The following is a 57,671-nucleotide window of genomic DNA, read 5'->3' on the forward strand; positions in this document are numbered from 1 at the left end:
TATCCGTATTAGGCTTATGTCCGATCGCTACAAAGAAACCGGTTGCCTGCAATAGTTGCTCCTCGCCCGTTTTATTATTTTTTACCAAAACAGATTCAAGTCCTTCTTCTCCGTTCAGCTTTACCGTTTCCGTATTCCAGAGAATTTCAATGTTCGGCAACATTTCTACGCGTTTCTGCATGATCTTGGAAGCACGCATTTCATCGCGACGAACGAGCAGGTACACTTTACGGGCCAATTTGGCAAGGTAACTTGCTTCCTCAGCCGCTGTATCACCAGCGCCCACGACTACCACATCCTGTCCTCGGAAAAAGAAACCATCACAAACCGCACAGGCAGAAACGCCGCGGCCGTTCAGGCGCTCTTCGTCAGGAAGCCCCAGCCATTTGGCAGAAGCACCGGTTGAAACAATCACTGAATCGGCTTCGATCTCGTGCTTGTTGTCAATAGTCACTTTGAGCGGATGTGTTGTAAAATCAACCGCCGTAGCCAATCCGTAACGGATATCTGTTCCGAAGCGTTTGGCTTGTTTTTCGAAATTGACCATCATTTCAGGACCGGTAATCCCATCCGGATAGCCCGGATAGTTATCAACTTCCGTGGTAATGGTCAGCTGGCCGCCTGGTTGCGCGCCTTGGTAAAGTACAGGATTCAACCCTGCTCTGGATGCATATATAGCGGCTGTATATCCGGCAGGACCGGAGCCAATGATTAAGCAGGATACTTTCTCGGGTGTCATATTATATGGATACTAAATGTTAACGACGAATGTTTACGAACTAAGTTGTACTCGTCTATTACAACATTGGCAGATCGACAAAAGTGCAAAATTTCGATTCTTTATGCAAATTCAATTAGAGGATCCTCCACTCGATTCTGCGGTTCTTCTGGCGGTTTTCCTGGGAGTCATTTGCAGCAACAGGCTGCGTCTCCCCATAACCTTTGAATGTGATCCGGTCGGCAACAATCCCCGACTGTTGCAGATATTGCTGCACGGATTGCGCCCTTCGCCTTGATAATTCCATATTTTCCGTGTCGGAACCTACATCATCGGTATGACCGGAAATTTCAATTTTTACAGTTTTGTTTTTATTCAAAAAGTCAACCATTTTCCCAAGCTCGACTTTCGATTTTTCATCGAGGCTGTATTCACCTGTTTTGAAAAATATATTATTGAGCACTTCTGCCCGGTCTTTTTCGATGGCCTCCAAAGGAATGTCCAGGTCAACAAAGGATGTGGAATCATTCACTGTAAATGACAGGCTTTTAAAAAGATAACCTTGTTTGGATACATAAAAAGCATATTCACCTCCGCTGTTGAGCACGGCCAGGAAAGAACCCGTTTTGCCATCCGACGAGAATTCGCCGACTTTTTGTTGTGTTTTCAGATCAAAAAGGTCGATAGCAGAAGCCAGCGGCGTGTTTGTCTTTTTATCAAACACTTTTCCCTTCGCATAGCGTGTAGGCACGATCATATCCTTCACCTCTTGGGGCAAATTGAATGTATAAAGCAGCGAGCGGCCTTTTCCTTCCGAACCGTCGTCTGTATAATAAGCTTTCTGCCCGTCCGAAGCGATAAAAAGTCCCACCTGGTCGGCTATGGTGTTAATAGGATAACCAATGTTCCTGGATTGCGACCATACAGTGTCCGTGCGCTGTGAGATAAAGATGTCAAAACCGCCCATGCCAGGAAAGCCGTTTGAGGCATAAAAAAGCGTTCTGCCGTTGGCGTGAATGAATGGTGCATTTTCTTCATCGGGCGTATTAATGTGTGACCCCAGGTTTTTTGGCGCCGCCCATTTGCCTTTATCATCAAGTTTGGTAACCCAGATATCGCGCTTGCCCTGTCCGCCCTTACGGTCCGAAGCAAAGTACAACAAGTGGCCGTCGGCCGATAAAGATGGCTGCGATTCCCAGTCGCGTGTATTGATTTCCTGACCCAGATTTAGCGGCGCACTCCAATCCTTGCCTTCTTTGCGTGAAATGTATAGATCGCAGCTTCCATAACCATCCGGCCGGTTGCAGGCCGTGAAAACCAATGTTCGTCCGTCCGCCGACACAGTGCAAGTGCCTTCGTTATTGGTTGTGTTAATGGACTTGGAAATTTCCTCCGGCACGTCCCACTTACCATTGATACGATGCGTGGTGTAAATGTTTTCGTCACGGTTCTCGGTCAGGCCGGTGAAAATCAACGTTTCATCATCCGCCGTCATAACAGGGAAGTACTGCGTGTTCAGGAAGTTGACCGTGTCGCCCAGGGACTGTTTCTGAATGCTTAAAGGATTTTTGATTGCCTCCCGGGCAAATTTGGAAGATGCTATTGATTTTTCCGCAAGCCGGGCGAGGCTCGATTTTGCGGGAAACAATGGCAATGCTCTCTCGTAGTAGACCTGCGCCGAATCGTAATGCTGCGCTTCAAAATGATGGCGTCCAAACCATTGCAGCGCTGCCGCCGTCTGCGGCGCCGTTGGTCTTAGCTGAATGGCTTTTGCGTAGTATTTTTTGGTGAGATCCGGGTTGCGTTGCAGCTCGTAGATCTGCGCAAGCCTCAGGTTCGTGTCGTAACTGTTGGGTTCCTGTTCCAGGACTTTCTCAAAAAGCGCAATGGCATCGGGCAGCTTTCTTGCCTGCCAGGCTTGCTGCGCTTTTTCATAGGTTTCCCGGGCTTTCCGGGACAATGTTGCATCCTGTGCATGCGTGTAATTTGAAATAAACAGACAGGAAAAAAGCAAAAATATGGCGGCGCGGTGCATTAGGGAATGTTCATATACTTGTGGGTTTGTAACGACATTTTCCATTTGGGATTGTCTTTGATATATTCAATTATCAAAGGCAGCATCACCTCATGCTTACTCCATTCGGGCTGTAAGAGCAGCGTGCATTCGCCGGAGACGAGTGCAGCATGCGACTCTGCAAATTCAAAATCACTTTTGTTGTAAATGATCGCTTTGAGCTCGTTGGCGTTTTTATAGATGTCCGGGTGTGGTGTTTTAAATTTTTTGGGAGAAAAACACACCCAATCCCAATGTCCTGTGAACGGATATACGCCGGATGTTTCAATGTTGGTTTTAAAACCTGCGTCTTGCAGCTGGCCCGTCAGCTCGTCGAGGTTATACATTAAAGGTTCGCCGCCCGTTATCACAGCCAGACGGCCGGGATACTGCAGCGCGCCGTCGACAATGTTGTTAATGTTATATTTCGGATGCAGGTCCGCATTCCATGATTCTTTCACGTCGCACCAGTGACAGCCCACTTCGCAGCCGCCTAAGCGGATAAAGTAAGCAGCCCGACCGCTATGCTGGCCTTCACCCTGCAAGGTGTAAAAGGCCTCCATAACCGGAAGCTGGTGGGTAACGATGGGCAATGTTTCAGTCAGCACAATTCAAAAAAGGGAGATGTTCAAAAAAATGTAACAACCAATCCGGTCGAAAAATGCCCAAAGGTACGAAATTCAAAGTGCTAATAGTCTATCAAACCAGATCAATTAGTCGCATATTTGCACTATGAATGCAATGCCAATCCACCAGCAAGAAGTTATTTGTGCGCTCGCAACTCCCTCAGGCGTAGGCGCTATTGCCGTGATCCGCGTCTCCGGGCTTCGGTCCATTTCCATGGTAAAATCCATTTTTAAGGGAAAAAACCTGGAAGAAGCCGAAACCCACACCGTACATTTCGGAACAATCCAGGCAGCCGGGGAAATTATCGACGAAGTCCTCGTAACGGTTTTTAAAACGCCCAGATCTTTTACCAAAGAAGATTCGATAGAGATTTCCTGTCACGGCTCTGACTACATTATCAGGCAAATATTGAAACTCCTCATTTCAAAAGGAGCAAGGATCGCCAAGCCCGGCGAGTTCACACAACGGGCATTTTTAAATGGCCAATTTGACCTAGTCCAAGCAGAAGCCGTAGCCGATCTCATCGCCGCCGATTCGCAAGCCAGCCACAAAACTGCGCTGAACCAGCTAAGGGGAGGGTTTTCCAAAAAACTTGCCTCATTACGAACCGAACTCATCCACTTCGCATCCTTAATCGAACTCGAACTGGATTTTGGTGAAGAAGATGTAGAATTCGCCGAACGCGAAGATTTACGCAGATTGATCAATGCATTATTAGCGGCCATCGGCCCGCTGATCGAGTCGTTCGATTTAGGTAATGCGTTAAAAGAAGGCGTCCCGGTGGCCATTATCGGCTCGCCCAACGTCGGCAAATCCACCTTATTGAATGCGCTGCTAAACGAAGAAAAAGCCATCGTTACCAGCATTGCCGGCACCACCCGCGACGTGATCGAAGACACCATCGTCCTCGAAGGCCTGAAATTCCGTTTTATTGACACCGCCGGCATCCGGGAAACGACCGACCTTGTGGAATCCATCGGCATTGAACGCTCGAAAGCGGCGATGGAAAAGGCAGATATCGTCATTTTCCTTTTCGACAGTTTGGAAACCTTGCAGGAAAGCCAGCAACTCAGGGCATTACTGCCAGATGGCAAGCAAGTTTTGTATGTTTTGAACAAGATTGATATTGGAGAAATAGCGGCTGAAAGTTTAGGCGCGCTGCAAGAGAATGTCATTTCAATTTCTGCAAAATCACAAACCGGATTATCTCAGCTAACCAATAAATTGGTTTCAATGGTTTACGGCCAATCAGCCAGCGATACTGTGGTAACGAATTTGCGTCACTACGAGCATTTGGTGAAAACACATGATGCTTTGAATGATGTTTTGAATGGGTTGGAAACGGGGGTTACCGGGGATTTTCTGGCGCAGGATATTCGGTTGTCGCTGTTTCATTTGGGGGAGATTACTGGGACTATTGTTACGGATGACTTATTAGAAAACATCTTTTCCCGCTTCTGTATCGGCAAGTAGGTAGGCTAAATAAAGTAAGCAATCTTCTATCAAACAACAAGATATGGACGAGCAGGATATTCGTTGGAAACAGCGGTTTGAAAATTATAAAAAAGCACTTGCGAAATTAGGTGAAGCTGTTCATCTGGATACGCAACGTGCGTTAAGTGAACTTGAAAGGCAAGGCGTTATACAGGCGTTTGAATTTACGCATGAATTGGCCTGGAAGGTGATGCAGGATTTTTTTATTTATCAGGGCAACTCGGAGATAAAAGGTTCGAGGGATGCAACACGCCAGGCATTTAGTGTTGATCTGATCATGGACGGCGATAACTGGATGGAAATGATCAAGAATAGAAATCTTACCAGCCATACTTATAACGAAGAAATATCCGAACAGATTTATAAAAACATTGTCCGTGATTTTTATCCTCTGTTCTTAGCATTTCAAGAAAAAATGGAATCTATAATAGCCAAAAAAGAATAATGTACGGCCTGTCAGAAAAAACAATTATCGCAGTTCAAAATGTTTTTCGAAAGTATCCGAACGTAGAAAAAGCAATCCTCTACGGATCGCGCGTAAAAGGAAACTTCCGCAACGGCTCCGACATTGATTTAGTGCTAGTAGGAGACAAACTCACTTTGTCAGATCAATTCAGAATTGAAACAGAACTGGATGATTTACTGCTTCCTTACATGATAGATTTGGCACTTTACCATCAAATTGAAAATGAGGATCTTGTTGGTCACATTGATCGAATGGGGATGGTTTTTTTTGAAAATGTGACCGTCAAGGGAGCTTGAATTTAATTCCGCTGGTTCGGTGAATCAGCCCGGTACAACAATGACCGCCGGATGGCTCGCAAACACATCCATGACCAGATCAAAATATGTCTTTCCTTCCGAGGTTTCCAGCGCTTTTAATTTTTCTGAAAACAGCGCTTTGTTGAAAGGTGAGCCGGGGCGTAGTTTTTCCAGGTAATACCGCCTGGTTTCTTCATAGCCCAACGAAAGCCGACTAATTTCCATATCCAGCCAGATGAGCTCTAATGCTGTGGCGCCCTTGGCAGCTCCAAATCCTCCGTATAGAAGATCATCCAGGGCATCCAGGCTTTCTGCAATTTGCCATTCTTCGTCAGCCATAAAAAGCCGGTTGATCTCCGTATAAAAGGACGCAATCCCCTGAATCGAGCTGCCCTGAATTGTTAATTGCATTTTTATCCGTTATTGATATGGTAAGGCGAACATTGCAAATTTGTAGCATAGGGCGCAGTTTACAATGTGCCTTGATTGTATTTTGTTATGAGAACGATAAGCATTACCGAATCAACAATATCTGGTTCAATAATTTGTTAACAAAACCGGCAGCAAGGACGCTGCTGGTCTTTTCCACTTTACAAATGAGCAAATACATTTCAACAATCGGACTTTTGGTTCTTTCTAATGTCTTCATGACACTGGCCTGGTATGGGCACCTCAAATTCTTCAATAAGGACGGTGGTCATAGCTCCACACCATTGTGGACGATCATACTTCTGAGCTGGGGCCTTGCATTTTTTGAATATTGCTTTCAGGTTCCGGCGAATCGCATAGGCTCTTCCGAAACCGGAGGCCCGTTTACATTGGTGCAGCTGAAAATTATCCAGGAGGTGATTACCCTGATTGTTTTTATGATATTCTCGGTAACGTTTTTTAAAAATACGCAATTCACCTACAACCACCTGATCGGCTTCGCATTACTGGTGGGAGCGGTCTATTTTATTTTCAAGGCGTGAGAGGTTTCCATCGCATGGCTAATCAGCAGCGTTAGAGAGGTTAAGCCACGCAGGAAAATTCTCCAACATTGAAACTTATTTTCTTTACCGATCGTTCGGTATAATAAAGAGTAGGCAATGGCACATTCAAAAGTTAAGGCTGATATTGTTGTTGAAAAGCTGATGCAAGTATTCCGGTCCATAGGCTATGATGGGGCGAGTTTGACCGAGTTGGCTTCTGCAACGGGGCTGAAAAAAGCAAGCTTATACCATCGGTTTCCGGACGGCAAGGTGGGTATGGCGAATGCTGTGCTTGACTATGGGTCCGAGTGGACGGATGAACATATATTCAGCGTCCTGCACGCATCCGAACCAGCCACAGAACGCCTGAATGCTGTGCTGGATGCTATTTCACGACTTTATGATGGTGGTCAGTCGGCGTGCATTCTCCGGGCAATGTCACAGGGAACCGCCGTGGATATTTTTAAGGATCGGGTGGCTGGTATGATGCAGCAGTGGATAGATGCATTTGCGCACCTTGCGTCAGACCTGGGCCATGACTCCAATGCTGCCGAAAAGCTAGGCAAGTCTGCCCTCATTAAAATTCAGGGTTCGCTCATTGTAGCTCAGACTTTACAGCAACCAGCGTATTTCCAGGAAGCACTTAATGACATTCGAAGAGATTTTATCAGATAGCGTTAGGGTCGACAAGTTAGACTGCCATTTGATAACCCTTCCATCGGTAATATTGTCAGCAGTTTTGAAATAAAATTACTTTAAACTTTTACTACAATGGAAACAACAGATGTCATTGAATATACCCCGTTCGTGAATGAAGAATGTGGCGATACGATGTGGAATGAAGAAAATTTGAACCCACCAAAAAGCGGCGCTAAAAAGGATGTTTCTGTGGGAAATATAAAAACAGAAAACAAGGATATTCAGCATCCCTCTGAGGATAAATCCGTTAACTGACTATGGTAGGATTGGGGTTACATTAAAAACACATCAGATATGGCAAGGAACTATGCATCAGTGGCTTTCACTCCGGAAGTGAAGGCACTGCAGGAACGCTACGGAAGCCGTCAGGCTTATGCGCACATGGAACAAAAGGCGACAGGGACCCGGCTTTCCGACAGCGAGAGCAACTTTATTCATGAAAGGGACAGTTTCTACATAGCGAGCATTGGCGAAAATGGGTTTCCTTACATCCAGCACCGTGGAGGCACGAAAGGATTTCTTCAAACAATCGATCCGCAAACACTTGCGTATGCCGACTTACGTGGCAACAGGCAGTTCATTACAGTAGGCAATGCTGCCACTAATCCCAAAGTTTCCCTGATATTAATGGATTACGCGCGGCGGGCGCGATTGAAGGTATATGCCGAAGTCGAAATTGTAGATATTAACGACCGCCCCGATCTGGCCGACCTGGTCATTTCGGAAGGCTATGAAAACATTGCCGAGCGGATTGTGCTGCTGCATATCATAGCCTTTGATTGGAACTGTCCAAAGTATATTACTCCCCGTTATGCTATGGAAGAAATTAATCAGATGGTAGCGCCGATGCAGGAACGTATAAAGGAACTGGAATCGGAAGTCCTGCGGTTAAAGAAGCAAAATGAGCTATTTACTGCAAAGAATATTCCCGACACCCAAAATTGACTATCAAAATAAAAACCTAAATTGGCTGGATCCCAAACCAAACCTGAATGGGTTAGGGGAACCAAAAAACGAGTTTCCGGATATGGGTTTGTCTCCGCGAAATCTTTGGGAATTCTATGCAAGCGAAACCCTCTCAAAATGATCCACGACCTGGCGCTTTATCATTCGGATGTTCCGTTTGATAAGACTAAAAGTCTGCTCTTTTTGACATGAAAGTACTTTGGGAAGGGCTTGAAAAAATGGGTAAGAGCGCCTAGGAATGCGGGAACTGTTGGTGACAGTCCTTTTTTGTTGCTTCGTCGATATTACAACACCTTTTTCAGCATCAACGAACACTTTCCCCAAGCCCCTCTAATCCAACTCATACAATCGCCGCTCGCTTCTTAATTTTTCTTGCAGCTCTGCGATGGCTTGCTTTTTACTTTGCTTGATCCGGTCGAGTAATGGTTTTGGGCCGCCGTCGGGGTTGTGACGGGATCCCCAGGCGAGGAATTCTACCATGATCGGCACGAGCTCGATTCCTTTGTCGGTGATCAGGTAAAGGAATTTGGACGCGTTTTTGGGTGAGGTTACTTTGGAAACTATTCCTTCTTCCAATAGCAGGTTCAACTTTTCGGTAAGTACAGCCGAAGATATTTTCTCAGCCGATGCCCGGAATTCCAGGAAAGAATTTTTGCCGTTGAACATGATGTCCCTCAGGATTAAGAGCATCCATTTATCACCAAAGATTTCCACCGAATAATTGATGGGGCAGCTTGATCTTCTCTCTGTGCTTTTCATAATATTATCATCAAAAGTAGTTTGTTTTTGAAACTGCTTTTATCTAAATTTGCAGTTCGTAAAACAGACTACAAATTTAGCAAAATTTAATTATGGACTTCACAAGTAAAAACGTCATTATCACTGGCGGAACAACAGGAATCGGACTGGCAACAGCAAAAGCATTCATCAGCGCAGGTGCAAACGTGTGGATCACGGGAAGAAGTGCCGGTAATCTGCAAAAAGCCAGCGCAGAAATACAGAGCCCAAAACTGACCACTGTTGTAGCGGATACATCGAATCTCGACGGCATTTCGGTTTTGGAACGAACATTCGCGGAGACGGGCGGCAAGCTGGATGTCCTCTTCCTGAATGCGGGAATCGGAACATTCGAGCCGATTGCAGAGGTTAGCGAAGCGAATTTTGATGCACAGTTCAACACGAATGTGAAAGGGCATTTCTTCACATTACAAAAATTACTTCCCCATCTGACGGACGGAGCGTCGGTATTGTTCACATCTTCGTCGGCAGCATCTGCTGCAAACATTGGAAGCAGCGTGTATGCTGCCACCAAGGGGGCGCTAAACAAAATTGCCCAAACCGCGGCTAATGAACTGGCAGGGAGGAAAATACGCGTAAATATCGTTAGTCCTGGACCTATTGCAACCCCGGGGCTAACCAGCGTTGTGCCGGAAGAAGCACAGGGCTTTTTGGCTGGTGCTACCGCATTGCAAAGGCTCGGCACGCCTGATGAGATCGCCCGCACAGTGCTTTTTCTGGCATCTGATGCAGCAAGTTTCATTACCGGAACGGAAATCAACGTGGATGGCGGTTATCATAGCTATGCATTGAAATAAGTTGGCTATATCTTTCATTATGAGTTAAAAAAGCGGCTATCAGCCGCTTTTTTAAGTTCCTGATAACTTCCTCACCATTCAGTGATTCAAAGACAAACGCCAGTTTTATTTTTAATTAGTATAAATAATTTTACTTTTGCGGAAATTAAACGTTCGCTTGATGAAAGTAAGATTACACTCCATACTATTCTTTTTCGCCTCTGTTTGTTCCTTCCAGCTCGCTTATGCCCAATCTGATTCGGGAGTGATCCGGGGGACCGTGATGGATAATAATAACCAGCCTATCCCGTTCGCTTCTGTCGTTGTGAAAGGGACTAACAAAGGCACCACTGCAAATGGTGACGGAAGTTACCGGCTTGGAAATTTGCCCAAAGGAAACGTTTCGATCAGAGCCTCTTTTATCGGATATACGATTCAGGATAAAGATATTACACTTGATCCGGGCTCGGACCAAAGCCTCGATTTTGAGCTAAAAGAAAGTTCTTCCCTGCTTGATGAAGTCATTGTATCCGCAGGACGCAGGGTGGAGTCGCTGGCAGAAACGCCGTCATCTGTAACGGTTGTGAACGCAAAGGAGATCGGAGCACTTTCTACCATAAGCCCCAACATTGCCAACATTCTGGCATTTTCGGTTCCGGGTTTAGGAGCTTCTACCAATCAGACTGGTAACTCGGGACAAACATTGCGCGGTCGTAACCTGCTGGTGCTTATCGATGGCATACCGCAATCAACTCCTCTCAGGGCCGGAGGAAGGGATATCCGCTCCATTGACCCTTCGGTGATTGAGCGGGTAGAAGTGATTAAAGGCGCCACGGCAATTTACGGAAACGGTGCTGATGGCGGGCTGATGAACTACATTACGAAAACCCCAAAAACAGACCGGAAAATTGGCGGATACAGCCAGTTGAGCCTTACCGGAAACACCCGCGGAGACAGCACGCTGGGATTCCGCGCTTCACAGCAATTGTACGGACGGGTGGCCAAGTTCGATTACGTCGTAAGCGGAATGTACGAAAAAACCGGCGTTTACCGGGATCCGAAAGGGTTAGTGATATCTCCTGATTATGGACTCGGCGAAACCAAAATATACAATGCATTTGCGAAGGTTGGTTACAATTTTAATGCTTCCCAGCGCATTGAGGCGATGTACAATTATTACAGCTCCAATCAGCATTCGGCTTATGTTGCCAAAGCCGGTGTTTACAGAGAGTCTCCCGCGATCGGCGTATGGGGAACGCGGAAAGGAATTGACGAGGGAACCCGCTACAACCACAATGCCAATATTCAGTATACTAACAAAAATATTATTGGCCGGACTTCTCTGACTGCCAATGTGTATTTGCAGGATTTCTGGACGGTTTATTCCAATTCAGAATCATTTTTTGGCAGCGGACAATCTGCCATCATTTCCACGAAAAAAGGTTTCAGGCTTAACCTGAACACGCCTTTCACCGTTTCGTCCAAACTGTCGGGAGACGTCACTTATGGTGTGGATATATTGAATGATAAAACTGAGCAAAATCTGGTTGACGGCCGCTCCTGGGTGCCGCGCATTAATATGAACAACCTGGCACCCTACGCCCAGCTCACGACGCAATGGTTTGATTACCTGAACCTGAAAACGGGCTTGCGTGCTGAAAATATCAAAATGGACATTGCCGATTACGCCACGCTGGCCACAGGTCCCAATGGTGCCGGAAGCATTAATGTAACAGGTGGAAAGCTGGATTATAATGCGTTTGTATTCAATGCAGGGCTTCGGTATTCAAAGTATAAGCGCTTCAACCCATTCGTCAGCTATTCACAATCGTTCTCGATTTTTGATCTGGGCAGAATATTAAGGGCTGCGAACGAAAATACGGTGGCTGGTTTGCAAACCGAGCCGATCATTGTAAACAATTATGAAGTCGGTTTCAGCAGTGCATTGGGGCCATTGAATGTGTCGGCTGCCTATTATTACAGCACATCGAAACTGGGTTCCAATTTACTGCTGGTAGATGGTAAATACGTAGCGGAGCGGTTGCCAGAGCGTGTTTGGGGTTACGAATTCCAGGTGGATTATCAGGTGACCAACAACTTTGTTCTGGGAGGCAACTACGCCTTCGTGGAGGGCAAAGGGGATAAGGACGGTGACGGCAATTTCAACGGCCCGACTGATAAATATCTGAACTCGAACCGCATTACACCCGTGAAAATTGCGACTTACGCCAGGTACAACAAAGCCCGTTTCAATGCAGATCTGAACTGGTTGTATGTAGGTAAGAGGGACCGCTTTGCTCCCAACGAAAAAGGCGTTTATCCAATAGGCGAGGGGCCTATCGAGTCTTATAATACATTTAATTTGTCTTTGGGATATAAAATTACGGAAAGCCTGAAAGCTGATTTGGGTATTGAAAACTTGCTTAATACTGTTTATTACCCGGCTATCGCCCAGTTTTACGGGACAGCCATTGACTACCGGCGAGGAAACGGACGCAGATTTAACCTTACAGTAGGATACCGGTTTTAGCGAATATGAAATTTAAGAAAGTGGTCAGCTTTTTACACCTTTGGCTCGGACTTGTGTCCGGGCTTTTTGTGTTTTTGATTGCTGTCAGCGGCTGCCTCTATGTTTTTGCCGACGAGCTCAAACCCATCGTTTACCGTGAGCGTCTTTTTGTTACCCCGGAAAATAAAGAAAAGCTCCCTTTGACCCAACTGCTGAGCATTGCCCAAAATACGCTCGGGAAGGACAAAATCATCACGCGGATCGAAATGGCCAACGCGCCCGACCGGTCGGTAACATTCCGTTCACAAAAGAATAACCCCGAAGGATTGACGCACTGGGACTATTTTGAATATTATTACCGGGTATATATCAATCCTTATTCAGGGAAAGTCATTTATGTGGAAGACTCAAGAAACGAATTTTTTCAGCTCGTACTGGCATTGCACATGCGAATGCTATTTGGTGAAAAAGTAGGGCATTACGTGGTCGGATATTCGGTGTTGAGCTTTGTAATTATATTGATTTCCGGCTTTATTCTCTGGTTTCCCAAGAAATGGACAGTCAAAAGCATCAAGAACCATTTCACTGTTAAATGGAGCGCAAAATGGAAAAGACTAAATTACGACCTGCACCAGATCCTTGGACTTTATGCATTCATTATTCTGTTACTAACGTCCCTGACAGGCCTCGTCTGGGCATTTGACTGGATGCAGGATTCTGTGCGTTTTGTAGCGAATGGCGGAAAAAATATAGAAAAACCCGCCCTTCTGGTTTCAGATACATTGCAGCCGCAAGCCGTTTCCGGGTTGGATAAGGCATTCACAGTGACCGCCGCTGGCTACCCGGATGCATATGCTTATCTGGTATTATTACCTGCCAAAGCCACTTCCACGATTAATACACTGGTCTATAAAAAAGACTGGAATCGCTTCGACCGCCTGCTGATCGTATATGACCGTTATTCGGGCAGAATGCTTTCCAACACCTCCTTTCAGGATCTGAATAACGGCGACAAGGCCTATCAGCTAAATTTCGACTTGCACACCGGCGCATATATGGGTTTATTTGGTAAAATCCTCTCATTCCTCGCCGCCCTGGCCTGCTCCACATTGCCCGTCACCGGCTTTTACATCTGGTGGAACAAAAAGAAAAAGAAGAAGTCACCACCGCAAGTACAATTGGCGGATCGGCCGTAGCGGAGCAAACACCTGAAAACCCACCCGCTTTTTTCTCTCCCTACGCTTAAAATGCCTCACTCCATCATGTGTCCTTTCAAGTGCATGATGTAACTTTGATGCTACTCTGTAATGCTTATCCTTTTTGATTATCAAATGAAACAAATTCTTATCATCGTTCTGCTTTGCTTTTCTTGCCTGACTTGCCCTGCTCAACTTTTAGACCGTATCAAAAACAGAGTGGAGCAAAAGGCTGTCGACCAGATTGACCAGTCGATTGATAAGGCTTTGCAAAAAAAGAAAAATAAGGATAATACCACTGCTCCGGACACTGCAGCTTCACCTGCCTCAGTGCCAGCCAGCCAGCGGACGCGGCATCACCGGCTGTGAAAGCAGATGCGTCCCGGCCTGCTGCCGCTGCCGAACAAGCAAGTCAGGATATCACAGCCTATTCCCGCTTTGATTTTGTGCCCGGCGATAAGATCATTATGTATGAAGATTTTACCCAGGATGCAGTAGGGGACTTTCCTGCGAACTGGAATACACGGTCGGGCGCGGACCTGGTCAACATTGCAGGCCGTGAGGGCAAATGGCTTCGACTGAACCAGGACGGGGTTTTTTATCCTGAAAACCTCACCAGCAATTTGCCCGATAACTTCACGCTGCAATTGGACCTGATCGCAAACAAGGACGTCGCCAATATCGGTGAATTCATGATCAGCCTGATGCAGACCAGCGACACGGATCAAAAGTTTGCATGGGGCGAGTCAAATCAAGTCTCGGCGCCCAGTTTTAAGATTATTTTTCAACCCAATTCCTCTGAAAAAGGCAGCCTTGACTATTCAACGAATCTGATCGGCAATCAGCATAAGTATGGTGTGCCCGAATTCAATACGGCGAAAAATGCAACTAAGGTTTCTATTTGGAGGCAAAAGCAGCGCATCCGCGTTTACCTGGACAGTACAAAGGTGTTGGACCTGCCGCGAGCCCTCAACGCTGCTGAGCCATTGAATTCATTGGTTTTTGCGGCAGATAATCCTGATTTCAACCAAAAAGGCGGCGCATTTTTCCTGGGAAATATTCAGTTGGCTGTCGGTGCTGCTGATACGCGTAACAAATTGCTGAGTGAAGGTAAATTCGTCACCCGCGGCATCCGCTTTGCTGTGAATAGCGACCAAGTTCTTCCGCAATCTTACGGCAGTCTGAAAGAAATTGCGCAGGTTTTACAGGAAAACGCCTCGCTCCGTGTCCGCATTATAGGCCACACGGATTCGGATGGCGATGAAAACACCAATGAGAGCCTTTCCAAAAAACGAGCAGATGCTGTTAAAGAGGCGCTCGTCAAAAATTTCAGTATCGATGTTTCAAGACTGGAAACCGATGGAAAAGGAAAAGCCCAGCCTGTCGACTCCAACGACACAGCTGTCGGGAAGGCCAACAATCGTCGGGTTGAGTTTATAATGCTGTAAATCTTGTTTGGCAACTCGCAAACTGGGTGGGTCTGGTTGCTGGCGCAGCTGCGCATCAGCCTACTTTCCGGGCGGTCAGCCTGTATTGCTCGGGGCTTTGGCCCATGTTTTTTTTGAACACCCTTGAAAAATAGAAGGGGTCGTCGTAGCCCAGGTGCAAAGCAATTTCTTTGATCTTTGCTTCATTGGCATAGATCAGCTGACAAGCTTTCTGCATTTTCAAATGAATAAAATAATCCACCGGCGCCATGCCTGTGCCCTTACGAAAGAGCATTGAAAAATGAGAGCAGGAGAGCTGGTGCTTGTTTGCCATATCTTCTACCGACAGTTTCTTATCCAGATGCAGGCGCATATGGGTAATTGTGTCCGTGATCATGTCCGCCTTTTCGGTATGCTCGGCAGCGAGGTGTTTTTCGGGAAAAAGGAACATGGCCATAAAATATTGCAGGCACATGGTGGCATTGGCCAGGTTTTCCAGGCTGTAACCCATTTCCAGACTCTGATAGATCCGGTGCCAGGTGTCGGGCACTTTTTCATTGAAGATCAGGTTAACAGGTCCTTTTTGAGGCAGGATCTGTAAGGTTTCGTTAAAATGATCAATGGCGCTGCCGGTAAAATGTATCCAGTAAATCGTCCACGGGTCCTCGTGGTCGGCCCAGTAACGTATATATTGATCAGTCGCCGGCAGCATAATGTATTGATTGGCCGTGACCTCAAATTTCTTATCGGCGATCACATAATGTCCCTTTCCCTGAACGCAGTAGATCAGGATATTATCCTCGCAGCCTTTGCGCCGCTCCCGGTAATGAAAGAGGGCTTTGGGAAAATAGCCGATATGCGTAATGTACAGGTGAAAAAGGGCTGGGTTCTTGTGGACCACATCGCGCAGAATTCCCGGTGGCAGGCTGATCAGCTTTTCCCCGTCAAATCCATCCCGCCTTCTGAAACTGCTGCTCATAACTTCTGTTGATTTGTAATCGTATTTTCCATTATACATGAAGACAAAGTGCGATAATAGACAATTTTATATCATTATTAAAAACAAAGCGGGATTGGATTGTAATTAACGATGGATAACAAAACTGCTTGATCATAGCATTGTCCATGAAAATAAACGGATGCTCTATATGTAACACCTGAATGCTCAACTACTTTTGGCACATCAAACGGCGACCTAAATGCGCTGCAAATTTTTGATCCTATGCATTTACATTCTATAAATTATGTTGCTATTAGCCGATAAAGTCGTTTTTTTAACGGGAGGAACCGAAGGGATAGGGTTTGAATGTGCCAAAGCATACCAGCAGGCAGGCGCCCGCTTATGCATCATCAGCAACGATTCCGAAAGCATTCACCGTGCAAAAACGCAGTTGGAAAGCATTGCAACCGTGTTTTTCCTGGCAGATGTTGCCAATGCTGCACAGGTGCAGAAAGCCATCGCGCACTGCCTTGCAGTGTTTGGTAAAATAGATGTTATTCACAATAATGCAGGCATTTCGAGTCCTTCCAAAGCATTGCATGAGACAACTGAGCAGGAGTGGAAAAAGCTGTTTGAGGTGAATGTAGGCGGCATTCATCATACCACATTACATGGCATCGAAGCCCTGAAAAAATCCGGTGGGAGCATCCTGAATACGGGGAGTCTCGTGGGAGAGATAGGGCAGGAGATCCATGCGGCATACACGGCTACAAAGGGCGCGGTAAATGCGCTTACAAAGTCCATGGCGCTGGACTATGCACCTTTCGGTATCCGCGTTAATGCTGTTGCGCCTGCGGGTGTCATCACGCCACTTTTGCGGAGTTGGAGCCAGCAGCAGCACGATCCTGATTTGGCAGAGGAGTATCTCAACAACATTCACGCGCTGGGCTATTGTCCTGAGGGCGACGTGATTGCAGACGCCTGCCTGTTCCTGATCTCAGATATGGCCAGGTTTATCACAGGTTGCATTCTGCCCGTAAGCGGCGGTGCCGAACTGGGTTATAAGAAGCTTTCCAGCAAACAGAACCATTTTCATGATCTATAAAATAGCAGTAAAAGACGCCCGTTACCCGCTCGACGGCAGCGCAGGAAGCGACGCCATTCACCGCGATCCTATTTATTCCTATGCCGTTACCGAGCTTGTCGACGACAGCGGCGTTACAGGGACTGGCTTTGCATTCACATTAGGTGAAGGCAACCAGCTTGTTTGCCAGGCCGCGCAGTATTATGCCCAGAAGCTGGTTGGGAAGGGCATTGAAGAAATAATGGCCGGTTTCGGCGTTTTATTCAGGCAATTGTCTGATGATCAGCAGTTTCGATGGCTTGGGCCACATAAAGGCGTCGTGCACCTGGCGCTGGCTTCTGTTACCAATGCTTGTTACGATCTTTGGGCAAAAAGACGCGGTGTGCCGCTATGGAAACTGCTCACCAGTCTTTCGCCCGAAGCCATCGTAAACACGCTGGACTTTTCGTATCTGGAAGACGAGCTCACCAGGGAGCAGGCAATCAGCCTTTTAACAATGGAGCAGGCAAGTAAAGCAGACCGGGAAAGCATTCTGAAAACAGGATATCCCGGTTACGACACTTCGATTGGCTGGTTCAACTATTCCGATGAAAAGGTGCGTGAAAACTGCAAAAAGGCCTTAGCCGATGGTTTCACAGCCATGAAGCTGAAAGTAGGATCCGCCGATCCCGCGCGCGACATCCGGCGCGCCCACATTGTACGTGAAGTTGCCGGAGATCATGTGAAAGTAATGCTGGACGCCAACCAGCAATGGAACCTGCCCGACGCGATCGCGATTTGCAAGGACCTGGCAACAATGAACCCTTACTGGATCGAGGAACCCACGCACCCTGACGACATTCTGGCGCACCGGACGCTGGCGAAGGAAATTGCGCCTGTGAAGCTTGCTCTGGGCGAGCACGTTCCTAATAAGGTGATTTTTAAAAACTATCTGCAAGCGCAAGCAGCCGCATTTGTCCAGGTGGATGCCGTGCGCGTCGGCGGTGTCAGCGAGTTCCTGACGATCAGTTTGTTGTGTAAAAAATTTGGCATTCCTGTCGTGCCGCATGTGGGTGATATGGGGCAGCTGCACCAGCATTTGGTGTTGTATAATCACATTGCAATGGGACATGAAGCATTATTTTTGGAGCATATTCCGCATTTGCAAAAACACTTTGTGCATCCCGCCCGCATCCAAAACGGAGTTTATGAAACACCGCAGGAACCGGGCAGCAGCTGCGACCTGATCGCTTTGCGTCACTAGTCCATTTATTTCCGATGATCCACTCCCTCGATATCACAATCAGCGCGCTGTACATTACGGCGATATTTGTCATTGGTCTGTGGGCTGGATTAAAACATAACAAATCGAAAAACGGCTCTGGTGAAGCCGGGGCGTATTTCCTGGCAGGCAAAACATTGCGCTGGCCCACGATCGGCCTTGCATTGTTTGCTACCAACATTTCCTGCGTTCACCTGGTAAGCCTCGCGCAAAGCGGTTTCGACACCGGGCTTCTCAACGGGAATTTCGAGTGGATGGCCGCTTTCATCCTGATCCTGCTCGCACTCTTTTTCGCTCCGTTCTACATCCGGTCCGGCGTTTCCACCTTGCCCGATTTTTTGGAGAAACGCTACGACCGCGCAAGCCGCGACTGGCTGGCTGTGATCTCGGTGGTGTCGGCAGTAATAGTCCACATTTCGTTTTCCTTACTGGCCGGCGGCATTGTTTTGCAGACACTGTTTGGCGTGGATATGTACACGAGCATTATCGTCATTTCCATCATTACGGCCATTTACACCATTGTAGGAGGGTTAACCGCCGTTGTCATCACCGAGTCGATCCAGACGATTGTGCTGCTTTTCGGCGCGGTGATCATCAGCATTGCGGCATATAATAAAATGGGCGGTTGGGAGCCGATGATGGACGTTCTCAAAACGACCGGCCAGCTTGAAAAGCTCTCCATGATGCGTCCCCACGGCGATAGCAGCGGAATGCCGTGGTATGCCGTGTTCCTAGGTTATCCCGTGCTCGGGATCTGGTATTGGTGTGCCGACCAGACAATTGTCCAGCGGGTATTGGGTGCAAAAGATGAGAACCAGGCGCGCATAGGGCCGCTGTTTTGTGGTTTTATCAAAATCCTGCCCGTTTTCATTTTCGTGCTCCCCGGACTTTTCGCCTATACATTATCGCAGTCGGGCGGGCTGGATATTTCAGCTTTGCAAACTGTTTCAGATGGCAAAACGGTAGTTAATAGCAAAGGAATTTACACACTAATGATCACCCAGCTTTTGCCCAAAGGACTGGTTGGAATATTGGTCGCTGCATTACTTTCGGGGCTGATGAGCCAGATTTCCGGTGCGCTTAATTCCATATCTTCATTGGTAAGCTATGATTTATACCAACGGCGCAAACCGGAAGCGTCGGACCAGCAACTGATCCGCGTTGGCAAAATCGCTGCGGGCATTGCACTGGTCGTCTCGCTGGCCACATTGCCGCTGCTGAACAGTTATGAAAGTATATTCAATGGCCTCAACGACATCATCGCACACATTGCACCGCCGATCACTTGCGTGTTTTTATTAGGGATCTTCTGGAAAAAGGCTTCTGCGGAATCTGCGAAATTTACCTTGTGGATCGGATCTGCGGTTGGTGTCATTGTTTTTACTGTCAATAAATTATATCCCGAAACGCTGGTCGGACAAGTGCCGTTTATGATGATGGCGTTTTACCTGTTTTGTTTTTGCGTTTTAGTCCAGGTTGTCTTCTCTGTTTTCTTCCCGGTCCGCCACACGGCGGCAAGCCTGCAACTTTTCTGGAAATCGCCCCTCGAATCGCTCCAGACACCCGGCGGGCCAGGCCTGGGCAATTACAAAGTGCTATCCGTCCTGCTTGCCGGGATCATGTGCTTTCTCTTCTGGTTTTTCAGGTAAACAGCTGCATTTTAAAATAATTGGATTTTGATAATTGTTGCTGTTCACATTTTAGCCGAATGTGTTTCAAGCCTCTTTATGGATAAAATTCAAGCATTAAAAGCGTAATCTAATAATCGTATTATCCATGTTTTTATCAGGTTAATCCATTTCAATGTGATTTTTGCCTGTCTAATTTTACCCCATCAAATAGTATAAATTAATGAAAGAATATGGAAAAATCTACTTCAAACCGATGGCAGCTTCCTGGGCTGCTTCTGGCGTTTTTGCTATGTGCCGTCAGTGTTTTTTCAGCATCGGCCCAGACCGTTGACATTACCGGAACAGTCACTTCCGCAGGCGATAACACAGGCTTGCCGGGCGTATCCATTACCGTAAAAGGGACAACCTCGGGCACGGTAACCGATCTGAATGGCAAGTATGTGATAAATGTTGCGGATCAAAATGCCGTGCTTGTGTTTTCCTTTATAGGTTATGAAGCTGTGGAGCAGCCGGTTGGAAGCCGCAATGTCATCGATGTGGTGATGAAAGAAGATCTGAAACAGCTCAGTGAAGTGGTTGTGGTCGGATACGGAACACAGAAGAAAGTGAACCTCACGGGCGCAGTGGCAACAGTGAGCGGCGATGAAATGATCAAACGGCCCGTGACCAATCCAACCGCCATGCTGCAAGGCACAATGCCCGGAGTGCAGGTGACGCAGGGCAGGGGAGAACCTGGTAATGAAGGCGTTTCGGTGCGTATCCGGGGCTCGGGAACTTTCAGCGCTGCCGGTTCGGAACCGCTTGTGCTTATCGACGGTGTACAAGGCAATATGTCCGACCTCAATCCCAATAACATTGAAAGTGTGTCGGTTCTGAAAGATGCTGCATCGGCGTCCATTTACGGTGCGCGCGCCGCAAACGGGGTGATCCTGGTCACAACCAAAAAAGGAAGTGAAGGCAAACTGAGCGTGCAGTACAGCGGAAATTACAGCATTAACAAGCCTACCAAGCTGTTTGACCTGATTACAAACTCAGCGGAATATATGGAGTTGTATAATGAAGCACGCGTGAATTCCGGGCTAACCTCGGGATTGTACTCTCAGCAGCAGATCGACGATTACCGCAATGCAACGGACCGCAACCTGTATCCTAACACAGACTGGCTGGGCCTCATTTTTCAAACCGCCCCCACGCACATGCACAACCTGACCTTCGACGGCGGGCGCGGCGGAACGCATTTCAATGCTTCTATCGGTTATGTAAACCAAAAAGGCGTGATGAAAGGATTTGATTTTGAAAAATACAATGCGCGCCTGAACATTGCCTCGCAGATCAACAAGAAGATCAAATTTGGTGCGAACATCGCCCTGAAATCCGGCAACACGCAATCGCCCGTTTTCGGCTCGGAAGATATGTTTTTGTCGGCCATGTCACAGGCTCCTACTTACGGACCAAAACTGGCGGACGGCAGCGGGCGCTTTACTTACAAGGCTTATGATTTGGAATACAATAACAAAAACCCGATTGCGCTCCTCGACGGGCACATTAACCGGGACAAACTGGATTACTCGGCCAATACGCAGGGCTGGTTTGAGGTGAATTTGTTAAAAGGCCTAACGTGGTACGCGAAGGGCGCAGTTAATGCGGATTTTTATAAAACGAAATCTTTCAAACCGCCCTTGCAGCTCTATAATTTCCGTACAAACGAATTCATGGCCACATTGGATCTCGGCGGCGGACTGGAAGTGAAGGATGAGCAGAATGTTTATACCAATTTGTTCTCTTACCTCGATTACGACCACACCTTTGGGCAAAATCATGCATTCAAAGCGCAGGTAGGTTACAGTACTGAGAAGAATACTTTCCAGGATCTTGAAGGGATCAGAAGAAACTTCCCGACGGATGTTTTGCGCGAGATCAATGCAGGTAGTCCGTCTATCCAGTATGCCAATGGTTCGCAAAATCAATGGGCGATCCGGTCGTTTTTCGGAAGACTGAATTACAATTTCAAGGAGCGTTACCTGCTGGAAGCCAACATGCGCTATGACGGAACCTCGCGGCTTGCGGCCGATTCGCGCTGGGGCGTTTTTCCTTCGTTCTCTGCGGGTTGGCGGGTGACGGAAGAGGATTTTATCAAAAATCTGAACCTCAACTGGCTCAACAGCATGAAGTTTCGCGGATCATGGGGCCAGCTTGGCAACCAGAACATTGGAAATTATCCTTACCAGGCGATCCTGAGCTTTACCGGAAATTATTCCTTTGATGATTCCAATCTGTCTTCGGGTGTGGCGCAGACCAACCTTTCCAATGCGGCCATCAAATGGGAAACCACAACCATCGCCGACTTCGGCCTTGACATGACAGTCTTCCGCGGCCTGAACCTGAGTGCAGACTGGTATCGAAAAACCACAACGGACATTTTGAGAAGTTCGCAAGTGACTGGCGTAGTGGGTCTTGGCGCTCCTACGATAAACAACGGGACTATGGAGAACACAGGTGTTGAACTTGGGATTTCATACAATCACCAGGTTAACAGTGGCGTGTTTTCTGGATTGAATTACAATTTGGGTGTGAATCTGGAACATTACAAAAACAAGCTTGTGAAGTTTGGACAGCGTGAAATTGACGGCTATCGGATCCGTGAAGAAGGAAAGGAATACAACACTTATTACATGCTTCAGATGGATGGCATTTTCCAGTCGGCCGATGAAATTGCTGCCGCGCCCAAACAATACAATGATGCAACTGTGCCGGGAGATATCCGCTTCCGCGATGCAAATGGTGATGGCAAGATCAACGACGACGACCGCGTGGTCATGACGGGTAATTATCCGGGGTTAAATTATTCATTCAACGGATCAGTCAACTTTAAGGGCTTTGATTTGTCCGTTCTGTTTCAGGGGGTTAACAATGTTAAATTTTTTGTGGACAATTGGGGAACGGTTCCTTTTGTACAAGGGTCACCGCCTACAACGGACTGGCGTAATCGCTGGACGCCTGAAAATCCTTCTACCACAATGCCACGCATTTACTGGGGCTGGGGTGCACCCGACCGAATCCGCAGATCGTCTTCCTACTTCCTTCAGGATGCTTCCTACCTGCGTTTGAAAAACCTCACATTCGGTTATACACTGCCACAAACATTGGTGAAAAAGATAGGCATTGACAACCTGCGGGTGTTTTTCTCGGGTGATAACCTGCTGACGGCTACCAAATATCCGGGCCTTGACCCTGAGCGCGGCGGCAGCGGAAGCTTTGTGCAATATCCTCAAAACAAGATTTTCTCATTCGGATTAAATATCAGATTATAATGAAAAGTCAGAAACTAAAACTGTTCGTACTGCTGACTCTGGCGTTCAGTGCGTGCAACGATTCACTGGACCTCAATCCCCTCGACCAGATTTCGGCATCGACATTCTGGAAAACAAAGGGTGATTTTGACAAAGCATTAACGGCCAATTACGCTTCCATGCAGGCCGATCCCTGGGCGGTTGAGCTGCCCGTCTGGAACTGCCTGACGGACGATGGCTTTGCGCAGCACAATTCAGGAAGTGCAAAAGAAATCACGTCTGGCAGCATCAGTCCTTCCACAGGTGGTTATGTTTCAGGAGTTTATAGTGAAAGTTACAAGGCCATTGCCCGCGTAAATATTTTCCTGGCTCAATTACAAGCGTACACCAATGCCGACATAACCGACACCAACCGGAAGCTCTACGAGGCCGAATCGCGGTTTTTGCGAGCATTTTATTATTTCCAGCTTTATCATTTGTATGGCGATGTGCCGCTGATTCTGGAACCGCTTACATTGGAAACGCAGAACCAGCCCAAAGTGCCGGCTGCGCAAATCCTGGCGCAGATCCTCGCTGACCTGGACTTTGCCATCGCAAACCTCAATGCAAATGCTTATCCGCAAAACGGTGGCCATGCTGCTGTAACTTCCGCGCAGGCATTCAAAGCGCGTGTGCTCATTTTTACTGCATATGGAGAGAACGGAACGCCTGATCCGGCCTTATTGGCACAGGTGAAAACGCTGACCAGCGCAGTGATTCCGAAATACAGCCTGAGCCCAAAGTTCGAAGATATATTCCGTGACGCCGGTCAGAAAAACAACCCGGAAATCATTTACTCGACCAATTTCCTTGCTCCTAACAACACCCGTCCCTGGGATATGTATTATGGTGACTGGTTGGTAGCGAGCCCGTTACAGAATTTTGTGGATGCATTTGAATGCACCGATGGACTGCCTTACGGCGTGTCGCCGCTGACAGATAAAAAGGAGCCGTTCAAAAACCGGGACTCACGCCTGGCTAAGACCGTCTTCGTTGACCATCCCGATTTTGGCGGCGGCCGGGTTCATATCCCGTCCAACAGCCGGCCGTCGGGTTATGGCGTAATGAAATTCCTGGCGCCTGAGAACATTCCGTTCGGATTTTCGACATTAAGCCAGCAAAATGCAGTAGTGCTGCGCCTGGCGGAGGTTTTACTGATGTATGCCGAAGCACAAAATGAAATAGCAGGCCCGGATGCAACCGTTTACAAAGCCATCAACGACATTCGCCTGCGTTCCCAAATGCCAGCCTTACCAGCCGGTTTGACCAAAGCCCAGATGCGCGAAAAAATCCGTCATGAACGCCGCATCGAGCTGGGTTTCGAAGGTCTCCGCTATTACGATTTAAAGCGGTGGCACATCGCAGAGCAGGTTTTGAACAATGTAAAAGACAGCTTCGTACCTTACAAGTTTGAAAAGAAATTCTACAAATGGCCAATCCCACAGCCGGAGATTGATAAGAGCGGCGGGGTGCTGGTGCAGAATGGGGATTACTTGTAGGAGGGGTAAGTGACCTGGGTAGCGGGCGACTAGCTCCTGTCACCCTAAGCGTAGCCTGCCCCTGTCACCCTGAGCGTAGCCGAAGGGGCGTTACTCTCCCAGATGAACGCCCCTTCGGCTCCGCTCAGGGTGACAGGGAATAAACATTATAACTTAACATTAATAACATAGAAATGACTCTTAGGTACATACTAACTTCCATACTAACCATCTCAATAACAACATCTTCCATCGCTCAGGTTAAACCGCTTCGTCTTTGGTTTAATAAGCCGGCGGCTCAGTGGGAGGAGACTATTCCTGTGGGGAACGGGCGGTTGGGGATGATGAGTGATGGGGGGGTGTTGCGGGAGAATGTTGTGCTGAATGACATTACGCTCTGGTCGGGAGGGCCGCAGGATGCCAACAATTACGAGGCGCACAAAAGTCTTCCCGAGATCCGCAGGCTGCTTCTGGAAGGTAAAAATGATGAGGCGCAGCAATTGGTAAACCGGAATTTTGTGGCGAAAGGTGCGGGTTCCGGGCATGGCGATGGGGCCAATGTGCCATTTGGCTGCTACCAAGTCTTAGGTAACCTGCGGATGCAGTTTGCCTATAAGGGCGCCGATTCCTCGAACATGCGGTATCAGAATTACAGAAGGGAATTGGCGCTGAATGACGCGGTTGCGAGCCTGGTTTACCAGGTGAAGGGTGTGACTTACCGCCGGGAATACTTTACAAGTTTTGGTGACGATGTGGGCCTTATCAGGATTTCTGCCGACAAACCGGGCCAGCTGAATTTGCGCCTGGGCCTGGATCGTCCCGAGCGGTTTCAGACTGTGGTTAAAAACAATGTGCTGGAAATGTCCGGGCAGTTGAACAATGGAACGGACGGGAATGGGATGAAATACCTGACTAAGATCAAGCCGCAGGTAAAGGGTGGGAAACTGACCGTTTCGGGTAAGGAAATCGTCATTACGGATGCCGATGAGATTATTATCTACTTCTCTGCCGGGACCGATTTCAAAACCAAAAACTTCGAATCTGAGACGCAGAGGCTTATTGATGTCGCAGTGAAAAAATCTTACACTGTTCAGAAGTGGGCTCACATTGCAAATTATCAGAAACTTTATAACAGAGCAACTTTGCATCTGGGCGGATTAAAGGGCGACGATTTACCAACGGATCAGCGGCTTTCTGCCTTCCAGAAAAACCCTGCTTTGGATAATGAACTGCCCGTTCTGTTTTTTCAATATGGACGTAACCTGAGTATCAGCAGCACACGGGTAGGACTATTGCCGCCAAATTTGCAGGGACTTTGGGCCAATCAAATCCAGACACCCTGGAATGGTGACTATCACCTGGATGTGAACATTCAGATGAACCAGTGGCCCGTGGAGGTTGTAAATCTTTCGGAGCTGAACCTGCCGCTGGCCGATCTGGTGAAAGGGATGGTGAAGCCGGGTGAAAAAACCGCGAAAGCTTACTACAATGCAGACGGGTGGGTAGCGCACGTGATTACCAATGTGTGGGGTTTTACAGAGCCGGGTGAGGAGGCTTCGTGGGGCGCGAGCAATGCGGGTTCGGGTTGGATCTGCAACAACCTTTGGGAACATTATGCTTTTACCAAAGACAAAAATTACCTCAAAGAAATCTATCCGATATTGAAAGGCGCCGCGGAGTTTTACAACAGCGCATTGGTAAAAGATCCGAAAACGGGGTGGCTGGTGACTGCGCCGTCCATCTCCCCGGAAAACTCATTTTATCTGCCCAACGGTAAAACGGCTGCCATTTGCATGGGCCCGACCATTGATAACCAAATGACTCGCGAGCTTTTCACCAATGTAATTACAGCCTGCGAGGAACTGGGCGTGGATTCGGCATTGAAAACGTCTTTGGAAAATAAACTGAAAAACCTGCCTCCTCCCGGTGTGGTAGGAAGCGATGGCAGGCTGATGGAATGGCTGGAAGAATACAAAGAAGTGGAGCCCAAGCACCGGCACATTGCGCATTTGTACGGACTCTTCCCGGCCCCGCTCATCACGCCATCGAAAACGCCTGATCTTGCCGCTGCTGCTGCCAAAACGCTGGAAGCGCGCGGAGACGATAGTCCGGGCTGGTCGAAAGCATATAAACTGCTTTTCTGGGCCAGATTGCACGATGGTAACCGGGCTAATAAATTATTACAAGAACTGCTCGTGCCCACATTGGACACCAATATGAACTACGGTGCTGGCGGAGGCGTCTACCCTAATTTGCTCGTTGCAGGGCCGCCGTTCCAGATTGATGGCAACTTCGGCGGCACGGCCGGGATCGCTGAAATGCTGATTCAGAGCCACGACGGTTATATCGACATTTTGCCCGCCATTCCCGATGCCTGGAAAGCTTCGGGTGAAGTGAAGGGTTTGAAAGCGAGAGGCAATTTTACAGTCGATTTCAAATGGAAGGATGGTAAAGTGACGGATTACCGGATTGTTTCCCAATCGCCCCAGAAGGTGATGGTGAAGGTCAACGGAGAGAAAAAAGAAATAACATCAACGCGCTGACTTAATGGAAATAAGCAGCGGATGCGGTTTGTGAAGGATTGAAAGTTGTTATTGATTTCTGTTCAGTACGCTGATGATAAGCTTTTTAACCGTCTCCATCTCTTCCGGCTTACTGGCGGCAGCAAAAAGTGTAAGGCTCGCAAGTGCCTCATTACTAATCAATAATTTCCCGTCGCTTGTTGTCAGCAATTCGTTCACTTCTAAAAAAAGCAAGAAACAAGCGGCGGCAATTCGTTTGTTGCCGTCAATAAATGAATGATTCTTGATGATTAAATAAAGGAGGACCGCGGCTTTTTCCTCAATAGAGGGATAAAAATCAAAGTCACCGAAGCCCTTGCCGATCTGTGCAATAGAACTTTGGAAAGTTTCATCTTTTTCCTTTCCGAAGATGGCGGATTGGAAATCGCCTTTCATGATATTTATAATCTTTTGATAGTCTGATAGTTCAGGATATGTTGCGCGGCGGACATTAATGCCTCTTTGGTCCAACTGATCGTGGTCGTAATCATCCAGCAATTCTAAACCGGTTGCAAATTGTTCCAGCCAGCTATTTTGTGCATCTCCGATTTTACTTTCAATAGCCCTGCTTAGGATCCGGATGCCGTCCTTTAATGTTTGCACCTGCTGGTTTTTCTGTGCAAGCCGTTTCTCGTTAATCGCGAATCCCTCAATTAGGTAATTTTTTAGACGCTGGGTAGCCCAAATCCTGAATTGCGTAGCCTTGCCGGAATTTACCCTGTAACCGACAGACAAGATCATGTCCAGGTTGAAAACGTCTACTTGTCTGACTACATGGCGTTTGCCTTCCTTTTGAACTATTTCCATTTTGGAAATAGTTGCCTCCCTTGTTAGCTCTCCTTCATGCAAAATATTCCGGATATGCTTATTGATGGCTGGAACCTCGGTGCCAAACAATGCAGCAATCTGCTTCTGACTTAACCAGATATTTTCCGCCTGGAGTGTCACTTCTATCTGGCTGTTGCGGTCCGCACCTACGTATATCTCTATCTGATTTTCCATTCCGACTTCATTTATTCCAAAGATTAGAAAAATCGGACTATGAGAAACGCAAGATCCAACGAACGGTAGGCGGCATTTATCGAAAGCATTTCATACTAGGGCAATGGTCGCCTCTACTCCCCCCAAACCGTCACCACGACCCCGCGTGGGCCGCCGTGGTCTCTGTGTTCGCAGAGATAGATGCCTTGCCAGGTTCCGAGGGCTAGGCGACCGTTTTTGATGGGGATCATGACGGAGCTGCCTAGTATGGAGGCTTTCAGGTGGGCTGGCATGTCGTCGGAACCTTCGTAGTCGTGTTCGTAGTCGGGGTCGTTTTCTTTGACGGTTTTATTGAAATACATTTCGAAATCCTTTCGCACGGTGGGGTCGGCGTTTTCGTTGATCGTGAGCGAGGCGGAGGTGTGCTGGATGAAAACCTGGCACATGCCTGTGGTGAGCTGCGAAATTTGCGGCATCGCATTGATAATGTCGCCGGTGATGAGGTGAAAGCCCCGGCGCTTTTCACGGAATGTTAGACTTTGCTGAAATATTTTCATCCGGTAAATGTATTACTCTGCGTCCAAATTTGATGATACTTTTGCATCTTCAAGCGAATGATGAGTTAATCAAAACAATTGATGAAAAAAGCGCTGATCCTGATCCTTACTACGGGAATGACCATCGGTTCCATTTACGCACTGATCCATTACATTGGAATGCAAAGTTTTTCATTTGCGTGGATCCTTAATTTCTTACTGATGGCGAGTGTGCTAACATTTACGGAAACGCTTAAAAGCCCATTGACTTCTCCCTATTTTGATACAAAACCCTGGGAACGGAAAGGGGAAATCTACGAGTCTTTCGGGATCCACATTTATAGAAAATTACTGGTACTCACAGGCTGGGAGAAATTGAATAAGAAAGCCAATCCAATAGCCAAGAATATCAGCGCTTTAACGCATTTATACTATAAGACAAAACAGTCTGAACTGGGTCATATAGTTATTTTATTCGTCGTTTTTAGTTTCAATATTTTTGTGGCATTTCAGTATGGCATTGTCAAATCGTTGTGGTTATTAATTCTCAATATCCTGCTGAATCTATATCCTGTGTTACTTCAACGATACAACCGGCCGCGAATAGCACGAGCCATAAGTTTAAGCAAATTTAGTCGATGAGCATTATACCCATTTCCGTCCTTACCATAGTGAAATCCAGGCAGGAGGCGCTTCGCAACCTCGTTCTGGGCCTTGACAATGCTGAATCTTATCCGGCCGAGCTGATCATAGTCAATATGAATGAGCCGGCAAGTGAGCTGGTTTCTGAAAATTTCCCGATCCGCTCCGTTCGGTTTGATGATGCCGAAAGGCTGCCCCTTGCTGCGGCGCGGAACTTTGCGGCGAAACAAGCGGCGCATCCTTTCATGATTTTTCTGGATGTGGACTGCATTCCTTCACCGGATTTGGTAGAAAAATATTTCAATGCGTGCCAAGCCGGTGCACATTTGTGGATAGGGCCGGTCCGGTATCTTCGTCAGGGAGCCACAGCGGAAAATGGTTTTCTTTCAAAAATGTGGGAATTAAGCACGCCGGATCCTGTTAGGGCTGATTTGCGGGAGGTGAATCATGCGCTTTTCTGGTCGCTTAACTTCGCTTGCAGTCAGGAGACCTATGAACGCATTGGTGGTTTTGATACCCGATTTACTGGTTACGGTGCAGAAGATACCGATTTCGGTTTTGCAGCCCGTAAGCAGGGCGTTGAGCTGAGTGTTGCGGATGCCGTGGCATTTCATCAATATCATCCCAGCTACAACCCGCCGCTCAATCATTTTGAAGACATTCTTATCAATGCCAGGACATTTTTTAACAAATGGCAGATCTGGCCCATGGAAGGCTGGCTGCGAAAATTTGAAAATGCAGGGTTGATCAAATGGGAAAATGATGAGATCACGATTTTGCGCAGACCGACAGAAACCGAGGTTAATCAAGCGTTGAAGGCAGGATAATCCGGCGTTGAATCAAGCCAATCTATCAGGAAAATTAGCGTCCCAAAGTTCATGCAGCCGCAGCGCAACATCAGCCAGCGCTGAGTCCTTGATCACGCCTTTCCAGCAGTCATCAGGCAGGTTCTCCGCCTTCTGAATGATTATTTTCCAGTCGGTTTGATCCAGCTCTTCTGGCTGGACAAGCACAGCCATTCCATGTTGTTCCAGTAATCCGGCTTTGCGCAATTGTTCCTGAAATGGACGGTCCTCAGGTATGCAGACGAACTTTTTCCCCAGGTCGGCCATTTCCATCACCGTGTTATGCCCGGCATTGCCTATTACAACGCGGCATTGGGCCAGTACAGATGCGGGATCATTCATTTGCCCGTGAAAAATTACATTGTGTGCAGCAATGTGTTCATGATCAGCAATATTGCCAATCACCAGGATAGATCTTTCCGAACATTGCGCTGCCAAAGCATTGATCACCTTTCCATTAATAGAAGTCCCTCCGGAACCTACAAGGACGCCAATTGCCGGATTTTCAGTTTTCTGCACATATTTTTCTTTTCCTGAATATTTTGAAAATCCCCCCGAAAAAAAGGTTTTTTGATTTACCCAATCCTGCGGTGACGGATTCATCAACTCTTCCGGTGATGGTGCGATCAGCAGCTGGGCACTTTCATATGCATGTAAATGCGCCAGATCATCGCGGTCCCCGTTTTGACGGATCACTACCGTTGGTGTCCCGCATAGAGTTGCCAGTAATGTAACCTCCACAGACACATCGACAATCAGTATTACCGGAAACAATGCATGCAGTGCCGCCGAGATTACGGCGGCGCGTTTGGCAACTTTTTCAACATTAACAGGTGCATAATGCAGAAAACCCAAATGCATGCGCGAAGCAAAAGGGTCTTCCGGACCTGGAACATCATGCGGCAGGTGTATACATTGAATTGTAGCCGGAATAATGGCTGCAAAACGCGTGAGATCACTTCCAAGAAATGTCACCTGTGCATCTCTAAGTTGTGATGCAATCGACAACGCGCGCATCAAATGTCCCGAGCCGTGGTGGTGAATATAGAAGGCGAAATTAGCGGACATTGGTCTTCATCTTCGTGACTGCAGTTTCAAGCGCTATCGATTCGAACAATGTTTCGTAGGCATCCACCATTCTTTCTACATCAAACAGATCTTCGGCGCGCTGCCTGCAAGCCGGGCGGTCCAGCTGCTCTGTTGCCAGGATGCAATCCGCCAGTTCCTGAACATTATCCCCGCTGCATAATCTGCCCGTTTGCTCGTCAAGTAATTTTGGTAAGGCCCCTTTTGCAATGCCTGCAACCGGTGTTCCGCAAGCAAGCGACTCAGCAACCACCAGTCCGAACGGTTCATCCCAGCACGGCGTGATCAATGATACGGTTGCGTTTCCTATCAGCTCATTGAGCTGTTGATGATTGCAAGACCCGAGTAATTCTATCGAATCGTCCAGACGCGGCATGATCTCAGTTTCGTAATAATGCTGATCGCTGATGGCCCCGGCAACTTTCATTTTCCTGCCGGCAAGCTTGGCCGCATCTATGGCCAGGTGCAAGCCCTTATCCGGATGTATCCGCCCAAACCACATGATATACCCGCGGTCATTTTCAGGATAAAATGCCCAGGTTGTCAAATCTATGCCATTGTGAATAACGTCACATTCAGGTGCGTACGCTTTCCAATTCTCAGCATTGGTCTCAGAGACAGACACATATTTGACCCGGCCGTAATTCTGTTCGCGGCGGATCGCGTTTTTCAGCTCAAAGATCGGAGGCGTATGCAGCACAGTTACCATCGGCGCTTTAACCAGCACCGACATCATAATGGGAACATAGTTCAAGCTGTTATTAAAAATTACGTCCAGCTCATCTTTGTCTATCTCCTGCATCATTTCAACATAGGCGTGATGTGTAGAAATATATTCAGTGCTGAGCTGGCGGGAGGTAAACTGCGAGGATGTAATGGGACGGTAATCCTCCTCGCAAAGGATCGGCCTGACATTCAGAATAGGATCCGAGCCGGCGCATGCGTACAATAATACGTCGTGACCGCGCGCGAGCAATCTCTGGCAAATATCATAGGTAAACGCTTCCAGCCCTCCCATGAAGGGTTTAGTGATCGGATATTTGAGGTGTGCAATGATCCCTATTTTCATGTCTGTTATGGTAAAGTTTGTTGATGAAGATTTTTGATAAAGTGCATTTTTGATACTAGTACAGCGGAGGCTGCGTTGTACCGTCATAGAAAACCGTGCCGGTGCAGGAGACATTGCTTTTGCGGCTGGTATGGATTTAAGGACTGCACCAGCGTTATCAAACTTGAAGCATTGTGATCTTTACACCAAAAGAAACACTGACCGAGGAAGAAGTGAAGAACGGATTGAACACCGTTCTCAAAGAAGGGATGACCACCGAAGCCATGGTAACCCTTGCCGGGGGGACATTTATGGTAGCCTTCGCCATTTTGCTTGGCGCCAGCAATTTTCAGATCGGGTTACTTGCGTCCTTGCCTACATTCACCAATATTTTCCAGCTGGTGTCCGTGTTTCTGATCCGCAGATATAACAACCGGAGGGCCGTTTCGGTTATTTGCTGCATTCTGGCCCGTATTCCGATGGTTTTATTGGGTGCGATGCCATTTTTTCTGGGAGCAGATGCACCGGTCAGCCTGTTGCTCTTTTTCTTGTTCTTCTATTATCTGTTTGGCTCCATTGCCGGTCCAAGCTGGAATGCATGGATGAAAGACCTGGTGCCGGGTGATATGCTGGGCACTTTTTTCTCGAAGCGAAGCCGCTATGCGCAGACGCTCAATGTTGTACTCAGCATCATTCTGGCCATTTCAATCGATTACCTGCGTCGGCATGCGCCGCAGTACGAGCTGTATGTGTATGCAACCATGTTTATGATGGCGGGGATTGCCGGTCTGGCGGCAGTGGCATTGCTGGCCAGGGTGCCCGAGCCAAGGTCGTATTTACCCAACGAGAATATCCTGAAAATGTTCATTAAGCCGCTGCGGGACAATAACTTTCAGCGATTACTTGTCTTCAACTCACTCTGGCTTTTTGCCGTTAACATTGCGACGCCGTTTTTTACAGTTTATATGTTGAAAACGCTCGGGCTTACCCTGGCGTACATTATTCCACTCACCATTTTAAGCCAGTTGTCGAGTATTTTGACGATTGGATACTGGGGCAAATTCGCAGACCGGTACAGTAACAAAACGATCATCTCCATATGCGCGCCGCTGTATGTGGCATGCGTGATTGCGTGGTGTTTTGTAGGGATTTATACCAATTTGATATCCAACCTTGCCCTGCTGGCCGTGATCCATATCGTCAGCGGATCGAGCAATGCTGGCACCAACCTTGCGTTGACGAACATAGGCTTGAAGCTCGCCCCGTCCCGTGAAGCGATTGTTTATTTATCCGTCAAAAATATCGTAACGTCCGTTTTCTCATCCCTGGCACCGTTGATAGGCGGTTATCTGGCTGATTATTATACATTAAGACAACTGCGCGTCATCGCCGAGTGGAGCGGGCCAACGTTGCAAAAATCGTTTCGGTTGCTGTTGCTGCATGAATGGAATTTCCTTTTCCTGATCGGCGCCGCGCTGACCGTGGTGGCACTGCAATTCCTGCCGCGTGTGCGTGAGGCAGGGGAGGTGCATAAGAGCGTGGTGAAAAGGATCATGCGTACGAGCCTGAAAAGTAACCTGCGGGATTATTTTGTGATTGACGTGCTGATCAACTGGCATTCTTCCTTGAATAATATGCTTAAAATCAATCGTGTAGGCTCCGATGACGCACGAAGAGACGAATAAATCGAAGCCGGTAATCATCAAATTTCATGGTAATGTCTTTGGAAAAGTAACTCCGTGGTTATATTTGCCCCATCATACGATGCGAGTTGCGCTGCTTTACATATGGCTCTTTGTAACGATCCTACCGACTTTCAGTCAGTGGGGAACGATCGCTTATTACCATATCAACAAGGATTACATAGCGCGCGTCCTTTGCGAAAACCGCGATAGGCCACAGCTGCATTGCGACGGACAATGCTATCTGGCCAAAAAACTAAAAGCCCAGGAGGAGAAAAAAGACCAGCAAACCAGCGAGCAGGTGCGTAATCTGCCTACGCTGCATCTATTTTCATCTCCGCTGGTCGCGTTCGAATTTCTGGCATCTCCATTTCTGATTCATTCCCAAGCCGCTTTCCAGTATCAGCTGGCAGCTTATCTGGCTCCGCTTACCATCGTTTCTCCACCACCCTGCGCTTAGTTGTCGTTTTTGTCAATTTTTGGGCTAAAATGAAAGGGTAACATTGTTTATCCCCGGCGCGCGACTGCGTTGCCCTGCTCCTTTATTCAAATTCAACAGCTAACCTAACAGCATCCATTCTGCTTTTTAAAAGTGGATGAGTTTATCCTTGTATATCCGAATGAAATTTCAATATCTGTTTCTATTGCTGGCCATATTCAGCAATGTTACCTGTTCCTACGCTCAAAGCGAGCAAGGAACACTTCACGGGCGTATCGTCAACGCCGAAGACAAGCCTGTCTCAGGCGCGTCCATCGCATTTCAAAACACAACATTAGGCACGATTACAGATGAAAAAGGCCAATTCAGCCTCACCGGCATTACACCAGGCTCTTACATTCTGACTGTTTCCAATGTTGGTTATATTGCATACACCCAAAGTATGCGCATTTCGAAAGGGAGAAACGCGTTTCTTAATCTTCAACTGTCCGAAAGCAACCAGGAGCTAAAAGAGGTCATTGTTAGTGCCGCCAAAAACAGTTACCAGGTTTCATCGTCCAATAGTTCGACACGCCTGGACGTGCCTTTGCTGGAAACGCCTCAATCGGTGCAGGTCGTTTCTTCCGCCGTTCTGCGCGACCGGCAGGCATTTACCCTCAACGAGATCGCGGGCACATTCACGGGCATGAAAGCCAATAATGGCAATGGTTCATTTCAAATACGCGGCTTCACAGCTTACTCTCCGAATGATGCCAGTTTTTTGCTTTTTAACGGCATCCGGGGCAACCTGTATTTGTGGAGCCAGCAGCCGCTGCTTTACAACATTGAATCCGTAGAGTTGCTGCGCGGGCCTTCCGGGGCTTTGTTCAGTGAGGGTTCTCCGGGTGGTGTTGTTAATTTTATTACAAAAAAACCATTGTCGGAAAAGCGCGCAAGTGTGGATCTTTCGCTGGGCAGTTGGGGATTCGGAAGAGCTTCCGCTGACTTTACGGGGCCGGTTTCGGGTAATAAAAAACTGCTGTACCGCGCCATAATCGGTTATGATCGCTCCGAAAGTTTCAGGGATTATCAAAAGAAGCAAAATCTGCTCATCGCCCCTTCGCTGACCTACCTTGCCAGTGAGCGGACCTCGCTTAATCTTGAACTCAATTATACTTACTCCAAAGCCGTTCAGCAGTATGACAATGGAAGTTATGTTTACTCCCGCCCGGATGGAACATTTGATTTCAACCATTATCCCAACAACCTGACAATCCAGAGCCCGACCGATTATGGGAAAACGCACAATGCATCGGCTACGCTGAGTTTTAACCATCAGATCAGCCAGAATCTGAAACTCACCGTTGTGGAACGCGCAGTACGGAATGTACTGGATTATACAGACCATATTCCGGTAGGAAGGATCCGTAATGATTCCATCAGCCGGGGATTTCAGGATTGGGAAACGGACAGGTTCAGCCTGCAAACCACTGCTTTTGCAACCTATACCACCAACACAGGAGCGCTGGGGCACCAGATTATCGCAGGCTCGGATTACAATCGCTACGGCTGGACGCAAAACGACTATCAGTACAAGCCTTCGACCCGCATTTCTATCCTGCACCCGGATTATGCGGGCAGTATTCCCGATGCCTCCGTTCTGGCCGACGAATCGGATGATAACAAGCGCATTACCAACCTGATAGGAGCTTACATTCAGGATCAGATCAGTGTAGGCGACAAATTGAAAGTGTTGCTCTCGCTTCGTTACGACAATTACAATGGCAAGGAAACGCCATTGTCGGATCGTGACAACAAGCAGGGCGACGAGCTGAAAACCTCAGGCTGGATCCCGCGGGTGGGCCTGGTATATCTGCCGGTAAAGAACGTATCTATTTACGGAACCTATCTCAAATCGTTCAATCCGCAAACCTCCAACAATGTGCTCTCAGGCGGACCATTCCCGACCCGGCAGGCGACGCAATATGAAGTAGGTTCCAAAGCGGACCTGATAGGCAACCGGTTGTCGGCTACATTATCCCTTTACCAGATCAATTATGCCAATATCCTGACGGCGGCGCCCACGGAAGAAAACTCGCACCGGCAAGCTGCCATTGACGGCACGCGCAGCCGGGGAGGCGAATTTTCAGTTGTCGGAAACCTGAACCGGTTGAGCCTGATCGCCGGATATGCTTTCAATGAGCACGAGCTGATAAGCACGACGAGCTATGGTAAAAAAGGGGACCGTTTTGCCAATGCGCCTAAGCATCAGATCAACTTCTGGGGCAAATATGCGCTTCCATCTCAGGCGCTCAAAGGGCTGGGAATTGCTGCGGGCGTGCGTTATGTGAGTGATCAGGTGGGCTTGCTAAGCAATCAGAACTTCGTTTTTCCGTCCTACACGGTGCTGGATGCCGCCATTTCGTATTCACGCAACCGATATCAGGTTCAGGTTAATGCTTATAATCTGACTAACAAGCATTACTTCAGAGGAAGCAGGTCGGGCGTAACATTAGCAGGCCTGGGCGATCCCTTTAATGTACGGGTCGGCATTAGTTATCAGCTCTGGTAAGTCGAAGGGTTTATGAAAAAGACAAAATTCACACGGGGCCTGTTCAAGCTACATAGCTGGCTTGGGCTGGTAACCGGCATATTCCTGGTTTTGTTGGGGTTAAGTGGTTCCGTTCTTGTTTTCAAAACTGAGCTCGACCATCTGGCCAACCATAACCTGCTCCGCGTATCTCCGGCGGCGACTCACATGCCGGAAGACGCGCTAATGCAATGCTATAAAACGATTACCGCCCGTTATCCAAACCTGGACGGCATTGCCTGGCTTAATCCCGACGCCGGGCCGGGTGATGCTTATGATTTCAGGATTTATTTCAATGATGCGCGCCTTTTAACTTATGACCTGGCATTGATCTCGTTCAATCCTTACACTGGCGCTATTCTCAGGGAAGGGCCTGCTAGCCAGTTTGTGCCGAGTTTCATTGAATGGTTGTTCCAATTTCATTTCAGCTTCCAGCTGGGCATCCCAGGCGCGGCGCTCACGGCTATTTTTGGTATAACAATGTTGTTGTCCGTGCTGACCGGCGCTATTGTTTATAGGAAAAATATCTGGCGCGTTCTGTCTTTTCAAATTTCCATCAACCGGAAAAACTGGCGCACGATCAGCTCCGATTTGCACCGGATTGTGGGGGTATGGTCAATGTTGTTCAATGCTATTATTTTCTTCACCGGCTTTTGGATGAACCTCTTCGCTTTTGAACCCAAAACCTGGGAGAAAGAACTCCTGCCAGGCAAACGGAACAATGCAATGACGGTTTCCGCCGATGAAATGCTCCGTGCTGCCAGGAAGGCGCTGCCGGAACTGGACCCAACCTATGTGTATCTGCCTACGCAACCTGAACGAAAATTTGAAGTCAGAGGCTATGAGCAGGGACAATGGAAACTCTGGGGTGCTTTGAATTCAGTGAGGATTGATCAATACACAGGTAAGGTTTTTAAGATCAATACATTAGCAGATAAATCTGTCGGCGAACGCATTGAAGCAACGTTTCATCCTTTGCATGTTGGCAACTTTGGCGGGCTGCCCGTCAGGATATTTTATGTGATCATCGGGCTGACGCCCGGGTTGCTGGCCGTGACGGGTTTCCTGCTTTGGTGGCGGCGGGCAGGGAAGTCTGAGCCGGACCGTTCAGCGATTTCCCGCTAAGGTGAGCGCCTCTTGCACAACTTCGCTGGGATAATTGTTCAGTTCCAGAATCCGGATGGCATTGGTTGTTACCAGTTTGCCCGGTTTCAGCTTGTAGTCGAAGATGACGGCATCCTGGTGAATGACTTCCGTAAAGTGATAAAGGTCAAAAGTGTCCGCCAGAAAGTTGGAAAGCTCCCGGTCGTGCGTTGAGGCGAGCGCCAGATTGTTGCCTTGTGTGAGGTAACTGAGCACCGATTTGCCGATAGCAATGCGCTCAACCGAATTGGTGCCCTTAAAAAGTTCGTCCAGCAGAAACAGGTTGGAATGGCCCGACCTGCTTTCTTCCAGCAGATTTTTAATGGTAAGCACCTCTTCAAAATAATAACTTTTGTCCCCCAGCAAATCATCCGAGATGCGGATAGACGAATGTATTTTCATGGCAGTCATAGCAAATGCATGGGCAAAGCATGTATTAATGGTTTGTCCAAGCAGCGCATTAATGCCCACGGTCCGGATGAAAGTGGTCTTTCCCGACATGTTGGAACCTGTCAGCAATGCAGATTTAACTTGTAATGTTAAGTCATTGGCCACGCCGTCAAATATCAGCGGGTGGTATACATCCCTGATTTGCAGGTGCTTTATCTCCAAATGAAAGTCGGGCTGACAAGCGTAGGGGACACTTTCTCTGAGTGCGAGGGTTGACAGGGCAATGTCAGTTTCTGCAACGAACCGAAAAACATCCTCGATGTGCTGCCTTTTGGAATCCAGAATCTTCAAGATTGTAAAGAGCAGCACAGGCTCAATCAGAAACAGTGCTTTGAACAATTCAAAAACATAATCAATAAACATGCCGATCTCACCTTGCAGCTTGGCCTCGATCTTGAAAATGGACATGGGCAACCCCAATTGATCCAGCATACTGACCTGCGCTTGCAATGCATTGTTTTGCGCTGTGAATTCCGGGTTTTTCAAGATGCTGCGGGCTGTTTGGGTCAATATCAAAAGCTGTGGAATGGAGCTTCCGTATTGGTATAGATTGTTCTTATTCCAATAGTGGATACCCAGATTCACGGGCAGCAGGACGATCAGGAAAATAAGGATCTGCGGTAAGAAGAAAGCCATTATAACAGCAAGCACGCTGACCGCAGAAAGTAGTTGTATAAGCCAGTACCAGCCTGGCCTGGGTGTGTACTTGCCGTGGAAAAGCGACGTGATATAATAAGCGTCGGTTTTATTAAGTTTTGAAATCTCTGTGGTGGTTGCCGCCCTTAATGCAGGATCGGCTTGAAAAATAGAGATAACGTTTTCCAAGCGCTCCTTGCGGGCGTCACCCAGGGGAATTACGCGCATGAAGTAATACAAATACTGCTGACCGACGCAGGAAACAGTCCTGTCGATAAACTTAAAAACGTCTTCAAGGTCCAGATCCTGAAATGTTCTGTCGGAAATTACCTGGAAAACCCCATCCCGCTTGTCATTAACAAAATACTTTTCGATCTGACCAAAATTGAAAAATCCCTTTTTTATTTGGGCAATACGGTCCTTATCCGATGAGGTTTTCGAAGACATTTCTATAAGATAAATTATAAGGGCAAAAAGCAGCCAGCCCCAAAGCCAACCGAACCCAGGATCAATTTATCATTTTAGAAAAGAAGTATTTTGAAAGTGTTATGAGCGGTTGAATCAGGAAGGAGTATAATGTCCTTTGGCCGAAACGACTGTAACGGTTACCCTCGACTCGTCAACAGCATAAATGATCCTGTGCTCCTGATTTATTCTTCTCGACCAAAATCCAGCCAGGTTGTGCTTTAATTGTTCTGGCTGGCCTGTTCCAATGTATGGATGCTCAGTCAGTTCGTCGAGCAGTTTCCTGACTTTTCTAAGCAGCGGCTTATTCCCAGACTTCCTGAGTTTTTCGATTCCTTCAAGCGCTTTTGGGGTGAATTCGATGGAATAACTCATAAACCAAGCAACTTGTCAAAATCGGCTTTGTCCACTTTCGTAGTGTTGCCTTTCCTGTACTGATCGATTCCTTCCTGAATATCAGCCATTGTTTGCGGATCCATGAAATATTTGTCCTTCTCGCCAACCGGGGTCAGTGCATAAGCCTTCTCCTTACCACGCTGAATAATGATCTGTTCGTTTTTATCAGCAAGATCCATGTATTTTTTTTGATTGTCCCTGAATTCTCTTGAACTAATTACCAGCATGATTGAGTAGATGAATGTACGAAATTGGTACACAAATATACAATATAAATCAGAAACGCTCATGCGGTATCATTCCAGCCAGGCCCATCTTTTTGCCCAGTCTGTCAGGAATGCTTTTCGGTGTTTTGAGATGGTTTTTGCGCCTTGCTGCTGGTCTATGAAAAGATTGGGATCCGGGAGATCGCCGTACCAGTTTTTGCCCAGCTTGTAGTCGTGCGGTTCGGGTTTTCCTGGCCAGGGTGCGATGCTGACGTATTTTCCTGCATGACCATTGAGCTCTGCAATGCTGCTGATGGTGGTATATTCGCCCACCTCGACTTGCTTGGGAGAGTAGCGAACGGCGTATTTCCCGTCACCAATGTAATAACCAGGCCATTGCTGACCGCTGATGCTGAGCGTGAACACAGCCGAGTCGGCGGGAACATTAATGTTTGGTCCTTGAAACCGCCATTCAATGACGCCGTAAGTGGCTACGCTGTCGGCAGTTGTGGTGTTGCGATCGAAAATGGTTCTCGAACTCCTTGTGATCGGCGCGAAAGAGCCGCCCCAGCTTTCGCCTGTCGGCTGATCCGGATTGCCGTGCATGACATAGGCCAGCGAAGGTGTGTCGCCCATTTTAATGTTGCCTTTGTAATACTTAATAAAATCCTTTCCCATTGCTCCGCGGCCTTTGATGTAATTCGGATAATAGGCTTCTGCCGTTATGTCTGCGGGCGATCCGGCATCCATAAACCAGCCGCGATAGGTGGCGTTGCATTCGATCATCCAAACGTCGGGGTGGTTGGCGGCGATGTAGTCATAGGCATTCACGCCCCATTTTTTATTTGGGCCGCCGATCCAGTACACCCGTATGTTTTTCGTGATCTCCGGTGCATCATGCAATGCCTGTGCAACATCTTCGATACCACCCCATACCAGCACCCAAAGCGGCTGGTCGGAAGACTTTTTAGCACAAGAAATGAGCCATTCCGAACCCTCCGTTTTTTCGGCGAAACCCTTATAAGGCGCCCAAACGGTTGCTCCCTGTTTGCACACATTGCGCAATGTAGCCGGCTCGGGAAAGGCCTTTTGATGCTTTTTTAGTTTGTCAAGATCCTTTTCATACAAATCAATCATGTCCAGGATGTCCTTTTTGCGACCGGTCTGGAACGAAGTGGAAACCAATCCTTCAATTTGAAAACGGTCTGCGTACATCAGCAGATGGATCATCGATTGGAAATCATCCGGATCGGTCCCGCCAATATCGGTGCTGATGAAAATGCGGGGTTTTTGCTGCGCATGTGCCGAAAAAAAGCTCATAACCAAACAAATGGTCATGAGCGATGGAATATAAATATGGATCTTTTCCCTTCTTAAAAACAGTAATTTCATCGTTATTCCGATCAGTCAGCACCGAACATCCGGCACACTTCATTTTACTATTACAAAGGTAAAAAGAAAGTAATCGAAAAAAATAGAAATTAAATGATAGTTATCACGGATGGAGTTTAATAGTAAAAGTAGTGTGCATATAGCTGCTTACATCTATCTAAAAATGCCTGTGATTATTTCTTCAAGACTTTCGCGCGGTCAACGGATCCGTCGGCGAAAATTACTTTAACTATGTACAGCCCGGCCGGAAAATGGTTGATATTGAATTCTGATACCGCATTCGACGAATCATTGTTTTTCTGGTCCATTATCAATTTCCCGGAAACATCCATGAATTGCACGCGTGCGATCTTATCCAGATCTTTCGAAAGAACGGAAAGGCGGTCAATGGTTGGGTTCGGATAAAGGGCTGTTCTGTTGGCAGACTGGAAATTAATACTCCTGATCCGGCTGAATGCAAAGGTCCCGTCCTTATCGATCATTTTCAGTCTGTACAAGTTGTTGCCTGTCTTTGGCGCAATATCCGAGAAAGAGTAGGAGAGTAGCTTGGTGCTTTCACCATTGGAAATTACACTTCCTACTGCAATCCACTGTTTGCCGTTTTGGCTGCGTTGTATTTCAAAACGATCACTGTTTGTCTCCGCTGTTGTTGCCCAGTTTAACGTAACCGAGGACTGCTCGCCTTTTTTTACATCGAAGCTTAAAAGCGTCACAGGAAGGGAAACTTCTACATTCGAGACAACATTACCGTTCAGCGATATTTTTCCAGCGGTCGAAAGCGCTCTTCCCGAAATAGTTGCACCTGCTCCCAGTGAGATGGCGCCTTCATTAACAACGGTGCCGATAAAATCAATGTCGGCTGCCAGGTTGAAAGCACCGTTGACTACCCAGTATACGTTCTTAGGCAATGTCCCGCCGGTTAAAACGATATTTGCAGGTGCGTCCACCGAAAGTGCTCCTCCTATCTTGATGATAAAAACAGCATCTGGATCATTGTTTCCGTTTAAAATAAGGCTGCCTGAAAAAGAAGTGGCCTCTGTGCTGCAATGTACGCCTGGGGCAAGCAGCGTCACGCCGTCCAGTGTGGCGGCTAGCGGAAACCCGCATGGATTAAGTGTTCCACTGGTCAGCACGCTATAAGCCGTAGCAACATCTGCGGCAGCCGCAACACCCTGGGTATCGCCAAAGTGGCTCTGCCCGACCAGCGTAACTGCATTGCCGGTCACAGCGCCTGTCCCGTTTCCGATGTCGCCGGTAACCAATGTTGTTCCTGTATTAGCAAACTCCCCAGCGGATGTATAAAGTGCAAATGTCTCAGCCCCGCCGAAAGTAGGCACGGTTTGAGCCATGCTTAAATGGCAAAGTGCAGAAAGCGAAACGGTCAGAATGTTGAAGAAGAAAGATGTTTTCATATATGCTTGAATAAATTGTGAAAGTATTTTCACCGCACAAATATGACCTTAACCCCTTCAAGTAATGTTATAGCATGTGTAGTATTAGTTATAACATTCACACGTTTTCCAAATTCCCGCTTCTTTTTCCTTTTAATTGTTTATAAAAAGACGGCGTAAGACCCGTAATCTGCTTAAACTGATTGGACAAATAGGCTACGCTGCTGTAATTCATTTTGTAAGATATCTGCGTCAGGTTCAGCTCGTCGTAAAGGATCAGTTCTTTTACCCTTTCAATTTTGTGTATGATGATAAATTGCTGGATCGTAATGCCCTTTACCTCGGAAAATACATTGGCCAGATAGGTGTAATCATAACCCAATTGCTGGCTGATGTAGTCTGAATGATTGATTTTGGGAAATTCATCAGAATGGTGGATCATCTGAATAATGAGGTTTTTAATTTTCTCAATCAGAATACTTTTTTTATCATCCATCAATTCCAGCCCGGATTTGAGCAGGTTGTTTTTTAGCATTTCACGCTGCTGCGGATATATTTCACCTGCAATTTCCACCATGCCCAAGTCAATGAGCGAGTAGGCTATCTCCAACTTGCGCAGTTCCTCCTCAACCATCATTTTGCACCGCAAGCTGACCATATACTTAATGTAGAGTTTCATTCAAATTGCGATCTATGTTTTGTTGATGGTCGCCAGCGTTCTCACGACCAGGCAAGAAAAGTAACCATAATAAATCAACATCCGACGAAATGAAATTTAATTTATACAATGAATTCTACGTATAGACTGACGACCATATTATAAAGGAGTCAGTTGTGTGATATTGCGACCGTGCACGAAGGAATACCCTGGTTTGCCGGACCCAAACAACATCAGGTACATATGGCATTATTTTTCAATAAAATGCCGGTTTATTTATAAAACACATCAAAATACAGTCAATACTAATCAAATCCTGAAATGTATTTGGTATTATATTGTGTTAAAATTGTATTGTAGAAACCGATTGAAACTTGTAGTATCATCACGAACTAATATTCCCCTATGAAACATTAATCCTGGTTTTCATTACTCACCTTTAAGCTAAACTCAATTTTATGAACCCATTTAGACAAAATCCCCTCCCGGGACTTTGCAGGCTTCTTTGTGCCGTGACGGTGGCAGGGATAATGCATTCTCCGGGTATTTTACAGGCTGCACCCGCACTCGGAGCGCCAGCAAACAGTCCGCACAGGCGCATTGATAAAACCCTGACCGGAAAGGTTATTGATGAAAAAAATACGCCATTGCCTGGCGTAAGCGTCATTATCAAAGGGACCAGCCGGGGAACGACCACTGGCACCGACGGAAGCTTTACACTGGTGGTTGAAGATGCGGCTCAGACGCTGACTTTTTCTTTCATAGGATACACATCGCAAGATGTAGCCATTGGCAATCAGTCTGCATTTAACATTACATTACTGCCTAGCAGCGAGGAGCTTACAGAAGTTGTGGTGGTAGGATATGGCACGCAATCTTCGGCGGCGGTAACGGGCGCGGTGAGCAACATTCAGGCCAAGGACCTGATCCGTACGCCATCGGTTGGTACTTCTGATGCGCTGGTGGGCCGCGTTCAGGGGATTACTGCCCGAAAAGCAGATGCACGCCCGGGTGCTGCGACCACTATCCAGATCCGGAACCTGGGAACCCCGCTTTTTGTCATCGACGGAATTCCCTCCGATGCGACCAACTTCAATAACCTGGGCCAGAACGATATTGAAAGTGTTTCGATCCTTAAAGATGCTTCTGCCGCAGTATATGGACTCCGTGCAGCGAACGGGGTTGTTTTGGTTACGACAAAAAGAGGAAAAGCAGGGGATGGTCCCGCCCGGATAAACATTTCGGGTTACTATGGTTTGCAGAATTTTACGCGCTATCCCAAGCCGGCGAGCGCTTACCAGCACATGCGGGGGCTTGTGGAATCGGACGTGAACCAGGGTCGTACGCCTTCTATTACGCCCGAGGAACTTGCCAAATGGAAAGCAGGGGCTGAAAAGGGTTATCAGAGTTTCGATTATTACAAAATGGTGATGCGTCCCAATGTGCCGCAATATTCATTGAACGCCAATGTATCCGGCGGCACGGAAAAGATCAGCTACTTCCTTTCTGTGGGTCATTTGAGCCAGGATGCCCTTATCAAAGATTACAGTTTCAAGCGTACCAACGTGCAGGCGAATGTGGAGTCGAGCATTACCAAGAGGCTGAAAGTCGGCGCGCAGATTAGTGCCCGTATCGAAGACCGTTTTCAGGTGGGTGTGCCTGGGCTGGACGATTATTTCAACCCTTTCCTGAGCATATTTACCATGTGGCCAACCGAACGCCCTTATGCCAATGATAATCCGAAATACATCAACCAGACTCATAATGTAAATGTGAACCCTGCTACCTACAAGCGGGATATTACGGGTTATATTGACGAGATCACACGCGTGGTGAAGGGCAACTTTTATGCGGAATACGATTTTGCATTCGGCCTGAAAGTGAAGGGAACGTATTCATATCAATACCACAATTTCGATTTTGATGGTTTTGAATACACTTACGATGCTTATAAATATGACGAGGCAACCGACAAATACAATGTTGTAGCAGGTGGGGGAAACCAGAATCCATGGCGCGAGCGTCGCAAACGCAACATTGTGGACCGCTTCGCACAGTTGCAGCTGAATTATAGCAAAACCTTCGGCGATCACGAGCTTTCCGCCGTTGCGGCTTACGAGCAGTCGGACAATGTGAACACTTACCTGGTTGTGCACACCGTTCCGCCAAATAATTACATTCCATTGATGTCTTTTGCGAATCAGGATTTGCTGATCGATGAGTGGAGTACCGAAGCCCGTGCAGGATACATTGGCCGTGTGAATTACAATTTCAAACAAAAATATCTGCTAGAAGCGGTGGGTCGTTACGATGGCTCTTTCCTATATGCACCGGGAAAAAGGTTCGGTTTCTTTCCCGGCGTTTCGGCGGGATGGCGGATCTCAGAGGAGAATTTCTTCAAGGGAAAGCTTGAAAACGTGTTCAGCAGCCTGAAAATCCGCGCTTCTTATGGTCGCACGGGGAGTGACAGGAACGCCACTGTTGTGAATGAGCCATTCATCGTATCGCCATTCAGTTATTTGCCCGGCTATAACTTCCTGCAGGGAAGCGCCATTTTTAATGGACAATACAATATTGGCGTAAGGCCGCGCGGGTTGCCCATTACGACGCTTTCCTGGATCACCAACATTTCTACCAACCTCGGAATTGACTTCGGTTTGCTGGGCGGGAAATTGAATGGTCAGGTTGATATTTTCCAGAGAAAAAGAGACGGACTTCCTGCTGCCCGTTATGACGTGCTGCTGCCATCAGAAGTAGGTTATACATTGCCCAACGAAAACCTGAACAGCGATACGCACCGGGGAATTGAAGGGGTGCTTACCTACAAAAGCGCAGTAGGTCAAATTGATTACACAGTTAGTGCCAACGCAACATTATCCCGCCGCCGTGACCTGGATTTCTATAAACCGCGTTTCGGGAACTCTTACAATGAATACCGCGACTCATACGTAGACCGCTGGGGCAACATTAACTGGGGTTACCAGGTTGAAGGGCAGTTTCAGTCGCAGGAACAAATTGAGAGTCACCTGATTGACAATGACGGACAAGGCAACCGCACACATCTTCCAGGGGATTTTATTTACAAAGACGTCAATGGTGACGGGATCATTAACACGCTGGACGAGCGCCCGATCGGTTATGCAGAAGGCGCCAATCCTTACCTGAGCTTTGCGCTTAATGGCAGCGTTTCCTACAAGGGTTTTTCGTTGTTTGCTGATTTTGCCGGAGCCTCGTTACAAAGTTTTCAGCGTGCTTTTGAATTAAAAATCCCTTACCAAAACAACGGGACATCGCCGCATTTTATGCTCGAAGACCGCTGGCACCGCGAAGATCCTTTCGATCCCAACAGCAAATGGATCCCCGGAACTTACCCTGCGATCAGAAAGGACAATTCCAGCCATGTGAATTTCCGCAAAAGTGATTTCTGGATTACCAATGTGCGCTATATCCGCCTCAGGAACATTGAGTTGGGTTATAGTTTTGATCAAAAAGTTTTCAAAAAACTGGGAAGCAGCGGCCTTCGCATTTATGTGAATGCCAGCAATCTGTTCTCAATCGATAATGTCAAGAAATACGAGATCGATCCTGAGATTTCGTCCGGTAATGCGCTCGTGTATCCGCAGCAGCGATTGTTTAATGCCGGTTTTAGTATCAATTTTTAATTCAAATCCGCTATGCAACGATTTTCAAAATATATCCTCGCTTTCTTCGTCCTGATCATGTCGGGATGTGCAGAGGAATGGCTGGACAGAAAGCCGCAAAACATTATCCTGGAAGACCAGATATGGAACGATCCCAAGCTGATAACCGGCCTGCTGGCCAACTATTACGACCGTTTGCCTTACCACACGGATCTTAACCACGGTTCCACAACGGATGCTACTATTCCCAATAAGGAAGGCTGGCAGGATTTTGCAGCATATGATGAGGCCATGTGGTCCAACAATGATGACGCACGGAACAACATTGTCACTTACGCATTCGAGCGATGGAGGCTTTGGGATTATGTGTTGGTAAGGGACATTAATCTTGCGCTTGAAAACATTGAAAAATTTGGCACTTCGCTCACGGATGAGCAGAAAATCCAGTTTTCAGCCGAACTTCGTTTCCTGAGAGCACAGGTTTATTTTGACCTGGTGAAAAGAATGGGCGGTGTGCCGCTGGTTACCAAGCAGTTGATATACGACTACAATGGTGATCCTTCATATCTGCAACAGCCGCGCGCCAAAGAAGAGGAAGTGTACGACTTTATTGCTTCCGAGCTCGATGCGATCAAGGACCAGCTGGGCAATGGCGGCAGCAACACGCGTGCCAATAAATACACGGCTATGGCATTGAAAAGCCGCGCCATGCTCTACGCCGGTTCGATTGCAAAATACAATAACCTGATGGCTTCACCGATTTCCACGCCGGGCGGGGAAGTAGGGATCCCGGCGTCACGTGCGGCCGATTATTATGCTAAATCACTGGCTGCTTCGGAGGAGATCATCAACAGCGGCGTGTATTCGCTTTACAAAACAAACCCAAACCTGGGGGAGAACTTTTACGATGCGGTAACCAAGAAATCCGCCAATCCCGAAATCATTCTTGCACAGGATTTTTTGGTAAGCAAAGACAAGCGACATGGCTTCACATATGACAACATTGCCCGCAATGTGCGCGAGGACAATTTGTCTTCTTCGTCGATAACGCCTTCGCTGAACCTGGTTGAAGACTTTGAATATCTGGACGGCACGTCCGGCGAGCTGAAAACACGTAACGCAGGGAATACAGATTACATTTACTACAATAATGTAGCAGATGTGTTTGCCAACAAAGATGCCCGCTTGTACGGCACGGTGGTTTATCCCGGAACATCTTTCCGCGGCACGCCTGTGCAGATCCAGGCCGGGGTAAAAGTTTGGAGCGCTACGACGAACAGCTTTCAAAATGTAGAATCGAACACATTGGGATCGACTTATGAAGATGGTGGCTTGCTAACCGGTTCATCGGGCCCGCAACGCTCTCAAACGGAGGTTACCAACTCTGGTTTTTATCTGAGAAAATATGTGGATCAAACCGCCATGTCCAGCACACGCGGCATCCGCAGCGACATGTGGTGGGTACGTTATCGTCTGGGTGAAATTTACCTGAACGCCGCGGAAGGAGCTCTGGAAACAGGCAAAACAGCAAATGCATTGAAATATGTAAACCTTGTCCGTGAACGTGCGGGATTTGGTGCAAACAGTCTTAAAGCCCTTACCATAGCCCGTTTGCAAAATGAAAGGCGCGTCGAGCTGGCTTTCGAAGACCATCGCGTATGGGACTTGAAAAGATGGCGCATTGCGCATGAGCTTTGGAACGGGAACGCTTCCAATCCCGATGCTGTGATGTATGCCTTATATCCATACCGCATTGTGCGCCCAGGGCATGCAACGCACGGAAAATACGTGTTCGACAAACTTGTTGCGCCCCGTTTCCGCGCGCCACGATTCTTCCAGATGGGCAATTACTATTCGTCCATTGAACAGATCGTGATCGATAATAACCCCAAAATTGTCAGGAACCCATTTCATTGATCCATTATATGAAAGCGAATCACATTCATTTTAAATTCCTGGCCATGCTGGCGCTCTCGGCGCTGCTTAATGCCTGCGAAAAAGACAACCGCGTGGAGCCAAAATCCGTGCTTACGGGCCGGGTTGTGTACGAAGGTCAGCCGATAGGGCTGCGCTCCAATGGTGTGCAGCTGGAACTCTGGCAACGGGGATATCAATTATTTACCAAAATCCCTGTGCATGTGAGGCAGGACGGTACATTCTCTGCCTCATTATTTGATGGTAATTACAAACTCGTCCGGCTGCGCGGCAACGGCCCGTGGGTGGACAACACGGATACCATTGACGTTGCCCTGAACGGGAGTGCAGAGCTGGATGTTCCGGTGCAGCCTTACTTTGTTTTTCAAAATGAAAACTATGCAAAAGGCGAGGGAAAGGTTTCCGTAACATTCAATCTGAAACAAATCAACACCTCCCGGACATTGGAAAGGGTGAATTTGTATATCGGCACCACCAGCATCGTAGATCCAAACAACAACGCCGGAAACGCCCAGGAAGTCGCCGCCAACATCAAAGATATCTCTAAGCCCATAACACTAACCGCAACTCTCTCGCCCGCGCTAGCCGGAAGGGATTATGTATATGCAAGAGTAGGCGTGAAGACGTCCGGAGTAGGAGAGATGCTGTTCGGCATGCCGCAGAAGGTGCTGTTGAAGTAGGTTGTTGCCAGCTCTGTCATGCTGAGCGTACCATCCCTGTCATGCTGAGCGTACTAACCCTGTCATGCTGAGCGGAGTCGAAGCACGCTGCTCCTTGGTAACGTGCTTCGCCTCCGCTCAGCATGACAAGGTTAGTAGCTCAGCATGACAGGGATGGTCTGATATAGCTTTAAAACGCCTCTTCAATCAGCTCCCGATTGATCAGTGCGCCGGCCATGCTGCCGGCTGAGACTGCCAGGGCTACGGACCGGGCCATGTGGGAGTTGTCTCCTGCTGCGTAGATGCCCGGGACGGTGGTTTGCTGAAACGTTTCCAGCTTTATGAGCCCGGTTTCTGTAAGTGCGCAGCCCAGTTGTTCGGGGATGGTTGAATGTTGTTTGAATGCGGGACGGGAATAAATTGCTGTGATGGGCTCCTCGGATTGGTCTTTGAAAACGATTTTTTCGAGGAGCCCATTTTTATGGATCAGCAACGCGATGGGTTTGTCGACGATGCGGATGTTGCGGCCAGACAGTTTTTCAGTTTGCTCAGGCGTAAGTTCGGAAGCGCCATTTGTGAAAATGGTGAGATCTTTGGTCCAGTTCGAGATCAGTTTGGCGTATTCAAAACCTGCACCGCCATTGGCCAGGATGCCGGTTTTTTCGTTTTTTACCTCATATCCATGGCAGTAGGGGCAATGTATGACAGATATTCCCCAGCATTCGGCATAACCTGCAATGTCTGGCATCTGATCTTTTAGTCCTGTGGCGAAAATCAGTTTTTTGGCAGTGAATGTGTCGCCGGTTGCAGTTGCTATCTCAAATCCATTTTCTGTTTTGCGGCCGGTTTCGGCCAGCCCATCGTGAAATTGCACGGTCGGGTAATTTGCAACTTGTTCTTTGCCCAATAGTGCGATTTCTTCTGGCGTCCGCCCGTCTTGTGTGAGGAAGTTGTGTGAATGTGGCGTTTGGGCATTGCAGGGTTTGCCGCTGTCGATAACCAATGTCTTTCTTAATGACCTGCCCAGGCTCATTGCCGCCGACAGTCCGGCGTAGCTTCCGCCAATAATAATTACTTCAAAATCAGTATTTTCCATGATGCTAAATGCTGTAAAGATTTAATGCTCAGCCGCTTTTATCGACCGTGCGATGATAACGTAAAGATAGGAAATGCTGTCTTATATGCAACGTTGTTGCAAGTTTAAGTTCTCTTATAAAGCAAAAAACCGGAGACCAATCAAGATCCCCGGCTTTTTGCTTCTGCATTCAACTAAATCATGGCTAATAAAGTATCATAAAAAACTCATTTCCAACCGCCGCCTAGGCTCCGGTAAAGATCTACCCGGGCAATGAGAGACTGGCTGCGGATGAATGCGAGGTTCAGTTCAGCTTGTAAAGCATTGCCCTGTGCAGTGATCACTTCCAGATAATTGGCCATATCACTTTTGTAAAGTAATTGTGCATTGGTAATGGCTGCCTGTAAAATAGTTACCTGATTATTGGCGATCGCTTCCTGCTCTTTCAATTTTTGGGTTTGAACCAAAGAATTGGAAACCTCGCCCACCGCATTCAGCACCGACTGACGGAACTGGATCACCGACTGTTCGCGCTGTATTTTGGCAACTTCCAGATTGGTTTTCAACTCCCGTCTTGCCAGAATAGGACGCGCAATGGTCCCGGCTGCCAAGCCAAACAATGACCCCGGAATGTTGAACCAGTTGCTGGATTTGAACGATTCGATCCCGCCGGCTGCGGTAATGATCAGTGACGGATACATACTTGCCTGTGCAACACCCAATTGCGCATTGGCCACCAAAACGGACATTTCAGCAGCCCTGACATCAGGACGGCGGCTCAAAACACCCGCCGGCACACCGGTTGCCAGGCTGTCGCTGGCATTGAAATCGGAGAGCTGCACGTTGCGCGCAATGCTGTCAGGCATTTGTCCGGTCAATATTTGCAAGGCATTTTCCTGAATCGCAATGTCCTGTTCCAGCTGCGGAATAAGCAAGGCGATGGACTCGCGCTGGGCTTCGGATTGTTGGATAGAAAGCGAGGTAACCTCTCCTGCATCTTTCAAAAGACGGGTCAGGCGCAAAGTATTATCGCTCAATTCCAGGTTGCTTTTGGCAATTGCCAGTTGTTTGTCCAGCATTAAAAGATTGAAAAAACCCTTGGCAATGTCCGCAACAAGCTTGGTTTGAACCGCTTTTGTTGCTTCATAAGTTTGCAGATACTGGCCTAATGTAGCCTGCTGCTGCCTGCGGATCTTGCCCCAGATGTCTGCTTCCCAGCTCAGGTTCACTGCGCCGAGATAGTTTTCAATGTGCTTCGATTTTAGAAAATTACTTGCACTAAGTCCGTTCAAACTGTTGCTGGAAGGACGGTTGTAGGTGCCTGTAATCTGTAAATCCAGTGTTGGGATCTGTAAAAATTTCGCCTGTTTAACCTGCTGCTCGGCCACGTCAATACGTTTCAAAGCCAGTTGCAGGTCATAATTATAGGACAATCCGCGCTGGATAAGCCCTTGCAGCGTGGTGTCCGGGAAGAATTTTCTCCATTCCATGTCCGCAGTGGTCGCCGTGTCGGCAAAAGTGACATTGCGATACTGGGTAGGCAGGGCGACTTCCGGCCGCTGATAGTCTTTGCTCACTTTGCAGGAGGCGATCAGCACCGTTGCCAGCAGGGAAAGCGGGATATAGAATTGTCTAAATTTCGGTTTCATCATTGTGGTTCTTTGTTGTGGTAGTCGGTTTTGTATTTCAAAAAGGCAGATCAATGTGCTGCACTTTCACTGCCCAGTTCTTTGGGCTTACCGACAAATTTCTCCTGTAAATATTGAAAAATGACATACAGAACCGGGATCACAAAAATCCCGAATATCACGCCCGTCAACATCCCGCCAACCGCACCTGTTCCGATAGAACGGTTACCCAGAGCTGAACCGCCGGTTGCTCTCATCAAGGGGATCAGTCCCACGATAAAGGCAAATGATGTCATCAAAATGGGCCTTAACCGCAACCGCGAAGCTTCCATCGCCGACTCAACGATCGTCATGCCTGCTTTACGGCGCTGCACAGCATATTCAATGATCAGGATGGCATTTTTGGCGAGCAAACCGATGAGCATGATCAAGCCGACCTGTACATAAATGTTGTTTTCAATGCCCGATAAATTAATGAAAAGCATTACTCCGAAAACACCCAGAGGGATCGTGAAAATCACCGCAAAAGGCAGGATATAGCTCTCATACTGAGCCGCCAGCAAGAAATAAACGAACACAAGGCTCAAAACAAAGATCAAAAGGATCTGCGAACCTGCATTGATTTCTTCCCTTGTCATACCCGTCCATTCCGTTCGGTAATTGTTTGGTAAAACCTCCGCTGCAGTTTCCTGCACGGCGCGTATGGCATCCCCCGTGCTATACCCGGGTTTTGGTGTTCCGTTGATCGCCACGGCATTGTACAGGTTGTTGCGCGTAACTGTTTCCGGTCCGAAAACGCGTTTTAATGTCACGAGCTGATTGGCAGGCACCATTTCACCCTCCGTATTCTTAACATGAATATTGTTCAAAGAGGCAGGATTGGCACGATAAGAAGCATCCGCCTGCGCCATTACCCGGTAATATTTACCGAAACGGTTGAAATCCGAGACAAAGCTGCTGCCATAATAGATTTGCAATGTTTGCAAAAGCTCATTCACAGGCACATTTAGTTGCTTCGCTTTGGCATTGTCGATTTCCAGCATATACTGCGGATTTGCAGTCGCAAATGTGGTGAAGGCATAAGCAATCTCTTTTTTCTGCATCAGGGCCGCCAGGAACTTATTGGTTGTAGCGCTTAGCTTTTCCAGCGAACCATTGCCGCGGTCTTGCAGCATAAATTCAAAACCACTCACATTACCAAAACCATCCACGGTCGGGAATGTAAAGAAAAACACGTTGGCATCATTCACAGCCCTTACTTTCTGCGACATCATAGCCACGATCTGATCAAAATTCTTCACGTCGCCGCGTTCCGCCTGAGGCTTCATCTTGATAAAACCAACACCATAGGGCGATGCATTGGAATTGGAGATAATGTTCATCCCTTCCACAATGTAACGGTTCTCGGCAATCGGTGAGCCTTTTACAATGCTATCAACCTGTGCCATTGCACGTTGCGTACGGTCCAGCGAGCTTCCCGGAGGCGTGTTAAGCGCATATAAGAGAAAACCCTGGTCCTCTGTCGGAATAAAACCCGTCGGGGTTGTTTGTGTTAACCAAAGTGTTGAGCCTGTGATAACCAGCAAGCCTACAATGGTGATCCATTTACGTTTTACCAGGAATTGCAGGCTGCGGATATATTTGTCCGTCATCGTCTGGAAACCTGTATTGAAAGCAGAGAAAAACCTGGCAGAAAAGCCTTTTTGGACTAAATGTCCATTTTGTGACTGATTCGCATGCGGGTTTTTTAAGAACAACGCACATAATGCAGGGCTTAATGTCAAGGCGTTAAGTGCTGATATTAGGATGGCTATGGCCAGCGTGAAGGCAAATTGCCGGTAAAAGACCCCGGCCGGACCTTGCATAAAACCAACCGGAACAAAAACCGCCGCCATAACCAATGTGATGGAAATGATAGCGCCCGAGATCTCGTTCATCGATTCTTTTGTGGCAGGGCGGGCATCCATATGCGTGAGCTCCATCTTTGAATGGACGGCCTCGACGACGACGATGGCATCATCGACTACAATCCCGATGGCAAGAACCAATGCAAACAGCGTCAGGAAGTTAATGGTAAAACCAAAAATCTGCATGAAGAAAAACGTCCCTACAATGGCCACAGGCACCGCAATGGCCGGGATCAGTGTCGAACGGAAATCTTGCAGGAATATATACACGACGATGAAAACCAGGATAAATGCCTCGATCAATGTCGTCCGCACCTGACCGATGGACTCATCCAAAAAGTCTTTGGAGTTGTACATAATGGTCGTCTTCATACCCTTAGGAAGCGTTTTTTCGAAATCAGCCAGCAATGCTTCGGCCTGAATCAGGATCTCGTTTGCGTTTGTTCCCGCAGTCTGGAAAACGGCTACGCCGGATGAAGGATCGCCATTTAACTTGCCATTGGATGAATAGGTGTAAGAACCAAACTCAACCCGGGCCAGATCCTTCAACCGGATTACCGAACCATCACTATTGGCTTTGATGATAATGTTCTCGTATTCAGTGTTCTGCGTTAGCTTTCCTTTGTATTTCAATACATATTCGAAAACCTCCTTGCTACTCTCACCCAAACGGCCCGGTGCCGCTTCAAGGCTTTGCTCACGAATGGCATTCGTAACTTCCTGCGGCGATAATTTGTAGGCCGCAAGGCGGTCGGGTTTCAGCCAAATCCGCATGGAATAATCCCTGGTTCCGAATGGCTGGGCCTGTCCGACACCGGGTATACGTTGCAGCTGAGGCACCAAATTTATCTTGATATAATTTAATAAGAACGTCTCGTCATAAGTGCTGTCTTCACTGGACAAAGCCACAAACATAATGATGCTGTTCTGCTGCTTCTGCGTCGAAATCCCGGCCTGGACTACTTCCTGAGGAATCTGGCTTACTGCTTTGGATACGCGGTTCTGCACGTTAACCGCGGCAATATCAGGATCTGTGCCTTGTTTGAAATAAACATTCAGCGCCATCGTGCCATCATTATTGGACGACGACGTCATATAGGTCATGTTTTCAACACCGTTTACGGCTTCTTCAATCGGCGTCGCCACCGCACGGGCAACCACTTCGGCGTTGGCGCCGGGGTAAACCGCTGTGACTTGTACAGTCGGCGGGGCAATGTCGGGGAATTTGGTAATAGGCAATGTCGTCAGCGCGATACCTCCTAATAGTAATATAAGGATGGAGATAACCGTCGAAAGGACAGGCCTTTCTATAAATTTCTGAAACATAAGTATGCTGTTGTGCTCCGGAGTGTCAGAGCATGGTTGAGTGAATTTTGTGTTGCACACGGATAGCGGTCCATAGCACAAGGTCGCTATGGCGCTATTCGTGGGGTGGGACCACTTTTTTGTTAAATGAGCTTATATAGGATTGGCTAGTAGCAGGCTGTCCATTGACATATTCTGAGGAGCAATGGCCATTCCGTCCCTGAGTCTGTCCAAACCGTTGTACACGATCTTTTCGCCAGGTTTCAAGCCTTTGGAAATCAGATAGTAACGGCCGCTTCGGTCAGAAACTGTTACTGGTCGGCCTTCCACTTTATTGCTGTCCAGAAGTGTGTAGACAAACACCTTGTCTTGCAGTTCAAATGTGGCTTCCTGTGGAATCAGGACAGATCTGGTAAGTTCTCTGGGAATCCGCACACGTCCGGTGTTACCTGAACGCAAGAGCCCGTTAACGTTCGGGAATGTTGCCCTGAAATTGATAGCGCCCATGGTTTTGTCAAACTGGCCCTCTACAACTTCAACTTTTCCTTTTTGCGGATACACGCTGTTATCGGCCAGAAGCAGCTCAACAGCAGGGATTTGCTTGATTTTCTGCTCCACGGTGTTGCCTGGAAACTGGTTTTTGAATTCAAGGAAATCCAGCTCGCTCATCGAGAAGTAAACGTGAATGTCCTTCGTTTCGGACAGCACCGTAAGTGCTTCCATGGTCCCTTTGCCCACAAGGCTTCCGGTTTTAAAAGGAATCGTGCCGATATAACCATCGGCAGGTGCTTTGATAGACGTATACCCAATGTTGATTTTGGCAGCATCCACGGCGGCTTGCGCCTGGGCAACATTGCCCCTGGCAGCTTCGTAAGCTGCTTTTGCGGATTTTAACTGCACATCAGAAATCACATTGTTGGCTACGAGCGGCGTAAGTTTATCCACGTTAATGGCTGCACTTTCCAAAGCAGCTTTTGCAGACTGCAGACTTGCGTTGGCGGTGTTCAGCTGCTCGGTATACGGGCGTGCATCAATGTGAAAGAGCGTCTGACCCTTTCGTACATACGCACCTTCGTCGACCGAGATTTTATCAAGGTAACCGTCGACTTGCGGGCGGATCTCGATATCGCGGCTTCCTTCTATGGATGCGGTGAATTCCCTGTAAGCTGTAACCTGCTGGTCACTTACGGTGAGTACGGGCAGCGACTGGGCTGGCATTTCGGCCGGTGCGTTGGCTGTGGAAGAGCCGCAGCTGTAAAATGCGCCGGCCATTGTAGTTAAGAATAGAATTGAGGCAAGCTTTCTTGTTTTGGTTAGTTGGTCCTTTTTCACGGCTATGAAGGTTGTTTTTTGTGGTGGAAATAGACTTTTTTCAGAGATAGTGTGGTTATTATAACTAACAGTGTTAGCTTATTTTCAAAAAAATTATAAATTTTTTATGAATGCTTCCACTGTGTCATCCATTACTTTTTTGTTCATTGTAGAATCGTCGATATCGGAGCAGCGCATCATTACGATTGAAATCAAACCATGAAGTACCGACCAGAACGCATAAATTTTAAAGCAGGTTTCATCATCGCTCGATTTTTTTTCCTTTACAATTCCCTCAATGGCCTGTCCGATATAATCGCGGAAACAGTTTAACTGAGGCTTCACTTTTCCGATCCCGGAGCAGG

Annotated in this window: 48 protein-coding genes (2 of these 48 running past the window's edge); 27 read left to right on the top strand and 21 right to left on the bottom strand. The window is 47.6% G+C overall.

The window, feature by feature from the left end; all coding sequences use genetic code 11:
- The 3 genes from trxB to L0660_RS13220 form a co-directional block, all read right to left on the bottom strand.
- Positions 1-739, bottom strand: the 5' portion of a protein-coding gene (gene trxB / locus L0660_RS13210; RefSeq protein ID WP_233796528.1) for a thioredoxin-disulfide reductase. The gene continues 221 nt to the left of window position 1, outside the view; the window shows 739 of its 960 coding nt (coding positions 1-739); the start codon lies at positions 737-739; its stop codon lies off the left edge, out of view.
- 115 nt (positions 740-854) lie between these two features.
- Positions 855-2,798 carry an OmpA family protein gene (locus L0660_RS13215; protein ID WP_235159894.1) on the bottom strand — a complete coding sequence of 648 codons (1,944 nt, stop codon included), beginning with the start codon at positions 2,796-2,798 and terminating at the stop codon, positions 855-857.
- Entirely contained in the window at positions 2,753-3,334 is a 582-nt protein-coding gene (locus L0660_RS13220; RefSeq protein ID WP_235160078.1) for a 7-carboxy-7-deazaguanine synthase QueE, read from the bottom strand. The genes L0660_RS13215 and L0660_RS13220 overlap by 46 nt, the downstream gene beginning before the upstream one ends.
- Positions 3,335-3,503: 169 nt before the next feature.
- Here L0660_RS13220 and mnmE point away from each other — a divergent pair, with 169 nt between their 5' ends.
- Genes mnmE through L0660_RS13235 form a run of 3 tightly spaced genes read left to right on the top strand, consistent with a single transcriptional unit; the run spans position 3,504 to position 5,654 of the window.
- Complete coding sequence (gene mnmE, locus L0660_RS13225) at positions 3,504-4,871, top strand: tRNA uridine-5-carboxymethylaminomethyl(34) synthesis GTPase MnmE (protein ID WP_235159895.1); 1,368 nt, start codon at positions 3,504-3,506, stop codon at positions 4,869-4,871.
- 43 nt (positions 4,872-4,914) lie between these two features.
- Positions 4,915-5,337, top strand: coding sequence for a nucleotidyltransferase substrate binding protein (locus L0660_RS13230; RefSeq protein WP_233796525.1), 423 nt, complete (start codon positions 4,915-4,917; stop codon positions 5,335-5,337).
- Positions 5,337-5,654, top strand: a complete 318-nt coding sequence (locus tag L0660_RS13235; RefSeq protein ID WP_235159896.1) for a nucleotidyltransferase domain-containing protein — start codon at positions 5,337-5,339, stop codon at positions 5,652-5,654. Before L0660_RS13230 ends, L0660_RS13235 begins: the two co-directional genes overlap by 1 nt.
- A 24-nt stretch (positions 5,655-5,678) precedes the next feature.
- Here the strand turns inward: L0660_RS13235 and L0660_RS13240 are convergent, their stop codons facing one another.
- Positions 5,679-6,065, bottom strand: a complete 387-nt coding sequence (locus tag L0660_RS13240; RefSeq protein ID WP_235159897.1) for a ribonuclease inhibitor — start codon at positions 6,063-6,065, stop codon at positions 5,679-5,681.
- 185 nt (positions 6,066-6,250) lie between these two features.
- Here L0660_RS13240 and L0660_RS13245 point away from each other — a divergent pair, with 185 nt between their 5' ends.
- The 4 genes from L0660_RS13245 (at position 6,251) to L0660_RS13260 (ending at position 8,269) form a co-directional block, all read left to right on the top strand.
- Positions 6,251-6,625, top strand: coding sequence for a DMT family protein (locus tag L0660_RS13245; RefSeq protein WP_235159898.1), 375 nt, complete (start codon positions 6,251-6,253; stop codon positions 6,623-6,625).
- Between the two features lie 117 nt (positions 6,626-6,742).
- Positions 6,743-7,300: a TetR/AcrR family transcriptional regulator gene (locus tag L0660_RS13250; protein WP_235159899.1), complete on the top strand. Its 558-nt coding sequence runs from the start codon at positions 6,743-6,745 to the stop codon at positions 7,298-7,300.
- Between the two features lie 96 nt (positions 7,301-7,396).
- On the top strand, positions 7,397-7,579 hold the full coding sequence (locus L0660_RS13255) for a hypothetical protein (protein ID WP_235159900.1): 183 nt from the start codon (positions 7,397-7,399) through the stop codon (positions 7,577-7,579).
- A gap of 39 nt (positions 7,580-7,618) precedes the next feature.
- Positions 7,619-8,269: a pyridoxamine 5'-phosphate oxidase family protein gene (locus L0660_RS13260; protein ID WP_235159901.1), complete on the top strand. Its 651-nt coding sequence runs from the start codon at positions 7,619-7,621 to the stop codon at positions 8,267-8,269.
- A gap of 351 nt (positions 8,270-8,620) precedes the next feature.
- On the opposite strand, the gene L0660_RS13265 is transcribed toward L0660_RS13260, so the two are convergent.
- The gene (locus L0660_RS13265; RefSeq protein ID WP_233796515.1) at positions 8,621-9,049 is read right to left on the bottom strand and encodes a helix-turn-helix domain-containing protein; all 429 of its coding nucleotides are present in this window, start codon (positions 9,047-9,049) and stop codon (positions 8,621-8,623) included.
- A gap of 92 nt (positions 9,050-9,141) precedes the next feature.
- Here L0660_RS13265 and L0660_RS13270 point away from each other — a divergent pair, with 92 nt between their 5' ends.
- The 5 genes from L0660_RS13270 (at position 9,142) to L0660_RS13290 (ending at position 15,017) form a co-directional block, all read left to right on the top strand.
- Positions 9,142-9,885: an SDR family oxidoreductase gene (locus L0660_RS13270; protein WP_235159902.1), complete on the top strand. Its 744-nt coding sequence runs from the start codon at positions 9,142-9,144 to the stop codon at positions 9,883-9,885.
- A 160-nt stretch (positions 9,886-10,045) separates the two neighbouring features.
- The gene (locus L0660_RS13275; RefSeq protein ID WP_235159903.1) at positions 10,046-12,394 is read left to right on the top strand and encodes a TonB-dependent receptor; all 2,349 of its coding nucleotides are present in this window, start codon (positions 10,046-10,048) and stop codon (positions 12,392-12,394) included.
- A 5-nt stretch (positions 12,395-12,399) separates the two neighbouring features.
- Positions 12,400-13,569, top strand: coding sequence for a PepSY domain-containing protein (locus tag L0660_RS13280; RefSeq protein WP_235159904.1), 1,170 nt, complete (start codon positions 12,400-12,402; stop codon positions 13,567-13,569).
- 135 nt (positions 13,570-13,704) lie between these two features.
- On the top strand, positions 13,705-13,938 hold the full coding sequence (locus L0660_RS13285; protein ID WP_235159905.1) for a hypothetical protein: 234 nt from the start codon (positions 13,705-13,707) through the stop codon (positions 13,936-13,938).
- A complete protein-coding gene (locus L0660_RS13290; RefSeq protein ID WP_235159906.1) occupies positions 13,935-15,017 on the top strand; it encodes an OmpA family protein in 1,083 nt (360 codons plus the stop codon). Before L0660_RS13285 ends, L0660_RS13290 begins: the two co-directional genes overlap by 4 nt.
- 55 nt (positions 15,018-15,072) lie before the next feature.
- On the opposite strand, the gene L0660_RS13295 is transcribed toward L0660_RS13290, so the two are convergent.
- Positions 15,073-15,975, bottom strand: coding sequence for an AraC family transcriptional regulator (locus L0660_RS13295; protein WP_233796510.1), 903 nt, complete (start codon positions 15,973-15,975; stop codon positions 15,073-15,075).
- Positions 15,976-16,240: 265 nt separating this feature from the next.
- Between L0660_RS13295 and L0660_RS13300 the strand changes: the two genes are divergently transcribed.
- The 6 genes from L0660_RS13300 to L0660_RS13325 all read left to right on the top strand — a co-directional run bounded on the left by L0660_RS13300 (position 16,241) and on the right by L0660_RS13325 (position 27,262).
- The gene (locus tag L0660_RS13300) at positions 16,241-17,041 is read left to right on the top strand and encodes an SDR family NAD(P)-dependent oxidoreductase (protein ID WP_235159907.1); all 801 of its coding nucleotides are present in this window, start codon (positions 16,241-16,243) and stop codon (positions 17,039-17,041) included.
- Entirely contained in the window at positions 17,031-18,263 is a 1,233-nt protein-coding gene (locus L0660_RS13305) for an enolase C-terminal domain-like protein (RefSeq protein ID WP_235159908.1), read from the top strand. Before L0660_RS13300 ends, L0660_RS13305 begins: the two co-directional genes overlap by 11 nt.
- A 14-nt stretch (positions 18,264-18,277) precedes the next feature.
- Positions 18,278-19,930 carry a sodium:solute symporter gene (locus L0660_RS13310; RefSeq protein WP_235159909.1) on the top strand — a complete coding sequence of 551 codons (1,653 nt, stop codon included), beginning with the start codon at positions 18,278-18,280 and terminating at the stop codon, positions 19,928-19,930.
- Positions 19,931-20,142: 212 nt separating this feature from the next.
- Positions 20,143-23,223: a TonB-dependent receptor gene (locus tag L0660_RS13315; protein WP_235159910.1), complete on the top strand. Its 3,081-nt coding sequence runs from the start codon at positions 20,143-20,145 to the stop codon at positions 23,221-23,223.
- Complete coding sequence (locus L0660_RS13320; RefSeq protein WP_235159911.1) at positions 23,223-24,740, top strand: RagB/SusD family nutrient uptake outer membrane protein; 1,518 nt, start codon at positions 23,223-23,225, stop codon at positions 24,738-24,740. The genes L0660_RS13315 and L0660_RS13320 overlap by 1 nt, the downstream gene beginning before the upstream one ends.
- Positions 24,741-24,913: 173 nt before the next feature.
- Positions 24,914-27,262, top strand: a complete 2,349-nt coding sequence (locus tag L0660_RS13325) for a glycosyl hydrolase family 95 catalytic domain-containing protein (protein WP_235159912.1) — start codon at positions 24,914-24,916, stop codon at positions 27,260-27,262.
- Positions 27,263-27,310: 48 nt separating this feature from the next.
- On the opposite strand, the gene rhuM is transcribed toward L0660_RS13325, so the two are convergent.
- Together rhuM and L0660_RS13335 are read right to left on the bottom strand one after the other, a co-directional pair.
- Positions 27,311-28,282 (bottom strand): RhuM family protein, encoded by a 972-nt coding sequence (rhuM, locus tag L0660_RS13330; RefSeq protein ID WP_235159913.1) that lies wholly within the window; start codon positions 28,280-28,282, stop codon positions 27,311-27,313.
- 113 nt (positions 28,283-28,395) lie between these two features.
- Entirely contained in the window at positions 28,396-28,818 is a 423-nt protein-coding gene (locus tag L0660_RS13335; RefSeq protein ID WP_233796502.1) for a secondary thiamine-phosphate synthase enzyme YjbQ, read from the bottom strand.
- A gap of 81 nt (positions 28,819-28,899) precedes the next feature.
- On the opposite strand from L0660_RS13335, the gene L0660_RS13340 reads away from it, so the two are divergent.
- The gene (locus L0660_RS13340) at positions 28,900-29,439 is read left to right on the top strand and encodes a hypothetical protein (protein ID WP_235159914.1); all 540 of its coding nucleotides are present in this window, start codon (positions 28,900-28,902) and stop codon (positions 29,437-29,439) included.
- On the top strand, positions 29,436-30,266 hold the full coding sequence (locus tag L0660_RS13345; protein ID WP_235159915.1) for a glycosyltransferase family 2 protein: 831 nt from the start codon (positions 29,436-29,438) through the stop codon (positions 30,264-30,266). The genes L0660_RS13340 and L0660_RS13345 overlap by 4 nt, the downstream gene beginning before the upstream one ends.
- A gap of 12 nt (positions 30,267-30,278) precedes the next feature.
- Here L0660_RS13345 and L0660_RS13350 read toward each other — a convergent pair whose 3' ends face one another.
- Both L0660_RS13350 and L0660_RS13355 read right to left on the bottom strand, forming a co-directional pair.
- Positions 30,279-31,352: a glycosyltransferase gene (locus tag L0660_RS13350; protein WP_235159916.1), complete on the bottom strand. Its 1,074-nt coding sequence runs from the start codon at positions 31,350-31,352 to the stop codon at positions 30,279-30,281.
- Complete coding sequence (locus L0660_RS13355) at positions 31,342-32,439, bottom strand: glycosyltransferase family 4 protein (protein WP_235159917.1); 1,098 nt, start codon at positions 32,437-32,439, stop codon at positions 31,342-31,344. Before L0660_RS13355 ends, L0660_RS13350 begins: the two co-directional genes overlap by 11 nt.
- A gap of 173 nt (positions 32,440-32,612) precedes the next feature.
- On the opposite strand from L0660_RS13355, the gene L0660_RS13360 reads away from it, so the two are divergent.
- The 4 genes from L0660_RS13360 (at position 32,613) to L0660_RS13375 (ending at position 38,233) form a co-directional block, all read left to right on the top strand.
- The gene (locus L0660_RS13360; RefSeq protein WP_233796497.1) at positions 32,613-34,103 is read left to right on the top strand and encodes an MFS transporter; all 1,491 of its coding nucleotides are present in this window, start codon (positions 32,613-32,615) and stop codon (positions 34,101-34,103) included.
- Complete coding sequence (locus L0660_RS13365) at positions 34,081-34,560, top strand: hypothetical protein (RefSeq protein ID WP_310589633.1); 480 nt, start codon at positions 34,081-34,083, stop codon at positions 34,558-34,560. Before L0660_RS13360 ends, L0660_RS13365 begins: the two co-directional genes overlap by 23 nt.
- 160 nt (positions 34,561-34,720) lie before the next feature.
- Positions 34,721-37,090 carry a TonB-dependent receptor gene (locus tag L0660_RS13370; protein WP_235159918.1) on the top strand — a complete coding sequence of 790 codons (2,370 nt, stop codon included), beginning with the start codon at positions 34,721-34,723 and terminating at the stop codon, positions 37,088-37,090.
- Between the two features lie 12 nt (positions 37,091-37,102).
- Positions 37,103-38,233, top strand: coding sequence for a PepSY domain-containing protein (locus L0660_RS13375; RefSeq protein WP_235159919.1), 1,131 nt, complete (start codon positions 37,103-37,105; stop codon positions 38,231-38,233).
- Here L0660_RS13375 and L0660_RS13380 read toward each other — a convergent pair.
- The 6 genes from L0660_RS13380 to L0660_RS13405 form a co-directional block, all read right to left on the bottom strand.
- Complete coding sequence (locus L0660_RS13380) at positions 38,216-39,784, bottom strand: MutS-related protein (protein ID WP_235159920.1); 1,569 nt, start codon at positions 39,782-39,784, stop codon at positions 38,216-38,218. The genes L0660_RS13375 and L0660_RS13380 overlap by 18 nt on opposite strands.
- A gap of 114 nt (positions 39,785-39,898) precedes the next feature.
- Positions 39,899-40,177, bottom strand: coding sequence for a Txe/YoeB family addiction module toxin (locus L0660_RS13385; protein ID WP_235159921.1), 279 nt, complete (start codon positions 40,175-40,177; stop codon positions 39,899-39,901).
- Positions 40,174-40,425, bottom strand: a complete 252-nt coding sequence (locus tag L0660_RS13390) for a type II toxin-antitoxin system Phd/YefM family antitoxin (RefSeq protein WP_035360818.1) — start codon at positions 40,423-40,425, stop codon at positions 40,174-40,176. The genes L0660_RS13385 and L0660_RS13390 overlap by 4 nt, the downstream gene beginning before the upstream one ends.
- Before the next feature lie 69 nt (positions 40,426-40,494).
- Positions 40,495-41,796 (bottom strand): nucleoside hydrolase-like domain-containing protein, encoded by a 1,302-nt coding sequence (locus tag L0660_RS13395; protein ID WP_235159922.1) that lies wholly within the window; start codon positions 41,794-41,796, stop codon positions 40,495-40,497.
- Between the two features lie 173 nt (positions 41,797-41,969).
- The gene (locus L0660_RS13400) at positions 41,970-43,208 is read right to left on the bottom strand and encodes an ice-binding family protein (protein ID WP_235159923.1); all 1,239 of its coding nucleotides are present in this window, start codon (positions 43,206-43,208) and stop codon (positions 41,970-41,972) included.
- Positions 43,209-43,305: 97 nt separating this feature from the next.
- Positions 43,306-43,866, bottom strand: a complete 561-nt coding sequence (locus L0660_RS13405; RefSeq protein WP_233796491.1) for an AraC family transcriptional regulator — start codon at positions 43,864-43,866, stop codon at positions 43,306-43,308.
- A gap of 437 nt (positions 43,867-44,303) precedes the next feature.
- On the opposite strand from L0660_RS13405, the gene L0660_RS13410 reads away from it, so the two are divergent.
- Genes L0660_RS13410 through L0660_RS13420 form a run of 3 tightly spaced genes read left to right on the top strand, consistent with a single transcriptional unit; the run spans position 44,304 to position 50,101 of the window.
- On the top strand, positions 44,304-47,507 hold the full coding sequence (locus L0660_RS13410) for a TonB-dependent receptor (protein ID WP_235159924.1): 3,204 nt from the start codon (positions 44,304-44,306) through the stop codon (positions 47,505-47,507).
- 12 nt (positions 47,508-47,519) lie between these two features.
- A complete protein-coding gene (locus L0660_RS13415) occupies positions 47,520-49,403 on the top strand; it encodes a RagB/SusD family nutrient uptake outer membrane protein (RefSeq protein ID WP_235159925.1) in 1,884 nt (627 codons plus the stop codon).
- 8 nt (positions 49,404-49,411) lie between these two features.
- Positions 49,412-50,101, top strand: a complete 690-nt coding sequence (locus tag L0660_RS13420; RefSeq protein ID WP_235159926.1) for a DUF3823 domain-containing protein — start codon at positions 49,412-49,414, stop codon at positions 50,099-50,101.
- 169 nt (positions 50,102-50,270) lie between these two features.
- Here L0660_RS13420 and L0660_RS13425 read toward each other — a convergent pair whose 3' ends face one another.
- The 5 genes from L0660_RS13425 to L0660_RS13445 all read right to left on the bottom strand — a co-directional run.
- Positions 50,271-51,176, bottom strand: coding sequence for an NAD(P)/FAD-dependent oxidoreductase (locus L0660_RS13425; RefSeq protein ID WP_235159927.1), 906 nt, complete (start codon positions 51,174-51,176; stop codon positions 50,271-50,273).
- A 206-nt stretch (positions 51,177-51,382) separates the two neighbouring features.
- Positions 51,383-52,807 (bottom strand): efflux transporter outer membrane subunit, encoded by a 1,425-nt coding sequence (locus L0660_RS13430; protein ID WP_235159928.1) that lies wholly within the window; start codon positions 52,805-52,807, stop codon positions 51,383-51,385.
- Positions 52,808-52,854: 47 nt separating this feature from the next.
- Entirely contained in the window at positions 52,855-56,016 is a 3,162-nt protein-coding gene (locus tag L0660_RS13435; protein WP_235159929.1) for an efflux RND transporter permease subunit, read from the bottom strand.
- Positions 56,017-56,148: 132 nt separating this feature from the next.
- Entirely contained in the window at positions 56,149-57,327 is a 1,179-nt protein-coding gene (locus tag L0660_RS13440) for an efflux RND transporter periplasmic adaptor subunit (protein WP_233796484.1), read from the bottom strand.
- A gap of 93 nt (positions 57,328-57,420) precedes the next feature.
- Positions 57,421-57,671 carry the end of a TetR/AcrR family transcriptional regulator gene (locus L0660_RS13445; protein ID WP_233796483.1) on the bottom strand. Its footprint extends 310 nt past the window's final position, so 251 of the gene's 561 nt are visible here — the last part of the coding sequence; its start codon lies beyond the right edge, outside the window; its stop codon occupies positions 57,421-57,423.

Origin of the sequence: Dyadobacter sp. CY351 (assembly GCF_021502625.1) — a bacterium.
GTDB classification, from domain to species: Bacteria; Bacteroidota; Bacteroidia; order Cytophagales; family Spirosomataceae; genus Dyadobacter; species Dyadobacter chenhuakuii.

Coding starts and splice junctions, on each gene's coding strand:
- L0660_RS13435 (WP_235159929.1), bottom strand. CDS start 56,016: ATGTTTCAGAAATTTATAGAAAGGCCTGTCCTTTCGACGGTTATCTCC.
- L0660_RS13260 (WP_235159901.1), top strand. CDS start 7,619: ATGGCAAGGAACTATGCATCAGTGGCTTTCACTCCGGAAGTGAAGGCA.
- L0660_RS13305 (WP_235159908.1), top strand. CDS start 17,031: ATGATCTATAAAATAGCAGTAAAAGACGCCCGTTACCCGCTCGACGGC.
- L0660_RS13345 (WP_235159915.1), top strand. CDS start 29,436: ATGAGCATTATACCCATTTCCGTCCTTACCATAGTGAAATCCAGGCAG.
- L0660_RS13315 (WP_235159910.1), top strand. CDS start 20,143: ATGGAAAAATCTACTTCAAACCGATGGCAGCTTCCTGGGCTGCTTCTG.
- L0660_RS13350 (WP_235159916.1), bottom strand. CDS start 31,352: ATGTCCGCTAATTTCGCCTTCTATATTCACCACCACGGCTCGGGACAT.
- L0660_RS13390 (WP_035360818.1), bottom strand. CDS start 40,425: ATGCTGGTAATTAGTTCAAGAGAATTCAGGGACAATCAAAAAAAATAC.
- L0660_RS13280 (WP_235159904.1), top strand. CDS start 12,400: ATGAAATTTAAGAAAGTGGTCAGCTTTTTACACCTTTGGCTCGGACTT.
- L0660_RS13425 (WP_235159927.1), bottom strand. CDS start 51,176: ATGGAAAATACTGATTTTGAAGTAATTATTATTGGCGGAAGCTACGCC.
- L0660_RS13300 (WP_235159907.1), top strand. CDS start 16,241: ATGTTGCTATTAGCCGATAAAGTCGTTTTTTTAACGGGAGGAACCGAA.
- L0660_RS13415 (WP_235159925.1), top strand. CDS start 47,520: ATGCAACGATTTTCAAAATATATCCTCGCTTTCTTCGTCCTGATCATG.
- L0660_RS13365 (WP_310589633.1), top strand. CDS start 34,081: ATGACGCACGAAGAGACGAATAAATCGAAGCCGGTAATCATCAAATTT.
- L0660_RS13310 (WP_235159909.1), top strand. CDS start 18,278: ATGATCCACTCCCTCGATATCACAATCAGCGCGCTGTACATTACGGCG.
- L0660_RS13410 (WP_235159924.1), top strand. CDS start 44,304: ATGAACCCATTTAGACAAAATCCCCTCCCGGGACTTTGCAGGCTTCTT.
- L0660_RS13220 (WP_235160078.1), bottom strand. CDS start 3,334: ATGGAGGCCTTTTACACCTTGCAGGGTGAAGGCCAGCATAGCGGTCGG.
- L0660_RS13385 (WP_235159921.1), bottom strand. CDS start 40,177: ATGAGTTATTCCATCGAATTCACCCCAAAAGCGCTTGAAGGAATCGAA.
- L0660_RS13355 (WP_235159917.1), bottom strand. CDS start 32,439: ATGAAAATAGGGATCATTGCACACCTCAAATATCCGATCACTAAACCC.
- L0660_RS13265 (WP_233796515.1), bottom strand. CDS start 9,049: ATGAAAAGCACAGAGAGAAGATCAAGCTGCCCCATCAATTATTCGGTG.
- L0660_RS13320 (WP_235159911.1), top strand. CDS start 23,223: ATGAAAAGTCAGAAACTAAAACTGTTCGTACTGCTGACTCTGGCGTTC.
- L0660_RS13340 (WP_235159914.1), top strand. CDS start 28,900: ATGAAAAAAGCGCTGATCCTGATCCTTACTACGGGAATGACCATCGGT.
- L0660_RS13255 (WP_235159900.1), top strand. CDS start 7,397: ATGGAAACAACAGATGTCATTGAATATACCCCGTTCGTGAATGAAGAA.
- L0660_RS13380 (WP_235159920.1), bottom strand. CDS start 39,784: ATGTCTTCGAAAACCTCATCGGATAAGGACCGTATTGCCCAAATAAAA.
- L0660_RS13240 (WP_235159897.1), bottom strand. CDS start 6,065: ATGCAATTAACAATTCAGGGCAGCTCGATTCAGGGGATTGCGTCCTTT.
- L0660_RS13275 (WP_235159903.1), top strand. CDS start 10,046: ATGAAAGTAAGATTACACTCCATACTATTCTTTTTCGCCTCTGTTTGT.
- L0660_RS13215 (WP_235159894.1), bottom strand. CDS start 2,798: ATGGAAAATGTCGTTACAAACCCACAAGTATATGAACATTCCCTAATG.
- L0660_RS13370 (WP_235159918.1), top strand. CDS start 34,721: ATGAAATTTCAATATCTGTTTCTATTGCTGGCCATATTCAGCAATGTT.
- L0660_RS13430 (WP_235159928.1), bottom strand. CDS start 52,807: ATGATGAAACCGAAATTTAGACAATTCTATATCCCGCTTTCCCTGCTG.
- L0660_RS13285 (WP_235159905.1), top strand. CDS start 13,705: ATGAAACAAATTCTTATCATCGTTCTGCTTTGCTTTTCTTGCCTGACT.
- L0660_RS13230 (WP_233796525.1), top strand. CDS start 4,915: ATGGACGAGCAGGATATTCGTTGGAAACAGCGGTTTGAAAATTATAAA.
- L0660_RS13325 (WP_235159912.1), top strand. CDS start 24,914: ATGACTCTTAGGTACATACTAACTTCCATACTAACCATCTCAATAACA.
- L0660_RS13235 (WP_235159896.1), top strand. CDS start 5,337: ATGTACGGCCTGTCAGAAAAAACAATTATCGCAGTTCAAAATGTTTTT.
- L0660_RS13405 (WP_233796491.1), bottom strand. CDS start 43,866: ATGAAACTCTACATTAAGTATATGGTCAGCTTGCGGTGCAAAATGATG.
- L0660_RS13250 (WP_235159899.1), top strand. CDS start 6,743: ATGGCACATTCAAAAGTTAAGGCTGATATTGTTGTTGAAAAGCTGATG.
- L0660_RS13335 (WP_233796502.1), bottom strand. CDS start 28,818: ATGAAAATATTTCAGCAAAGTCTAACATTCCGTGAAAAGCGCCGGGGC.
- L0660_RS13395 (WP_235159922.1), bottom strand. CDS start 41,796: ATGAAATTACTGTTTTTAAGAAGGGAAAAGATCCATATTTATATTCCA.
- L0660_RS13400 (WP_235159923.1), bottom strand. CDS start 43,208: ATGAAAACATCTTTCTTCTTCAACATTCTGACCGTTTCGCTTTCTGCA.
- rhuM (WP_235159913.1), bottom strand. CDS start 28,282: ATGGAAAATCAGATAGAGATATACGTAGGTGCGGACCGCAACAGCCAG.
- L0660_RS13420 (WP_235159926.1), top strand. CDS start 49,412: ATGAAAGCGAATCACATTCATTTTAAATTCCTGGCCATGCTGGCGCTC.
- L0660_RS13245 (WP_235159898.1), top strand. CDS start 6,251: ATGAGCAAATACATTTCAACAATCGGACTTTTGGTTCTTTCTAATGTC.
- L0660_RS13375 (WP_235159919.1), top strand. CDS start 37,103: ATGAAAAAGACAAAATTCACACGGGGCCTGTTCAAGCTACATAGCTGG.
- L0660_RS13295 (WP_233796510.1), bottom strand. CDS start 15,975: ATGAGCAGCAGTTTCAGAAGGCGGGATGGATTTGACGGGGAAAAGCTG.
- mnmE (WP_235159895.1), top strand. CDS start 3,504: ATGAATGCAATGCCAATCCACCAGCAAGAAGTTATTTGTGCGCTCGCA.
- L0660_RS13270 (WP_235159902.1), top strand. CDS start 9,142: ATGGACTTCACAAGTAAAAACGTCATTATCACTGGCGGAACAACAGGA.